We start from the raw sequence: 55846 nt of genomic DNA, 5'->3' as shown, positions 1-55846 counted from the left end.
GGCGGGTCGAGCTGACCCGGCTGTGGGTCGAGGCTGAGGTGCTGCGCCTGTCCGCGCTGCGGGATCAGCGGACGCGGGCCGAAGGCGGGCCCGGGCCGGGCGCGTCCGGTCTCAAGCTGCGCCGGGCCCTGCTGGAGCAGCGCATCGCCCGCTTCGCGATGGAACTGCTCGGCCCGGCCGGGCTCGTCTATGACGCCGACGCCGTGCGGGCCGTTGGGCCGGCCCCGGACGACCCGGTGTGGACCTGGCTGCAGTCGCAGGCCTACACGATCGCAGGCGGAACGTCGGACGTCATGCGCACGATCATCGGGGAGCGCCTGCTGCGGCTTCCCAAGGAGCCCGGCCTGCCCCGAGACACGCCCTGGGCGCAGATCCCGCGCTGACCGTTACGGCCATTGACCAGCGCGGCAGCGTCGATGTAAAACTAAAACTGATGTTAGAATTAGCTAATTCGGAGGTGGCGTCCGTGCCGAGCCGAGACTTCGCCCAGCAGCGCCACGACGTGCGGCGGTTCGTCGACGAGGAGCTGATCCCGCGGGAACCGGTCCTGGATCGCAACGACGCGAGCAGTGCCGAGGCGATGGCCGAGCTGAAGAGCCTGGCCAAGCAGCGGGGCGTCTGGGCGCTCGGGCACCCGGCCGCGATCGGCGGCGGCGGCCTGCCGTTCATGGACTACGTCATGGTCAACGAGATCGTCGGGCGTTCGTACTGGGGAACAGAAGCCCTCGGCACACTGTCCTTTCAGGACTGTCTGATGCTGCTGGAGTTCGGCACCGAGGCCCAGCGGAAGCAGTGGATCCCGCTGCTGTTCGAGGGCGTGACCGGACCGACGATCGGCATGACCGAGCCCGAGGTCGCCGGCTCCGACCCGACGCTGATCCAGACCACCGCGGTGCTCGACGGCGACGAGTGGGTGATCAACGGGCACAAGTGGTTCACCTCCGGCGCCAACCGCGCCATGTACACCACCCTCTTCGCCAAGACGGACCCGGACGCGCCCAAGCACCAGCAGTTCTCGATGATCCTCGTGCCCACCGACACGCCCGGCTACAACATCGAGCGGGTCGTGCGGACCATGGGCCACTACGGCGGCAACCACTGCGAGGTCCGCTACGACAACGTGCGGGTGCCGGCCGAGAACCTGCTGGGGCCCCGGGGCGGCGGCTTCGCCGTGGCTCAGGCGCGGCTCGGGCCGGGCCGGATCACCCACAGCATGCGCTGGCTCGGGCAGGCCCAGCGCGCCTTCGAGTTGATGTGTGACCGCGTCAAGACCCGCTTCGCGCACGGCTCGCTGCTGTCGGAGAAGGGTGAGGTCCAGCGCTACATCGCCGAGTCGGCCGCGCACATCCAGGCGGCCCGGCTGATGACCTTGGACGCGGCGCGGAAGATCGACGCCGGTCAGGACGCCCGGATCGAGATCTCCCTGATCAAGTTCTTCGGCGCGCAGATGCTGCACGACGTCGTCGACCGCGCGCTGCAGGTGCACGGCGCGCTGGGCGTCACCGAGGACACGCCGCTCGAGCGCATGTACCGCGACGCCCGCTACGCGCGCATCTACGACGGCCCGGACGAGGTGCACCGGATGGTGGTCGCCAAGCGACTGCTGCGCGGCGACTACCGGGACCAGGCGCCGTGGTCGGAGATCGTGCGCTGACCACGCACCGCGACAACTGACGGAAACCGACATCGCTTTCAGGAGTTTCGATGACGACGAGCGACTACCGAACCAGCCCGGCGGATGTCTCGCTCGCGCTGGCCGAGCGGCTGGCCACGGCGATCGACGCCAACGACCTCGACGCCCTGCGCGACGAGATCTACACGCCCGACGTGGTGGTCTGGCACAACGACGATCAGCACGAGCAGCGCGTCGACGAGAACCTCAAGGTGCTGAACTGGCTGCACCGCAAGGTCGGCGACAAACGCTACGAGGACGTGGTGCGCCACGCGACGCCGACCGGCTACGTGGAGCAGCACGTGCTGCGGGGGACCGCGCCCAACGGCACCGAGCTCGAGATCCCCGCGTGCCTGGTGGTGACGGTGACCGGCGGGCGGATCTCGCGCATCGACGAGTACCTCGACAGCCAGGCCGCCGCCGCGCTGCGGTCATGAGCCGGCCATGAGTCAGCTCAGCGCCGCCGAGCGCGACCAGTGGCGCTCCTCGGTGGCCGCCGTGGTCGCCCGCTGTACACCCGGCGGGAACTGGGATGCGCTGTTCGACCTCGGTGTCGCCGAGCTCGGGCTCGAGGACCTGGCGGTGGCGATCGAGGAGTGCGGCGCCGTGCCGGCCGCCACGCCGTTGCTGGGCCACATGTTCGGCCTGCGGGCGCTGCGTGCCGCGCCCGCGTCCCCGGAACGGGACCGGCTCCTGGCGGGCGCGGTCAGCGGCCGGCATCGGGTCGCGCTCGTGCCGGCCGACGGCGGGCGGACCTACGTGCTCGAGGGGGGAGCGGCCGACACCTTCGTGATCGCGACGGGTCCGGATCTGTTCGTGGTGCCGGCCGATGCCCGCGGCGTCGTCCGGCGCCCGCTGCCCACGCTCGACCCGTCGCGCGTCCTGTGGCATGTCGAGTTCCACGGGGCGGTGACGACGCCGCTCGGCCGCGACGGCGAGTGGAAGGCCGAGCGGCTGCGGTCGGAGCTCGCCGCGCTGGTCGCGGCGGACTCGATCGGCGGGGCCCGAGCCGTGCTGCGGGGCGCCGTGGACCACGCCCGTCAGCGCATGCAGTTCGGCCGCCCCATCGGCTCGTTCCAGGCGGTCAAGCACCGCCTGGCCGACGTGTCGAGTCAGCTCGACGGGGCGGTGGCGGCGGTCGACCACGCGGTGCGCCGGTTGGATGCCGACGCCCCGGACTCGGCGCTGGCCGCCGCGGTCGCGAAGCTCGCCGCCGCCGACGCCTATCTGGCGGCGGCCGAGGGCGCGATCCAGACGTACGGCGGCATCGGCTTCACGTGGGAGCACCCCGCGCACATCTTTCTCAAGCGGGCCCACACCAACGGTCAGCTCGCCGGCGGTGCGGCACTGCACCTGGAGCTGGTGGCCGACCGGGCCGGGATCGGCTCAATCAACTGAACCCTGGAGGGCGCATCATGGCCGAGCGAGAATTCGAGATCGGCGGCATCAACCACCTCGCGCTGGTGTGCAGCGACATGCGCCGCACGGTGGACTTCTACACCAACGTGCTCGGCCTGCCGTTGATCAAGACGGTCGAGCTGCCGAACGGGATGGGGCAGCACTTCTTCTTCGACTGCGGCGGCGGCAACGCCCTGGCCTTCTTCTGGTTCCCGGGTGCGCCGGACAAGGTGCCCGGTGTGACCCATCCCGGTGCGCTGCCCGGGGTCGGTGACATCGCCAGCGCCGTCGCGTCGATGAACCACGTCGCCCTGCAGATTCCGGTCGACAAGTTCGACGAGTACCGCGAGCGGCTCCAGGCCAAGGGCGTGGAGGTCGGGCACGTCGTGTTCCATGACGACAGCCCGTCCACGATCGCGCGGCGCATGCACGACGGCGTCTACGTCGGCTCGCTGTACTTCTTCGACCCGGACGGCATCCTGCTGGAGTTCGCGGCCTGGACGCGGAAGCTGACCCCCGACGACGTCCGCCACGAGCCGGCCGCGCCTGTGGTGAAGACGGCCGCGAAAGCCTGAGCGGTCTCCTGTTCCCTTTATCTGAAACTGATGTCAGTATCAGCTCACACCCCCCAATCCCCTTTGCCTTGATGGAGGCATCCATGAGGACGCTGCGGACCCGCCTCGCTGCGGCGATGCTTGTTCTGCCACTCGCGTTATCCGCCTGCAGCAACGACAAGACCAAGTCACCCGCCGCCGCCCCGGGCGGCGGCTCATCGGCCGGCAACCCGGTGAAGGTCATGCTGATCTACGACGAGACCGGTTCGGGTGCCGCCCCCGAGCTCGTCGACGGCGCGAACGCCGGTCTGGCGCAGGTGAACGCGAACGGTGGCATCAAAGGACGGCCGATCGAGATGACCGTCTGCAAGACCGGCAACGACCCGAACATCGCGGACAACTGCGCCCGCCAGGCCCAGAGCCTCGGGGTGTCGGCCGTGGTCGGCGAGCTCACCCTGCAGAAGGGCCACGAGAAGATCCTCCGGGAGGCGAAGATCCCGATCATCGGTGCCGTCACCTCCGGCACGGACCTGACGGAGATCGCGCAGTTCCCCCTCGATGGCAGCACGCCGATCCAGACCGCGTCGCTGGCCAACGCGCTGGCCGCGCAGGGCTTCAAGAAGATCAGCATGGCCCGCATCCAGATCGACGGCGGCGGGGCGTTCAGCGGCTTCGCCAACCAGGGCCTCACGTCCGCCGGTCAGAAGATCCTCAACGACGTGCCCGTGCCGACCGGCGCCGCGGACATGGCGCCCTACGTTCAGGCCGTCCTCGCCAACGGCACCGACGCCATCCTGACGGTGCTGCCGGGCACCGACTCGACCGCCTTCATCAAGCAGCTCAAGAAGGACGCGCCGAACATCGCGATCGGCATCATCGGCACGCAGAAGGAGAAGGTCGCCGACGCCCTCGGGACGGCCTCGGACGGCCTCTACGAGGCACTGGGCTACCTGCCGCCGTCGTACGAGAACACGGCCACCAAGAACTACGTCGCGGCCATGTCGAAGCAGGGGATCAGCGAGACGCGGGGCTTCCGGCTCAACGCCTACGCCGCCGTCCTCGCCTTCGCCGAGGCGGCCAAGAAGGTGCCCGACCCGACCAACACCGCCCTGTGGGACGCGCTGCCGACGATGAGCGGCATCGACATCGGCCTCACCCCGCCGATCCAGTGGCAGAAGGGCAACGTGGGCGGATACCCGCGGATCTTCACCTCCTGCGCCTTCATCGTGAAGTACAGCGGCGGCAAGGAACTGCCGGTGTACGACACCTTCCGCGACGCCTACACCGGCCAGAACTGCACCACTCCGCCGAAGAGCTGAGGACCGGGCCCACACATGCTGACTGACGTGATCAGGTTCGCCGTACTCGGGCTCGGGGCCGGCGCGATCTATGGCCTGTCCGCCCTCGGAATCGTGCTGATCTACCGCGGCTCCGGGATTCTGAACTTCAGCCAGGGCGCGGTCGGCATGGTGGGCGCCTACGTCTTCTACCTGCAACGCGAGGCCGGCATGGCCACGCCGGTGGCGGCGCTGCTCGCCATCGGCGTGGGCCTGGCCATCGGCGGGCTGATCCATCAGCTCGTCATGCGACCACTGCGGGACGCGCCGCCGGTGTCGCGGCTCATCGCGACACTGGGTGTCTTCGCGTTCCTCTTCGGCCTGGGTCAGTACCTGTTCGGCGTGGGGAAGGCCCGGATCGTCTCCTCGATCCTGCCGGACGGGTCGACGACCGTGCTGCCGGGCATCCGGATCGGGACCGACCGGCTCGCCATCCTCGGTGTCGGGCTGGTGCTGGCCGTCGTGCTCACGGTCGTGTACCGCTCCACCCGCTTCGGCCTCGCCACCTCGGCCGTGGCCGAGAACGGGCGGGCGAGCTCGGCGCTGGGCATCTCCCCGGACACCATCGCGACCGTGAACTGGATGGTGGGCTGCGCGCTCAGCGTGGTGTCGGCCGTGCTCATCGTCAGCATCGGCACGTTGCAGGTGGAGAACCTGGCGATGCTCATCGTGCCGGCCCTCGCCGCCGCCCTGCTCGGCGGCTTCAAGTCCTTCCCGCTGACGATGGCCGGCGGGCTGCTGATCGGCATGCTCGAGTCCGAGGTGGCCTGGATCGGCACGCGCCAGCACGCCGACGGCTGGGGCCAGACGGTGCCGTTCATCGTCATCATCCTCGTCCTCGTCATCTCCGGGCGTTCCCTGCCGCTGCGGGGCGAGGCGATCCAGCGCCCGCCCCAGCTCGGCACCGGCATCGTGCGCCCCCCGGTGCTGCTCGGCACCGGGCTCGTCGCCCTCGGGCTGCTGTACTTCGTGTTCCCGCCGGCCCTGCTCAGCGCCACCGAGATCACCCTGGCGCTCGGCCTCGTCGTGCTGTCCCTCGTGGTCGTCACCGGCTACACGGGACAGTTGTCGCTGGCGCAGATGGCGCTCGCCGGTATGGGCGCCTGGATCGCCGCCCGCCTGGTCGCCGATCACGGCGTGCCGTTCTGGGCCGCGCTGCTGATCGGCGTCGTGGGCGCGGTCCCGGTCGGCATCATCGTCGGCCTGCCCGCGCTGCGGACCCGGGGCATGAACCTGGCCGTGGTGACGCTGTGCCTGGCCGTGGTGCTGGAGCACCAGATCTTCTCCTCGACCGAGCGCACCGGTGGGTTCACGGGCATCAACGTGGGCTCGCCGAAGATCTTCGGCATCGACATGGACACGTACTTCTGGCCCAGCCGCTACGCGATCTTCTGCCTGGTGCTGTTCATCCTGGCCGCCCTGATGGTCGCGAACCTCCGGCGGGGCCGGGCCGGCCGCCGCCTGGTGGCCGTCCGGTCGAACGAACGCGCCGCCGCCAGCATCGGCATCAGCGTGGCCCGCGCCAAGATCTTCGCCTTCGGCATCTCGGCCGCCCTGGCCGCGGCCGGCGGCGTCCTGCTGTCGTTCCGGCAGCCGAACGTGACCTTCGTGCCGACGTACACCGCCTTCCAGTCCATCTTCGCGGTCGTGTTCTCGATCATCGGCGGCATCGGCTACCTCGTCGGTGCCGTCATCGGCGCCATGTACGCCCCGGCCGGACTGCTCTCCGGGGTGATCTCGCAGCTCTTCCCCGGCACCGCGTTCGCGCAGTTCATCTCGCGCAACGAGGTCGGGCAGATGATCCTCGGCCTGACCCTGCTCATCGTGCTGCCGCAGCTGCCCAACGGCCTGGCCACGCAGCGGCTGCCCGCCGGGCTGATCCCCAAGTGGATCACGGCGCGCAGCGGCCGCCGGACGCGCCGGCGGGATGTCGCGGAGCTGGAGGGGGAGACGGCGTTCAGCGTCGTCGAGCGGCCGGTGGAGGTGAGCGGGCTGACGGTGCGGTTCGGCGGCGTGACCGCGCTCGACGACGTGGCGCTCAACCTCGTGCCGGGCCAGGTCCACGGGCTCATCGGGCCGAACGGGGCGGGCAAGACGACCCTGATCGACGCGTTGACCGGGTTCGTCGACGGCCCGGGCGCCACGATGACCCTCGACGGCCAGGACATCGGCCGCTGGCCGGCCCAGCGCCGGGCCGCGGCCGGCATCAGCCGCTCCTTCCAGAGCCTCGAACTGTTCGAGACGATGACGGTCCGGGAGAACCTGCTCGCCGCGGGCGACCGCCAGGACTGGCCCGCGTTCCTGTCCAACCTCGTCCTCCCGGGCCGGGACCGGTACTCGCCGGCGGCGCTCGCCGCCATCCGCGAGTTCCACCTGGAGGACGACCTCGAACGCAAACCCGACGAGCTGCCGTACGGCCGCCGCCGGCTGCTGGCCATCGCCCGCTCCGTCGCCACCGGCGCCTCGGTCCTGCTGCTCGACGAGCCGGCCGCCGGCCTGGACGACACCGAGACCGCCGAGCTCGGCCACCTCATCCGCCGGCTCGCCACCGAGCTGCGGATGGCGGTGCTGCTCGTGGAGCACAACGTCTCCGTCGTGCTGGACGTGAGCGACCAGGTCTCGGTCCTCAACTTCGGCAAGGTGATCGCGACCGGGACGCCGGCGGAAATCCGGTCCGACCCGGCCGTCATCACCGCCTACCTCGGCACCCAGGACACCGCTGACGGCTCTGCCGACGAGACTGCCGCACAGACCGGTCCGGTCGAGGTGATCGAGCGCGAACCGGCGCCCGCGACCAGGGCGGCCGCGGACGGCGAGCCGCTCATCGAGGCCCGCGGGCTCAGCGCCGGATACGGGGACCTGGCCGCGCTGCGCGACCTCGACCTGGTGGTGCGGCCCGGCGAGATCGTGGCGCTGCTCGGACCCAACGGCGCGGGCAAGACCACGACGCTGCTGACCCTGGCCGGCGAGCTGAAGCCGCTGGCCGGCACCGTGCGGTGGCGCGGCAGGCCGGCCTCGGCCCGGCTGCACCGGCGAGCCCGCGAGGGCATGGCCTTCGTGCCCGAGGAACGCTCGGTGTTCATGCAGCTGAGCGCGGCCGAGAACCTGCGCCTCGGCCGCGGGCCACGCTCCCTCGCGCTCGACGCGTTCCCCGAACTGACCCCGCTGCTCGACCGCCGGGCCGGCCTGCTGTCCGGTGGCGAGCAGCAGATCCTGACCCTGGCCCGGGCGCTCGCCGGACGGCCCGCCCTGCTGCTCGCCGACGAGCTCTCGCTCGGCCTGGCGCCGCTGGTCGTCGACCGGCTGCTGCGGGCCATCCGGCAGGCCGCCGACGAAGGGCTGGGCGTCCTGCTCGTCGAACAGCAGGCGGCGCGGGCACTGGAGGTGGCCGACCGGGCGTACGTGCTGCGGCGCGGCCGGGTGATCACCGAAGGGGCCTCGGCCGAGCTGTCCAGGGACTGGTCGAAGCTGGAACGCAGCTACCTGAGCGAGGTCGCGAGTGGGTGAGACCGCGCCTCAGGAGCTGGACCCGGCCCGCGTGCTGCCCGGCCTGCTCCGCCGGCGGGCGATCGAGCTGGCGGACCAGGACTTCCTGATCGACGTCGAACGGGGCCGGGTCACCTACGGCGCGTTCCAGCGGCGGGTCGAGCAGTTCGCCGGGCTCCTGCTGCAGCAGGGTGTGCAGCCGTCGGACCGGGTCGCGGTCCTGCTGCCCACGTGCGTCGACGAACAGGCGTTGTGGATCGCGTGCGGGTGGCTGCGCGCCGTGCAGGTGCCGATCAACCCGGCCTACCGCGGCGACATGCTCCGGCACGTGCTGCACGACTCCGGGCCCCGCCTGATCGTCACGGTCGGGGCCCGCGCCGACGAGCTCCGGCAGGCCGCGGACGCCGACGCCGCGGTCTTCGTCCTGGAGATCGGGCAGCCGCTGGTGTACGGCCCGCCGGTGCTGGCCGGGCTCGGCGATCCGAAGCCGTGGGACACCGCCGCCATCATCTACACCTCCGGCACCACCGGGCCGTCCAAGGGCGTGCTCACGCCGTGGGGCCAGCTCATCACCGGCATCGACACCTTCGACGACGTCGGCCCCGGCGACGTGCTGTACGCACCGTTCGCCGCGTTCCACCTGGGTGGCAAGGTGCCGCTGCAGATCGTCGCGCACTGGGGCGGGACATTCGTCTTCCGCGACGGCTTCAAGACCGACCGCTTCTGGCCGGACGTCCGCGCGCACGCCTGCAACCGGGCCTGGGCCTTCTACGCGATGGCGAACTTCCTCTGGCAGCAGCCGCCCCGCCCGGACGACCGCGACAACCCGGTCGAGAGCATCACCGGCGGCCCGCTGCTGCCCGACTACGCCGCGTTCGAGCGGCGGTTCGGGCTGCGGATGCGGACCAACTACGGGATGACCGAGGCCGGCTGGCCGATCGCGACCGGCGATCACGTCGTCGACCACCGCAGCTGCGGCCGCGCCCGGGACGGATACGAGCTGCGCATCGTCGACGACTTCGACGCCGAGGTCCCGGCCGGCCACATCGGTGAGCTGATCGTGCGCTCCGACCGGCCGTGGACGATGAACCAGGGCTACCTGGGCCGGCCCGCGGACACCGCGCGGGCGTGGCGCAACGGCTGGTACCACACCGGAGACGCCTTCCGCCGGGACGAGACAGGCAACTACTACCTCGTCGACCGGGTGAAGGACGCGGTGCGGCGGCGGTCGGAGAACATCTCGTCGTTCGAGGTCGAGTCGATGGTCACCGCCCACCCCGACGTCCTGGAGTGCGCCGCCATCGGCGTGCCGTCCGACGACGGGGAGGAGGAGATCAAGATCTGTGTCGTGCCGATGCCGGATGCGACGCTCGCTGCCCCGGCGCTGTCGGAGTTCCTCGCGGCCACGATGCCCCGGTTCATGGTCCCCCGCTACATCGAGTTCCTCGACGAGCTGCCGAAGACCCCGACCAGCAAGGTGCGCAAGGTGGAGCTCAAACGCGACCCGTTCACCGCGGGCACGTGGGACCGGATGGCCGCTCGATGAACGAGACAGCCCTCACCGCTGCCCTCGGCGAGCCGGTGACCGGATTGGAGCGGCTGACCGGCGGCTCGTCCCGCGAGGTCTGGGCCTTGGAGGCCGCGGGCCGCAAACTCATCCTCCTGGCCGATCCGCCCGGTGAGCGCCGCGGCGGTGGCGCCACCTTCGAGGCGAGCGTCATCCGGGCCGCCCGCTCGGCCGGCGTCGCGGCGCCCGAAGTGATCGCGGTCGTGCCCGGCGGACTCATCCTGCAACGGCTCGACGGCGAGACGGTGCCGCGGCGGATCCTCGACGTGCTGACGACCGGCTCCGCCGGACCACGGCTGGCCCGTCAGTGCGGCGACGCCCTCGGCCGGCTGCACACCGTCGATCCGGGCGCCGTCGCGGCCCTGCCGGACGAGGACCGGCTCGTCGAATACCGGGCGACCCTCGACCGGCTCGACCCCGACCGGCCGGTGCTCGAGCTGGCCTACGGTTGGCTGCTGGAGCGCCGGCCGCCGTGCCGCCGGACGACCCTGACCCACGGTGACTTCCGGCTCGGGAACTTCGTGGTCGACGTCGACGGTCTCGTCGGGGTCCTCGACTGGGAGTCGGCCCACCGCGGCGATCCCCTCGAGGATCTGGGCTGGATCGCGGTGCGCAGCTGGCGGTTCCGCGGGCCGGGCGTGGTCGGCGGCTTCGGCGACGTCCAGGACTTCCTCGACGGATACCGGGCCTCGGCGGGCGTGGACGTGTCCGACGCCGACTTCGCGTGGGCGGTCGTGCTGGGCACGTGGATCTGGGCGGTCGGCTGCCTGCAGCAGGCCGACCGGCACCTGTCCGGGACGACCCGCTCGATCGACCTGGCGCTGGTCGGCCGGCGGGTGGTCGAGGTGGAGCACGACCTGCTCGGGCTGCTCCGGTGACAACGGGAGTACACATGCCATCGCACGCCGCGGTTCCCGACCACAACGAGCTGTTGACGGCCGTCGTGGAGACATTGCGCACGGAGCTCCTGCCGCAGGTCAGCGGGCGCTCCCGATACCTGCTGAAGGCGTGTGCCGCCGCGCTGGAAGTGGTGCAGCGAGACCTGACCGCCGGGACCGAGCGCCGCCAGGTCGACGGGGCGGTCTTCGCGGAGCTCGGCGTGCCGGACGAACGGGCCCTGGTCGCCGAGATCAGGGCCGGCCTCGCCCCGGACCGGTTCGCCGCGATCCTCGCGGCGCTGGGCCCGCGCACCGAGGTCGAGCTGCGCGTCCTCGGCCGCGCCGATCGTTAGGCCGGGCTTTGGTCCTCCGGGCGCCAGTAGATGGCGTGATACCAGATGCCGGCGAGCGAGTCGATCGCCGCCTCCTCGTCGACGACGGAGTCGCCGTTGTCACCGCCCTGAGCCAGCCACACGTAGCAGGAGAGCTCGAGCATCGAGGACAGCGCGGACGAGGTCATCCGCACGTCGATGCCCGGGCAGTAGCCCTCCTTCTGGGCGTGTTCGACGCCGTGGGCGATGAAGTCGATGGCCGACCGCCGGATGTCCCGCCAGCTCTCCAGGAAGGCCGGGTCCGCCATCGACGCCTGGAACACGCCGCTGAGCGCGCCGAGCCGGTCGCGGTAGGTCTCCCAGAAGATGGTGATCGCCATCCGGATGGCTTCCTTGGGCGGGCGGCCCTCCTGGTACGGCACCGCGATCTGGGCGCGGGTGTCCTCGTGGAAGGCCTGGGCGAGGGCGGCAAGCACGTCGGCCTTGTCGGTGAAGTAGTTGTAGAAGCTCGCCGACGACCGGCCCGCGGTGCGCGCGATGTCCTCGACCTTCGTCGACAGGTAACCGCGGGTCGCGAACTCCTTGCGGGCCGCCTCGAGGAACGTGGCCGCCGTGCGCGCCCCTTTGGAGTACTGGCGTGGCATCGCCCCTGCCCCCGTCCGACACCGAGCTTTGAGAACTAAAAGTGATATTAACATCAAGTTTTGCGCCCGAATTCGGGGCGTGCGACAGGAGACAAACGGCATGATCGAGACCCGCTTCACCCGCGAGTTCAACGTCAGGCACCCCATCGTGCAGGGCGGGATGCAATGGGTCGGCCGAGCCGAGCTGGTGGCCCCGGTGGCGGACGCCGGCGCGCTCGGATTCCTCACCGCGCTCACCCAGCCGACGCCCGAGGCGCTCGTCAAGGAGATCGCCCGCTGCCGGGAGCTGACCGACCAGGAGTTCGGCGTCAACCTCACGATCCTGCCGGCGATCTCGCCGCCGCCGTACGCCGAATACCGGGCCGCGATCATCGAGTCGGGGATCCGGACCGTCGAAACGGCCGGGTTCAGCCCGGCGGAGCACATGCCCGCCTTCAAAGCCGCGGGCATCAAGGTGATCCACAAGTGCACGAGCGTGCGGCACGCGGTCAAGGCCGAGTCGCTCGGGGTGGACGCCGTGAGCATCGACGGCTTCGAGTGCGCCGGTCATCCGGGGGAGGACGACGTGCCCGGGCTCGTGCTCATCGCGGCCGCGGCCCGCCGGGTCTCCGTGCCGATCGTCGCGTCGGGCGGGATCGCCGACGCCCGCGGCCTGATCGCCGCGCTGGCGCTGGGAGCCGATGCGGTGAACATGGGCACCCGTTTCCTCTGTACCGTGGAGGCCCCGGTGCACGAGAACGTCAAGCGGAAGATCGTCGAGGCGAACGAGCGCGACACCACCCTGATCTTCCGGACCCTGCACAACACCGCCCGCGTCGCGACGAACACCGTCAGCCGTGAGGTCGTCGAGATCCTGCGGGCCGGCGGTGAGTTCGACGACGTGCGCGACCTCGTCGCCGGGGTCCGCGGCCGCGAGGTCTACGAGACGGGCGACATGGAGCGAGGGCTCTGGACCGTGGGGCAGTCACAGGCGCTGATCGACGACATCCCGACGGTGGCCGAACTGGTCGCACGCATCGTCGCCGAGGCCGAAGACCTCATCACCACCCGTCTCTCCCCACTGGTGTCGGCGGAGGGACGATGACGGACGACGCCGTCCTGGTCACGACCGACGGCCCGGTCGCGACCGTCACCCTGAGCCGCCCCGACCGGCTCAACGCCCTCGACCTCGCGGGTATGCGACTGCTGGGGAGCCGGCTGCACGAAGCGGCCGGTCGGCCCGGCGTGCGCTGCGTCCTGCTCACCGGGAAAGGGCGAGCCTTCTGCGCCGGCGCCGACGTCTCCCCGGCCGGCGCGGCGACCGGCGGCGCGGACGGCCGCGCGATCGTCGCCGCGGCCAACGACGCGGTCCTCGCCGTGATCCGCGCCGACGTCCCGGTCGTCGCCGCGGTGAACGGGCCGGCGGTCGGCGTCGGCGTCTCGTTCGCCCTCGCCTGCGACGCGGTCGTGGCGGCCGACACGAGCTGGTTCCAGCTGCCGTTCGTCAACATCGGGCTGGTGCCCGACGGGGGAGCGAGCCACCTGCTCCCGGCGGCGATCGGGCGGATGCGGGCGAACCGGATGGCGCTGTTCGCCGAGCGCGTGCCGGCGCCGACGGCGCTGGCGTGGGGCCTGGTCTCGGACGTCGTCCCGGCCGCCGACCTGCTCGACACCGCCCGCACACTGGCGGCCGGGACCGCCGGCGCGTCACGCGAGGCGCTCCGGCGCGCCAAACTGGCCCTCCGGCGGGCGGCGGCCGACGAGCTCGAGGCGGCCATGCGCCGCGAACTCGAGGACCAGGGCGAGCTGCTGGACGGACCCGACTACGCGGAGGGCCTGGCCGCACTGCGGGAGCGACGACCTCCGGCCTACCCCGCGTAGGAGCGTTCGCGGCGGAGTGCTTCGCGGGCGATGCGCCGGACCCGCGACTTCGCGCCGCCCATGGTGAGGGTCGGCGCCCGCTCGGCCAGGCCGGCCGCGGCCCGCATCGCGTGACGGCCCGGCCCGGCCCGAGGCGGGCCTCCGCGACGCCGACCCGGGCGCACCAGCTGCCGTACGGACCTACCGGCCTTCCCAGACCGGCGCCCGCTTCTCGGCGAAGGCGATCGGCCCCTCGACGGCGTCCCGGCTGCCGAACACGAGCGCGGCCGCCTCGTCGTTGACGGCCCACGGCTCACGGCGCGACCACTCCGGGTCCCAGGCCGAGCCGGACTCGGCCACCTGATGCATGACCCGCTTGGTGTACTGCACCGACAGCGGCGCGTTCGCGGCGACGCGCTCGGCCAGCACCATCGCCTCATCGAGCGCGGCTCCGGGCCGGGCGACCACGTTGACCAGGCCCCACTCGGCCGCCTCCTGGACGTCGACGGCGTCACCGGTGAGCGCCATCTGCAACGCGCGCTTGAGCGGAATCTGCCGCTGGAGCCGCACCACCCCGCCCGCGGCGGCGACCAGGCCCCGCTTGACCTCGGGCAGACCGAGCCGGGCGTCCTCGGCCGCGACCACCAGGTCACAGGCGAGGGCGATCTCGGTGCCGCCGCCCATGGCGAACCCGTTGACGGCCGCGATCAGCGGCTTGTCGATCCAGTGCCGGGCGATACCGGCGAAGCCCCACTCCGGGTGCTCCGGCGCGGCGATCGACCGCCCGGCCGCCAGCTCCTTGAGGTCGGCGCCGGCGCAGAAGGCCCGGCCGTTGCCGGTCACGACCACGACCCGCACCTCGGGGTCGGCCGCCGCCCGCTCCAGCGCCTCCCCGGCCGCGGTGGACAGTGCCGCGTTGACGGCGTTCAGCGACGCGGGCCGGTTCAGCCGGATCACGGCGATGTGCCCGGCCCGCTCATACAACGCGGCCGGTTCGGTTTCGACGGTCGTCTTCGTGTCTGTCATCGGATCTCCAGGACGTCGCGCGCGATGATGTGTTTCATGATCTCGGTGGTGCCGCCGTAGATGGTGGTGACGCGGGTGTCGGCGTACGCCCGGGCGATGGGGTACTCGAGCATGTAGCCGTAGCCGCCGAACAGCTGGACGCAGCGGTCGACGAGGCGCTTGTGCATCTCCGTCGCCCACCACTTCGCCTTGGCCGCGTCCACCGCGTTCAGCTCGCCGCGGTTGAACCGCAGCACGGCGTCGTCCACGTACGCCTGGGACACCTCCAGCTCGGTCAGCATCTCGGCGATGGCGAACCGGGTGTTCTGGAACGACGCGATGCGCTGGCCGAACGCCTGCCGCTGCGACACGTGTTCGACGGTCCAGCCGAGCGCCGCCCGGGCCCCGGCGCATGCGGCGACCGCGATCCCCAGCCGCTCCAGCGGCAGGTGGCTCATCAGGTGGTGCAGCCCCCGGCCCACCTCGCCGAGCACGTTGCCGGCGGGGACGATCACGTTGTCGAAGAACAGCTCCGCGGTGTCCTGGGACTTCAGGCCGACCTTGGCGAGCTTGCGGCCACGTTCGAAGCCGGGCATCCCGCGCTCCACGACCAGCAGGCTGAACGCGCGGCTCCCGGCGTCGGGGGCCGGATCGGTCCGGGCGACCACGATCACGAGGTCGCTCAGGATGCCGTTGGTGATGAACGTCTTGGCGCCGTCGAGGACCCAGCCGTCGCCGTCGCCGTCGCGCCGGGCCGTCGTCCGGATGCCCTGCAGGTCCGAGCCGGTGCCGGGCTCGGTCATGGCGATGGCGCCGATGCGCCGGCCCGAGCAGAGGTCCGGCACCCACCGTGCGGCCTGCTCCGGGGTGGCCAGGTCGAAGAAATACGGAAGCACGATGTCGGCGTGGGCGGAGAACCCCGAGCCGAGGGACGTGGCGCCGACCTTGGCGAACTCCTCCATCATCGCGCACCGGAAGCCGAAGTCGGAGATGGCCCCACCGCCGCCGTGCTCCTCGGGTGCGTTGATGCCGAGCAGCCCCTGCCGGCCGGCTTCGAGCCACGGCTCGCGCGGGATGATGCCCGCCTCGTCCCAGGACTCGACGTGCGCGGTGACGTGCCGGCTGAGGAACGCGGCGACGGTGGCGCGGAACGCCTCGTGGTCGCCGGTGAAGAACGGGCGCCGCGCCCACAGGTCCTTGGTCATGTCTTTTCCGATCAGAGGCGTTCGACGACGGTGGCGTTGGCCAGGCCGCCGCCCTCGCACATGGTCTGCAGTCCGTAACGGCCGCCGGTGGCCTCGAGGTGGTGCAGCATCGTGGCCATGAGCCGGATGCCGGAGGCGCCGAGCGGATGGCCCAGCGCGATGGCGCCGCCCCGGCAGTTGAGCCGCTCGAGGTCACCGCCGAGCTCGGCCAGCCAGGCCAGCGGTACCGGGGCGAAGGCCTCGTTCACCTCGTAGGCGTCGATCGTGTCGATGCCCAGGCCGGCCCGTGCCAGCACCTGTTGCGTGGCCGGGATCGGCGCCGTCAGCATCAGCAGCGGGTCGTCGCCGGCCACCGCGAACGCGTGGAAGCGGGCCCGCGCGCGGAGGCCGAGCTTCGCGGCCACGTCCTCGCCCATGATCAGGGTGGCGGCGGCGCCGTCGGTCAGCGGCGAGGAGTTGCCCGCGGTGATCCGCCAGTCCAGGTCCGGGAAGCGCTCGCGCATCTCGGGGGCGTCGAAGGACGGCCGGAGCGCGGCCAGGCCCTCGGGGCTCGTCGACGGGCGGATCGTCTCGTCCGCCGCGAACCGGCCGTCGCCGTCCCCACCGACCCGCACCGGCACGATCTCGTGGTCGAACCCGCCGGCGTTCGCGGTCTCGGCCGCGAGGCGGTGCGACCGGGCGGAGTACTCGTCGAGCCGCTCCCGCGAGAGCCCCCACCTCTGGGCGATGAGCTCGGCCGAGACGCCCTGGCCGACGAGCCCCTGCGGGTAGCGCCGGGCGACCCCTGGCCCCTGCGGGTCCTGACCCAGCGTGCTGACCCCCATCGGCACCCGGCTCATCGACTCCACACCACCGGCGACGACGATGTCGTAGGCCCCCGCCATCACGCCCTGCGCGGCGAAGTGCATCGCCTGCTGGCTGGATCCGCACTGCCGGTCGATGGTCGTGGCCGGCACCGACTCCGGCCAGCCCGCAGCGAGCACCGCGTTGCGGCCGATGTTCATCGCCTGCTGGCCGGCCTGGCCGACGCAGCCGGTGATGACGTCCTCGACCCGCCCCGGGTCCAGGTCGTTGCGCTCGGCGAGGGCGCGGAGCACGGTGGCGTAGAGGTCGACCGGGTGCACGCCGGACAGCGCTCCGCCCGGCTTGCCCTTACCGGAGGCCGTCCGGACGATGTCGACGATGACCGCTTGACGCATGATGTCTTCCTTCCGTCGGTGAGGCAGTCGGGTGGGCCCGTCGGTGGGCCCGTCGGTGAGCACTGCTCAGCGCGGGGCCATGCGGATGGCGCCGTCGAGGCGGATGGTCTCGCCGTTGAGCATCGGGTTGGCGACGATCGCCGCGACCAGCTGCGCGTACTCCGCCGGGCGGCCGAGCCGGCTCGGATGCGGCACCTGGGCGCCCAGCGAGTCGCGGACCTCCTGCGCCAGCTGGCCCAGCAGCGGGGTCTCGAAGGTGCCCGGGGCGATGGTGACGACGCGGATCTTCAGTGTCGCCAGGTCGCGGGCGATCGGCAGGGTCATGCCGACGATGGCGCCCTTGGACGCCGAGTAGGCGGCCTGCCCGATCTGGCCGTCGAACGCGGCCACCGATGCGGTGTTGACGATGACCCCGCGCTCCTCGCCGGTCACCTCGTTCTCCGCCATCGCCGCGGCGGCCAGGCGCAGCACGTTGAAGGTCCCGAGCAGATTCACCCGGATGACCCGCTCGAAGTCGGCGAGCGGGAACGGGCCCTGCTTGCCGACGGTCCGGATCGCGTTGCCGATGCCCGCGCAGTTGACCAGGACGGCGAGGCCGCCGTCGTCGTTGGCGAGCGCGACCGCCGACTGCACCGCCGCTTCGTCGGTCACGTCGGCGCCGGCGAACCGGACCGCGTCGCCCAGCGCGTCGAGCCGGCCGCGGTCGGCGCCCGGCAGGTCGAGGGCCACCACCCGGGCCCCCGCGGCAGCGAGGGTCTCCACCGTCGCCAGGCCGAGCCCGGACGCGCCTCCGGTCACCAGCGCCTGCTTGCCCCGGACATCCATGCCACGACCTCCGTATCTGGTCTACTTAGTTAGCGATCGCTAAGCTAGCCTTCGAGGGCCTGCGAAGGCAATCACTCGTGACGGATTTGGCGAGCGGGACAGAGGCGGGGATGACAGTGAGCGACGACGCGTCCGGCTGGCGGGAGTACCCACCACTCGAGCTGCATCCGCTGCTGGCGCTGGCGTTGGACGAGATCGTCGAGCACGGCTACGACGGCACGTCGGTCCGCAAGATAGCCAACCGGGCGGGCGTCACCGTGCCGGCGCTCTACTACCACTTCGAGAACAAGCAGGCCATGCTCCGGGAGCTGCTCGACCACGCGATGCGGATCGTGCTCACCCACGCCCGGGCCGCGCTCGACGAGGCCGGCGCCGACTGCACGGCCCGGCTCAGCGCGCTGGTCGAGGCCATCGTCCTGTACACCGCCCACCATCGCGACCTGGCGTTCCTCGACTCCGAACGGCGCAGCCTCACCCCGGAGAACCGGGCGCACTACGTCGCCCAGCGCGACGAGCTCGAGGGCGAACTGCGCGACGCGATCCGCGGGGGAGTGGCGCAGGGCGTCTTCCGCACCCCGCACCCGGACGAGTGCGGCCGGGCGATCCTGTCGATGTGCCAGGGCGTCGCCGGCTGGTTCCGGCCGGGTGGTCCGGTCGACGAGGCCACCATGGCCCGCCGGTACGCCGACCTCGCGCTCGCCACCGTGCAGCACCAGAAAGGGACAGGACGATGAGCGGACCTCTCGACGCGTTCCGGCTCGACGGGCGGGTGGTCGTCATCACCGGCGCCAGCTCCGGGCTCGGGCTGGGTTTCGCCCGGGCGGTCGCGGCCGTCGGCGGCCACCTCGTGCTCGGCGCCCGGCGCCTGGACCGGCTGCGGGCGGCCGCGGACGAGCTGCGGGCGCAGGGCGCGACCGTGCTCGTCCAGGCGGCGGACGTCGCGGTGCCCGAGCAGTGCCAGGCCCTGGTGGACGCGGCGACGGCGGAGTTCGGGCGCGTCGACGTGCTCGTCAACAACGCCGGCCTCGCCGTCTCCGTGCCGGCCTCGAAGGACACCCCAGACTCCTTCCGCCAGGTCATCGACGTGAACCTCAACGGCTCGTTCTGGATGGCGCAGGCCTGCGCCCGGGTGATGCCGGCGGGCTCCTCCATCGTCAACGTGGCGAGCGTCCACGGCGTCGTGGCCTCGCGGTTCCCGGGGGCCTCCTACGCCGCGAGCAAGGCGGGCGTGATCGGGCTGACCCGCGATCTCGCGCAGCAGTGGTCCCGCCGCAAGGGCATCAGGGTCAACGCCCTGTGCCCCGGCTACGTCGCCACCGAGATGACGGCGACGGGTGAGGACAAGCTCCGCGCCATGGTCGCCGAGCACAGCCTGCTGGGCCGCTTCGGTGAGCAGTCCGAGATCGACGGGGCGCTGCTGTTCCTGGCGAGCCCGGCGTCGTCCTACGTCACCGGCACGACCCTCGTCGTCGACGGCGGCCTGTCCGCCATCTGATACTCCAGCATGGAAGCGGCGCAGCTGCGGCGAGGGCGTGAAGGGCCCACGCATCTACGACCGGGCGGTCGCCATCCTGCCGGACACCGGAACCGCCGAACACGGTCACACCCGCGTTACTGGTCCGCTCCCGGACCTCGTTCGCCCGCACGCCACGACGCGATCTGAGCTTCCACCTGCTCCAGCTCGGGGTCACGCAGACCGACCGTGCCAGTGGTCCAGAACGCCTCGGGATAGACCAGCTGGCCGACCATCCACGGCTGGTACGACGAAAGAAGCGCCACCTGGAACCCCGGGTCCGGGATGCGCGTCGAGGGCCGGTCGAACCCAAGGGCGGAGGCGGAGCTGAACCCGCGGCGTCCGTAGTAGTCCGGGCTGCCCTCAAGGAAAACGGCTGGCGCGCCACGATCTCCGGCGGTCTCCAGCGCCGCCGCGACCAACGCGGTGCCGACGCCGCGGCCTTGGAAGTCGGGACGTACCGACAGCGGGGAGAGCACCACCACCTCGACCAGCTCGCGTCGAGCGTCCACCCAGCCGCGTGAGAGACCAACGTGCCCGACCAGCTCCTCGTCGACAACAGCGACCAAACTCGCCCGAGCTGCTCCGCTGGTCTGCAGAGCTCGCATCATCTGCACAACGCGCCCGTCCCGGGGCTCGCCGAATGCCGCCGAGACGACCGCCTCGGCAGCCAGCTCTTCGGCCGGCATCACATTTCGGATCTCCATGGCGCGACCTTAGTGTCAGTGGTCGGCCGGCGCACCGCAGTTTCTCGGGCTCCATCTCGCGCCCATCAGCGGGCATGGCGGTCTGGGTGTACGGCAGAGATCTGTCGCTCTATCGCATTAGACTCGGCCGGATTCATGCTGACGAGTGACCGGGGAGTGCCGATGGCCAAGGCGGCCGAAACGGCGTATGAGGCCGTCCGCGCCGGCATCCTGTCCGGCGAGTTCGCCCGCGGGCAGCGGCTGCGCGAGGAGGAGCTCGCGCTGCGGGCCGGGGTGTCGCGCACACCTGTCCGCGAGGCGCTGCGCCGGTTGGACGCGGAGGGCCTCGTCGAGTTCACGCCGAACCGGGGCGCGCGGGTGGTCGCCTGGTCCGAGCAGGAGCTCGAGGACAACTACGAGCTCCGCGCGATGCTGGAGAGCTACGGTGCCCGGCTGGCCGCGGAGCGCATCACCGACGATGAGCTCGACACCATCGCGCAGATCGCGGCCCGGATGACCTCGTTGAGCCGCAAGGGCGCGTCCGCCGCCGACGAGCTCACCGTGCTCAACGGCGACTTCCACCGCGCGATCCTGCGGGCCTCCCGGCACACGCAGCTGGACAGCATGGTCCGCGGCATCATGGACACGCCGCTGATCTTCCGCACCTTCCAGCGCTACGACGCGGAGCGCATGCGCACCAGCGTGCGGCAGCACGCCGAGCTCGTCCAGGCGCTCCGGGTCCGCGACGGCGGGTGGGCGGAGGCGGTCATGCGCGCGCACATCCTCGCCGCGCGTTCGACGATCGTGCTGTCACTGCGCGACGAGGAGGACGGCGACTGACGGTCAGGGTTGCGCCCGCCCCTTGAGCCAGTCCGCGAGCGTGTCGGCCACCGTGTCGCGGGCCGGCGCCGGCTCCATGAAGTAGTGGTCGCCGGGCAGCGTCACGAACTCCTTGTCCGCCGTCGCCGCCCCGTCGTAGAGGCCCTGTGCGTCGGCGGGGAAGACGCCGCTGTCGGCGTCCGGCTGCACCACGAGGGTGGGCAGGTCGAGGCGGGCCAGGTGCGGTGCGGCGACGCAGTCGGACTCCTCCAGGCTGAACATGTTGAGCCAGGTGCGCATCGTGCTCACCACGCCGACGCCGAGGACGCCGTAGTTGGCCCGCTTGGGATCGCCGAAGTAGCACAGCGGCGTCGGGCGGTTCGACGGGTCGATACCCGGGTCGACGTACCGGGGGTCGGCCCACGTGCGGCCCATCGTGAAGATCCGGTCCCGGGCCGGCCTGTCCCGCGCGGCGTCGAGCTGCTCCTTGCACCACGCGGTCAGCCGGTGGTTGCGTTCGATCTGGGCGGCCCGGTAGCGGTCGAGGAACTCCGGGGAGAAGGAACCGCCGTGGCGCGGGTCGTACATGTCGAGGTCGGCGTCGACCGCGTTCGGGTCGTTCTCGTCGATCACCGACGGGTCCATGGTCCGCGTGATCCACTCCGGCCGGCCGGGGTGCGCCGCCAGGAACACCATCAGGTCGCCGGGCGGCAGGTGCAGGGCCGGCTCGAACACCTTGGACCGGCCGTACGGCGGGCGGATGTTCGGCTCGCGCGACTGGGAGTGGTACGCCGCCATCAGGGAGCCGCCGCCGGAGTTGCCGAGCAGGACGACCTTCTCGACGCCGCGGTCGCGCAGCAGTTGCACGCCGACCCCGATCTCGGCCAGGGCGTGGTCGAGGGTGAAGAGGTGCTCGGCCCCGCGGAACCGGGTGTTCCAGCCGAGGAAGCCGTAACCGCGCTCCGCCATGCGGGTCGCCATGTAGTGCTCGGAGAAGTCGACGTTGTAGTGCGCGGCGATGAAGGCCGTGCGCGGCGCCCGGCCGGACGGGGTGTAGTAGATGCCCTGGCACGGGTGGCCACCGGCGCCCGCCCGGCCCAGCGCCGGCGACGCAACCCCGATGAACTCTTGGTCGATGCTGGTCACGCGGAGTCCTCCCCGTGTTCGTTGGGCCATGGTGGAAGATCGGTTGACGGGCGCCCGGTCCAGGCCGGGCGGCGTTTCTGCAGGAACGCCTCGACCCCCTCGCGGGCGTCGGGGCGGTCGAGGAGCGCCTCCATCACCAGCCGCTCCTTGCGGCCGTGCTCGAACGGGTCGGCATCCACCGCTTCCCAGAGCAGGCGCTTGGTCGCCGCGACCGCGACCGGCGCGGCGTGCTCGACGATGTCGCGGGCGAGGGCCTGCGCGCGCGACAGGACGTGATCGGCCGGCAGCGCCGCGATGGCCAGCCCCCACTCGACCGCCTCGGGGCCGGTGAAGCGGCGGCCGGTGAGCAGCAGTTCCTGCGCCCGCCCCAGGCCCACGTGGCGGACGAGGTTCCAGTGGCCCATCCACTCCGCGGTCACGCCCAGCCGCACGAAGGGAAGCGCGAGCACGGCGTCGTCGGCGACGAACCGCACATCGCACTGCATCGCCAGGGTGAGCCCGGCGCCCACCGCCGCGCCCTGGATCGCGGCGACCACCGGCTTGCGCACCTGGTGCGGCGCGATCCACTCGGCGCCCGGGCCCTCCGGCGCGGCCCCGCCGAAGCCGTCCCCGGTCATCTCCGAGCCGGCCGAGAAGGCCCGCCCGGCGCCGGTCAGCACGACCGCACCGACCTCGTCGGCGGTGTCGCACCACCGGAGCACGGCGCTGAGCTCGTGGTTCATCGTGCGGTCGATCGCGTTGAGCCGCTCGGGCCGGTGCAGGGTCACGGTGGCGACGCCGTCGTCGGTCGCCAGCCGCAGCCGCGTGAGCCGTTCGGGCCGCTGGGCGGCGGACGTGTCGGTCCAGGCGAACGTGGACTCCTCGTATCTCACGCGCTTGTTTCCGCGGGGTACGCGGCCGCGTCCGGGTCGTAGCCGTGCGGGCCGAACCGGTGCAGGCCGCTGAGCACCTCGCCGGATTCGGTGATGCCGGCGGTCTCGCGGGCGAGCGCCTTCGCCGTCTCCATGTCGAAGTGGTTCGTGACGACCACCTTCTGGGCGTAGAGCCCCCCGCCGGCCTGGATCACGGTCACGTGCTTCCAGCCGCCGTAGGCGTCGGCGGTGAAGTCGCGGATCGTGTGGAACAGGCGCATGCGGTAGCCGGCGTCGACGCCGTCCATCGTGCGCATGTACTTGCGCAGGTCGGCCTCGGTCTCCGGGTTGCTCAGGTCGCGCAGGGACGGCGCGGTCAGCACCGAGCCGCCAGCGATGTCGTGCAGGTTGCGCACCATCGTGCTGAACTGCGCGGCCGCGTGGTACTTCGCGGCGTTGGTGAACAGCTCGTCGGGCGAGGCCCAGCCCTCCGGGGTGAAGGTGGCGTGGGTCATCGCGGCCTCGAACCCGGCCCGGATGAGCGTCGCGTAGATGATCATCTCGGCGATCTTGTCCTTGATGTGCCCGATCTTCAGCAGGCCGTTGGCCTCGGCGACGAGGTGCGCGAGCCCGACGAGGGTGTCCGCGAGGCGCACGTAGCTGCCGACGCTGCCGAGGCGCTCCCACAGGCCCAGGGAGTGCACGAAGGTCGCGGAGTGCTCCAGCTCTCCCGCCAGGAAGAGGCGTTCGTTGGGGACGAAGACGTCGTCGAAGACGATGAGTCCCTCGGTCATCACGTGCCGGGAGCTGTAGGGGTAGAAGTCCGGGTCCAGGTCGGGCCGGGGCGCGAACGAGGCGTTGATGACCCGCACCCCGGGGGAGTTGACCGGCACCGCGGCGGCCACGCTCCAGTCCTCCTCGCCGGGCTTCATCCGCTTGGTGGGCATGACCATGAGGTCGTGCGCGACCGCCGCCGAGGAGATGTGCAGCTTCGCGCCGCGGATGACGACCCCGTCGGGTCCCCGGTCGACGATGCGGACGTAGAGGTCGGGGTCGTCCTGCTTGCCCGGGGACAGCGCGCGGTTGCCCTTCGAGTCGGTGATCGCCTGCACGATCCGGATGTCGCGGCGCTTGCTCTCCTCGAAGTAGGCCAGGGCCCGCTCGGCGTACTGGGGCTGTTGCGCGCGCATCCGGCTGGCCGCGGTGAGCACCATGAGCAGGCCGTTGGCCGTGGAGATGGTCGGGAAGTCCCAGTGCAGCTGCCGCTGCTGGGTATCGCGCAGCTCCTCGACGGAGGTGGGGATGAAGAAGTACGGGCCGTGGACGTCGTCGCCGGGCTGGTAGTGCTTGTCGTAGCCGAGCGCCGCGGCCTGGGCGGGCCCTTGCAGCAACGGTTCGGCGGTCACGTCGGGCACCGAGTGGCCGTTGACGAAGATGCGGCGGCCGTCGCGGAGGGATTCCAGGTACTGGTCTCCGGTGAGCATCAGGACGGCTCCTCAAGGTAGTGATCTGGTGAAGTCATGAGATCCGGCCTTCCGCCAGGAGCTCACGCAGCCGGAGCTTGTCGATCTTGCCGGCGGGGTTGCGCGGGAAGTTCGCGACGACGACGATGCGCTGCGGCACCTTGTAGCTGGCCAGCCGGCCGCGGCAGTGCTCCTTCACCTCGGCCGCCGATGGCGTGCCGTGGCCGTCGCGCAGCGCCACGACCGCGGTCACCACCTGCCCCCAGTGCGGGTCCGGCTCGCCGACGACCGCGATCTCGGCCACGGCCGCGTGCCCGCCGAGCACGTCCTCGATCTCGACGGGGTAGACGTTCTCGCCGCCCCGGATGATCATTTCGTCGGCCCGGCCGGCCAGGTGCAGGAAGCCCTCCTGGTCCTTCCAGGCCAGGTCGCCGGCGACGAACCACCCGTCGCGGACGGCGCGGGCGGTGAGGTCGGGCCGGTCCAGGTAACCGCTCATCACCGTGTCGCCCCGGCTGGCGATGACCCCGACCGCACCGTCCGGCACCTCGGCGCCGTCGGGATCGAGGAGCCGGACGTCGCAGCCGAACGCCGGCCGGCCGATCGTGCCGAGCAGCCACTCGTCGCCGGCGAGGGCCCGCCGGTGGTCCTCGGGCCGCAGGACCAGCTGGCCGCCCGCCTCGGTCCCGGCGCCGAACCCGTTGTGCAGGTCGCAGCCGAAGACGTCGGCCATGCGCCGCACGACCGAGGTCGGCATCGGCGCGCCGCCGTACATGATCGAACGCAGTCCGGAGAAGTCCGCCTCCGCGAGCTCCGGGTGTTCGAGCAGCTGGATGATCATGCTGGGGACGAGCGTCGCGTGCCGCACGCGCCCGGATCCGAGCCACGACAGCGCCAGATCGGCGTCCCACTGCGGCATGATCACGGAGGCTCCGCCGCGGGCGACGCCGTAGAGCACGTGCCCGAAGCCGGCGGCGTGGAAGAGCGGGGCACCGGAGTAGATCAGGTCGCCCGGCCGGAGGCCGAGTTCGAGGACCCCCGACTGCGTGATCGCCTTGATCATGCGCTGCGACTGCAGCACGCCCTTCGGGGTGCCGGTCGTCCCGCTGGTGAACGAGATGCTCAGGATGTCGTCGTCGTTGGTGACCGCCGGGAGCTCGCCGCCGTCCGGCCCGCCGGCCAGGAACTCCTCATACCCCGACTCGAACTGGATGGCGTCCCGGAGCCGGCAGCCGTCGACGATCTCCTGGTACCGGGCGCTGTGAAAGATGACCTGGGCGCCGCTGGCGGCCAGCACCGTGCGGATCTCCGCCGGCGACAGCCGGAAGTTGAGCGCCACGTAGGTCGCGCCCAGCTTCATGCAGGCCAGCAGCACCTCGACATACTCGGGGGAGTCCACGGCGAGCAGCGCCACCCGGTCACCGCGGCCGATCCCGAGCTGCCGCAGCGCCCGGGCGAGCCGGGTGATCCGCTGCTCGCCTTCGGCGTACGTGCGGGTCCGCCCGTCCGCGGCCACCAGGAATGCGGCCTGCGGGGTGAAGCGAGCCTGCACGGTGACCCAGTCACCGGGCGCCAAACCGGAAAGCTGCACGGGGGTACCTCCTCATTCGCCGACGACGTGCATGCGGACCTCGTCCCCGTCCACCCACCCGTGCCGGCGGGCGTAATCGATCATGCCGTCGAACCCGCCGCGCCACCGCTGATCGCCCGCCCGCGCACCGGCCAGTTCCAGCAGCGTCTGCGTGCTCACCCAGACGTGGCCGTCCTCGAGGCGGCCCCGGTCGCCGATCGTGGCGGCCCCGAGGATGTGCGCGCTCAGCGACGTGAGGTCGTCGAGGTCCACCAGCGTGATGCCGCCCCCCTCGACCCGCAGGATCATCGGCCGACCTTCCCGGCGTAGAACGAGGCCAGCTGGGTGTCCTCGCCGTGGGCCGCCAGCACGGACGCCGTGAGCAGCCGGGGCTGCTGACCCGTGGAGTCGAGCAGCTGCCGGTTCGACACGGCGCGCCGGTAGTACAGGTGGGCCGGATGCTCCCACGTGAACCCGATGCCGCCGTGCAGGTGGATCGCCTCGCGGGTGATCTCGGCGCCGATCCGCCCGCAGTACATCCGCGCGACGGCCAGCCCGGCCAGCGACTCCGGCCGCCGGCCGATCGCGTCGTTGTGCCGCACCGAGCGCACGGCGACCGACAGGGCGGAGCGCGCCCGCTCCAGCGAGACCAGCAGGTCGGCGCACTTGTGCTTGACCGCCTGGAACGACCCGATCGGCCGGCCGAACTGGGTGCGCACCTTCACGTAGTCGACCGCCATCTCCAGCGCGCGCTCGGCGGCGCCGACGCACTCGGCCGACATGCCGAGGATCGCGCCCTGGCGGATGGCGGCCACCCCGGCGCGGGCCCGGTCGTCCTCGGCGAGCAGTTCGGCCCGGGCGCCCGTCAGCCGCACCGCGCCCATCCTCCGGGTCAGGTCGAGCGTGGCCAGCGGGACGACCTCGACGCCGGGGTCGCTCGCGTCGACCCAGAAGAACGCGTGGTGACCATGGTGCTCGGCGAGCACGAGCAGGGCGTCGGCGGCGGTGGCGTCGACCACGCAGGGCAGCTCGCCCTGGATCTCGAAGTCGCCGCCGGTACCGGCCTTCGCGTGCGGATACTCCAGCGGGAACTTCTCCTCGATCGGCAGCACCGGCACCGCGACGAGATCCCCGGCGGCGATCCGGCGGAGCCGGCCGTGGTTCTCCTCGTCGTCGGCGAGGGCCACCAGGGCCGCGGCCACCAGCGAGGTGGTCAGGAAGGGCCCGTCGTCGAGGGCCCGGCCGAGCTCGGTGTGCACGGCGACCTCCTCCGCCAGGCCCATGCCCGCGCCGCCGTACTCCTCGGGAATCCGGACCCCGGGCAGGCCCAGCTCACTCGCCTGCCGGCGCCAGCGATCGCGGTCGAGGCGCCGGGCCTCGGCCGGGTCGAGCGCCCCGCCGCGCAGGGCGGCTCCGGGGTCCCGCTCGAGGTGGGCGCGGACCACCTGCCGCAACTGCTCGATGTCGTCCATGCTCAAGCACTCTTCTCGGGGACCGGGCGCTCCTCGCGCGGAAGACCGAGCACGCGCTCGGCGAGGATGTTGCGTTGGATCTCGTCGCTGCCACCGGCGATCCGGTGGGACGGCGCGCTGAGCAGCAGCTGCGACCATGAATAGGTGCCCCAGGCGCCGGTGTCGGCGACCATCCGGTACCCCAGGAGGCGGGCGGCCACGTCGGAGTAGTACTCCATGTCGGAGGTCGTCATGAGCTTGACCACGGAGCCCGGGGCGGGCCCGCCGGCGTCGCGCAGCCGCGTGGCGGTCTCGTGCAGCACCTGCTCGCGGGCCCAGCACTCGGCCAGCAGGTCCTGGATGGCCGGATCCTCGATGGCGCCGGTGGAGCGGGCCAGGGCGAACAGGCGGATCACCGGCTCGATCATGATGCCGTTGTGGGCCCGGCCGAGCACGGAGCGCTCGCTGCCGACCGTGGTCATCGCGATGTTCCAGCCGCCGTTCACCGGTCCGAGCCGCCGGGAGTCCGGCACCCGTACACCGTCGAGGAACACCTCGTTGAAGTGCTCGGAACCGGTCACCTGGCGCAGCGGGCGGACATCGATACCGGGCGAGTTCATGTCGATGAGGAACACGCTCAGGCCACGGTGCCGGCTCTCCGGCGGTCCGGTGCGCACGAGGAGCTCCCCGAGCTGCGCGACGTGCGCGAAGGACGACCAGACCTTCTGGCCGGTGACGATCCAGTCGTCACCGTCGCGGACCGCGGTGGTGCGCAGGCTGGCGAGGTCGGAGCCGGCCTCCGGCTCGGAGAAGAGCTGGCAGCAGATCAGGTCGCCGCGCCAGATCCCCGGCAGGAAGGCCCGCTGCTGCTCCTCGGTGCCGTGCGCCAGGATGGTCGGCGCCACGATGCCGTGGCTCACCATGTAGGTCGACGTGGACGGCACCTGGTATTCCGCGGCGATGCCGGCGACCAGCTCGACGTAATCGTGGGAGAGCCCGCGCCCGCCGAACCGGACGGGACCGTCGAGCCAGGCGAGCTTCGCGTCGAACAGTTCCCGCTGCCACTGCTGGGCCCGGGCGACCTCGGCCGCCTCGTCGTCCGGCTGGGTGAGCCCGACGCCGACCACGTCGTCGTCCCCGACGCCGTGCAGCATGCCGCGCCGCTCGCGCCGCGGCGCCCGGGCCGCGAAGAACGCGTGCGCTTCGGCCGCCACGGACTCGTGCGTCGCTGGCGTGGTCATCGGCTCCTCCTGCGGGCTGCGCTCTGGTGCGTTGACCGGGCCGCCGTTCACACGCGGGCCCCGTCGTCGGACTCGTCCGCTTCGCGACCGAGGTAGGCGGAGATGACCCGGGGATCCCGGGCGACGTCCTGGGGCGTTCCCCGGGCGAGCACGGCGCCGGCCTCGAGCACGGTGACCCGGTCACACGTGCTGAGCACCAGGTCGACGTTGTGCTCGACGAGCAGGATGCTCATGTCCCAGTCCCGGGCGAGGGTCCGGATGAGCGTGCCGAGCTCCCGGGCCTCCTCGTCGCTGAGCCCGGCCGCCGGCTCGTCCAGGAGCAGCACGCGCGGGTCGGCCGCCACCGCGCGGGCGATCGCGACGAGCCGCCGCTTGCCGAACGCGAGCTCGCCGGGCTTGCGGTCGAGGTCGTCCTCGAGCCGGAACTCCCGGATGGCCGCGAGGGCGGGTGGCGTCAGCTGGATGCGCCCCGGCACGACGAGGTCGCTGACGTAGCGGCGGGCACTGTCGTCATCACACGCGACCGCGAGGTTCTCCCGGACGGACAGGTCGGCGAAGAGCTCCAGGGACTGGAAGGACCGGGCGACCCCGGCCCGGGCCCGGCGCCGCGCGCTCCACGGCGCGATCGAACTGTCGTCGAGCCTGATCGTGCCGCGGGTGGGTCGCACGAACCCGGTGAGCGCGTCGATGACCGTCGTCTTGCCGGCCCCGTTCGGGCCGATCAGGCCGTGGACCTCGCCCGGGACGAGGTCCAGCGACACGTCGTCGACGGCCACGACGCCGCCGAACTGCACCCGCAGGTCGGACACGTGCAGCGACCGCGACGGACGGCGGTCGTGCGCCGGCGTGACGGGCTGCTCCCGCTCGGCCCGGGGGCGGGACGGGAAGGAAGGCACCCGCAGGAGCCGGCCGATGCGGCGCACGAGGTGGGCGTTCATCTCGTACAGGCCGTTGCGGCCGCTGCGCAGCACGTAGAGCAGGAACAGCCCGCTGACCAGCGGCAGGTAGCGCTCCAGGTTGTCGACGCCGTGCAGGATCTGCGTGCCGACGCCGCCGGGCAGCAGCGTGGACGCGAGCAGCGCACCGCCGATGGTGCCGATGCCGCCGACGACCGAGACGCCGATGACGGTGATCGAGGTGAGCACGTCGAACTGGGCCGGGAGGACCGTGGCGCCCTGGAAGGCCAGCAGGACACCGGCGAGCGCGGCGAGCGCCGACGCGAGCGCGAAGGCGTAGAGCTTGCCGACGAACACGTTGACGCCGAGGGCGGCCGCGGCCCGTTCGTTGGACCGGACCGCGAGCAGGCGCCGGCCGACCCGGCCGCGGCGCAGGTTGGCCACGGCCAGGGCGCTGAGGGTCAGCGCCGCGAGCGCCACGAGCCCGTAGTTGTAGGGAAGCTTGATGGCCCCGAAGTCCCAGCCGAGGATCGACGGCTCGCCGATCGGGATGCCGGTGTCGCCGCCGGCGAACTTGAAGTCGCTGAGCACCAGGCTGAACAGCACGATGCCCATGCCGAGCGTCGCGATGGCGAGGTTGATGCCCCGGGTCCGCAGCGCTGGCAGCGCGACCAGCACGCCGACGAGCGCCGCGGCCACCATCGCGCCGATCAGCGCCGGCAGGAAGCTCCAGCCCGCGCGGGAGACGAACGTCGCCGCGGCGAAGGCCCCCGACCCGGCGAGCACGTACTGGGCCAGCGACAGCTGCCCGGCGTACCCGGTGACGACGGTGACCGACAGGGTGAGGATCGCGAACGCCATCGTGACCGTCAGCGCCTGCGCCCACACCGGCGAGACGACGAAGGCGATGAGGAAGGCGAACACGCCGACGACGAGGACCGCCGGCACGACCCGGATGCGGCCGTCGCCGACGCTGGGCAGGCGCTCCAGCACGTGACTGCGCAGGGGCAGTGAGCTTCCCCGCAGCACCAGGTAGGCCACGATCACGATGAAGGGCACACTGTCGCCCCAGCCCGTCACCGTGACATAGCGGGTCGTCAGGGACTGCACGACACCGATCGCCAGCGCGCCGGCGAAGGCGATCGGGAACGAGACGAACCTGGCCAGCAACGCGGCCGCGAGGGCCGGCACGATCAGCAGGGTGAGCTGCGTGGGCTGCAGGTAGGTGATCGGGCCGATCAGGGCGCCGGCCAGCGCCGCGATGCCGGCCGCGAGCGCCCAGTTGGCGGTCGCGATCCGGTCCGGTGAGTGGCCCAGGCTCGCGACGGCCCGCTGGTTCTCGGCCATGGCGCTGGCCACCCGGCCGAACGACGTCCAGCGGAAGACGGCGTACAGCGCCGCCGTCAGTGCCGCCCCGATCAGCAGGATGATGAGCCGGTCGACGCCGAGCGTCGCGCCGGGGAGCGGCTCGACGGCGGTGGTGGGCAGGAAGGAGGGCACGCTGATGGGGCCCACCCCGTACCGCAGCACGGCGGCGGCCTGGAGGGTGAGCAGCACGCCCAGGGTCGCGATCACCCGTTCGATCGGTGACGAGGTGCGCATCGGCCGAAGGATCAGCAACTGCACGGCGACGCCGAGCAGGACGCCGACCGCGGTCGCGGCGACGACGGACGGGATCGCCGGCCACCCGGCCGCCACCCGGATCTCGTAGTACGCGTAGCCGCCGACCATCACGAACGAGCCCTGCGCGAAGTTCACGATCCCGGAGCCCCGGTAGATCAGCACCAGCCCCTGGCCGAGGAGGCTGTAGATCGCGCCGATGCCCAGGCCGAGCAGGAGGAACTGGACGATTTCCACGGTCACTCCGTTCCGGTTGCGGTGGCGTCACCGAGGTAGAGGGACTCCACGGCCGCGATGCCGTCGGCGGCGTTCCCGGTCGCCGCGACGGCACCGCGCCGCAGGAGATACCAGCGGTCGGCGACCGCCATGGCCCGGCGGGCCTGCTGCTCGACCAGCAGCACGGCCACCCCGTCCCGGTCGGCCGCCTGCCGCAGCGCGGCGAACAGGCGGTCGACCACGAGCGGTGCGAGGCCGAGGGACAGCTCGTCGAGCAGCAGCGCGACCGGGTTCGCGGCGAGGGCCCTGGCCAGCGACAGCATCTGCTGCTCGCCGCCGGACAGCAGCCCGGCCCGGGTCGCGAGGAGCGGTTGGAGCTCGGGGAAGAGCTCCGTGGCCCGTTCGATGCGCCCCGACCCGAGCAGCAGGTTGTCGCGCACGGACATGCTCATCAGCACCGAGCGCTCCTCGGGCACGAAGCTCATGCCCATGCGGGCGCGCACGTGGAGCGGGGCGGTCGTGGCCGTCCCGCGCCACAGCACCTCACCCCCGATCGGCGGCAGTTCGCCGGCCGCGGTGAGGATCGTCGTCGACTTGCCCGTCCCGTTGGCCCCGAGGAGCGCGACGATCTCGCCGCGCATCACCTTGAGGTCTACGTCGCGCACCACAGCCAGGTCGTCGTACCCCGCGCTCAGTCCGCGCAGCTCGAGGACGGGTGCGTCCCCGGACACCACAGCCGCCACTGCCGCCGATGCGTTCATCTACTTCGCGCCCAGCGGGTCGATCGCGTCGCCGTCCTGCTTGAGCGTTCCGCCCACGGCCTCGGACACGTACACCTTGAAGGTGGGCACCCGCGGGTAGGTCTGGACGACCGGCGGGTTGGGGATGCCGGCGTAGTCAGGCACGGTGCCCAGCACGATGGGCTTGTCGAGCTTGTCCAGCAGGCCGGTGATCGCGGCGGCGGAGACGTTGCCGCCCAGCCGCTTCACGATCTCGACGAGGAACGTGATCGAGGTCCAGGTGCCCAGGGAGCCGTTGTCGGTCACGGCCTCCGGGTGGTACTTGGCCATGTCGGCCAGGAACTGCTGCACCTGCGGGATCGAGGTGTTGGTCACGGGCACCGCGGACGACGTGATGAACACCTTGTCGGCGAGGTCACCGAGCGCCTTCTGGTCGGCGGGTTTGAAGATGTTCGCCAGGGTCGCGATGTTGCCCTTGAACCCGGCCTGGCGCACGGCCCGGATGATCCGCGGCGCATCGGTCGCGGTGGACGCGACGGCGATGGCGTCGGGGGTCTTGGCCAGCGCCGAGGAGGCGACGGCGCTGAAGTCGGGCGCGCCGAGCGGGGCCAGGATCCGGTACGACTGGGCGCCGCCGCCCTTCGCCCCGTTGGCGATGTCGTCGGCGGCGGCGTAGGCGGCGGCCGCGTCGGCGACGATGACCGCGATGTTCTTGCCGCCCTTGTTGGCCAGCAGCCGGCCCAGGCCGACCTGCATCGACTGGGTGCCGCCGGTGATCGGGTACGACACCTTGCTCGTGCCCTCGGTGGGGCCGCCCGATCCGGCGCCGGCCAGCCACGGGATACCGGCGGCCTCGAGCACGGGCAGTTCCGCGGGGGCCTGCGAGCTGGCCGCGCCGACCACGGCGACGACGCCGTCACTCACGGCCTGACGGGCGCAGGCCGCACCGGTGTTGGCGTTGTACGCGTCGTTGCAGTACGTCACCTCGATCTTCCGGCCGTCGATGCCGCCGGCGGCGTTGATGGACTGCACGTGCGCGTCGAGACCGGCCTTGGCGTCCTTGAGCGAGAGGTTCGGGCTCTCGAAGGTTCCGATCTGCATGATCTTGATCGGGCCGCTGCTGCTGGCGGTGGTGCTCGGGGTGTCCGCGCCGCGGCAGGCGGCGAGGCCGGCCACGAGCGCGAAGGTGGCTAACGGGACGAGGACATGACGGGGTGTGAGGAAGGGCATGTCGGTCCTTTCGGAATATCCGAGCTGTCTCCGGCTTGGAGGGGGTGTCCAGCTCGGGATCAGGTCAGCGCAGGCTCTGGATGTTCACGCCGGCCGGCAGTTCGCGGCCGGAGTCGGAGTAGGCCTTGGAGATCGCGGCCTGGGCCAGTGGCTTGTAGGACGGTCGCTTCTCGGTGACGACACGGGCGGACCGCTGCGCGGCCGTGAGCGTGCCCTGGAAGTGCGGCATGACGAAGCGGGCGAAGAGTTCGAGGCTGGTCAGCGACTTCTCCCGGCTGGCCCAGTCGTGCGTCATGATCATGAATCCGCCGAAGCCGCCGGTCTGATCGAGCATCCGCTCGATCGCCGCGATGGCGTCCGCGGGCGTGCCGATGATGGAGCTGTCGTCGGCGATCTCGTCGGCGAGGGTGTAGTCGTTCTCCAGGCCCAGCACCGGCTTGAAGTAGTTCTCCCGCTCCTCGGCCCGTCCCTTCTCGACGTCGCGGATCGCCTGCTCGCGGTCCTCGGCGAGGTGGACCCGCACGACCATCCGCCACTCGTCCCGGCTGATGGTCGTGCCGGCGTCGGCGGCCGCCTGCTCGGCGATCTCCCACTGGGCCTTCATGTCCTTCTTCCCGCCGATGAAGCCGGCGCTCAGCGACAGGACGCCGACGCCGTGCTTGCCGGCGGTGGTCACGCCCGAGGGCGAGGTCGTGCTGGCGACGGCGATCGGGACGCCGTCCGGACTGAGCGGCAGCCAGGCAAGCTGGGCCTCGCGCAGCTCGAACCATTCGGTGGACGCGGTGACGGTCTCGCCGTCGAGGAGCCGGATGATCACGTCCAGCGCCTCGTTCATCCGGGAGCGCTGGGTCACCGGCGCGATGCCCATCATGTCGGCGTCGGAGATGAGCGCACCCGGGCCGACGCCGAGCATCGCGCGGCCGTAGCTCAGGTGGTCCAGCAGGACGACGCGGTCGGCGACCAGCAGTGGGTGGTGGTACGGGAGGCTGACCACGCCCGTGCCGAGCCGGATCCGCGAGGTGCGGACGGCCGCCGCCGACAGCGCCATGAACGGGTCGGCGATGCGCTCGACGCCGGTGGAGTGGTGCTCGCCGACCCATGCCTCGTCGTATCCGAGCCGGTCGGCGAGCTCGATGAGCGCCAGGTCGTGGCGCAGGCTGAGCGTCGGACTGTCGTTGTTCGCGTGGAACGGGGCGATGAACACACCGAAAGTCATGGGCGCCGGACGAGCCATGGGGATCCCCCTCATAAGCGGGTGTCGATCGAGAGCGGAGAAGGTGGAGCCGGGCGCGTGTGACGCCGGTCTCAAGCAAGTGATTGCTGAATCTACTCAGAAACTCGCCGAGCGCAAGAGACTGCCGGAAACCGGTTCGGCTCGGTTCGGCGGCGTGCAGTTCAGTGGAAATGCCCGGATCTTGCCTCGTTGGGCGGTACCTCGGGGCTTGGAAGTGTTCCTGAATCTATTCAGATTCAGGGTGGCGTACGCCACAGAGATGGCGCTATGGTTTTCCGGCGTTCACCAGAGAGCGCCGGCGAGGAAGAGGGGGCGGCATGCCGGAACTGTCCGACGAGCCCGACGCGGCGCGCACCAGGCGCCTGGAGCGAGTCGCCGCCAACCTGCGGGGAGCGGTCCGGCGCCAGGACGGGCGGGAGACGCCGGTCGGCCCGCGCGCCATGCGCACCCGCAAGAAGCTGCTCGAGGTCGCCGAGCAGCTCTTCGCCCGCGACGGCTACGCGAACCTCTCCCTCAACGACATCGCCCAGCAGTCCGGGGTGAGCCTGGGGACCGTCTACCAGTACTTCGCCGACCGCGACGACATCGTGGCGACGCTCGCCGGCGAGAGCGCCCTGCGCATGCTGAACCGCGGCGCCGACTTCTGGGACGCGGCCACCGGCCGCCTCGGCCTGCGCCGGGCGATCAGCGCGATCGTGACGACGCAGTGGGAGAACCGCGACTTCTTCAGCCTCTGGGAGACCGCCAGCCACAGCGATGCCCGGCTGGCCGAGCTGCGCCGGGAATGGGTCGGCGACTTCCGCCGCTCCTTCGCCCGGTCCCTGGCCCGCGGGATGAAGAGCGGGCACGTCCGATCGGGCCTCGACCCGGAGGAGACGGCGCGCGCCCTGAGCCTCATGGTGAGCGCGTACTGCTACGACGCCTTCGTCGCCGACCCGCCCGACCCGCCCCTGGATCCCGAGGGCGTGATCGACCACCTGACGACCCTGTGGGCGGACGCGATCGGCCTGCGCGAGGACCGCGAACTGCGGCCCGCGGACGCGTGAGACCGACGGAGAGGACGACGATGTCGCTCAGCACCGCCCACCGGACGGTCGGCTCGGCCGACGACCCCGCCTGGTTCCGCCACGTCCTCGGGCAGTACCCCACCGGCGTCTGCGTGATCACCGCCCAGCCGGAGGACGGCCCGCCGATCGGCATGGTCGTCGGCTCCTTCTCCTCGGTGTCGCTGAACCCTCCGCTGGTCGGGTTCTATCCGAGCGTCACCTCGGAGACCTGGCCGCACCTGCAGCGGGCCGGCAACTGGTGCGTCAACATCCTCGCCGCCCACCAGACCGACGTGTGCCGCCGGATCGCGACCGCTCCGCTCGCCGAGCGGTTCGACGGCGTCCCCTGGCGGCCGGCCCCGTCCGGCGCCCCGATCATCGACGGCGCGGTGGCCTGGATCGACTGCGTCCCGGTCGCGGTGCACGACGCCGGTGACCACAAGATCGCGCTTGCCGAGGTGCGGCACCTCGACACCGCGAGCACCGAGCTGCCCCTGCTGTTCTTCCGCAGCGGCTACGGCAGTTTCGCGCCGCTCACCCTGACCGCCTACGACCCGGAGATGCGTCTCACCCGCCCGCTGCGCCACTTCGAGCTCATCCGTTCAATCGCGCAGGAGCTGCCCGACCACGGCCTGCGGTGTCTGGTGACCGCACCCGTCAGCGACAGCGTCGTCGTGGTCGGCCAGCTCGACCCGCCGTCCGCGACACCCTCGGCGCAGCCCACCACGCTGGTCGGCCAGCGGCTGCCCTTCCGGCCGCACGGCCCCTCGATCTTCGAGGCGTGGGCGCCCGAGCGGGAGCAGGAGGCGTGGGTGGCCCGGTTCGCTCCGGACTCGCAGGAGGCCGAGATCCGGGCCCTGGCCCGCATCCGGGAGCGCGGGTTCTCCATCGGCCTCGGCAGCGAGGGGCACCGGCGCTTCGCCGCGGCCCTGGAGCGGCTCGCCGCCGAACCCGGCGCCGTGGGCAACGAGGAGCTCGACGCCCTGGTGGCCTCCCTCGACTACGAGCCCCCGGAGCTGTCCGACGAGGTCCTGGCGCAGGCGCGCGTGATCTCCGCGCCGGTCTTCGACAACGAGGGAAACCCGGTGCTGGCGCTCACCGTCTTCGGCTTCAAGGCCCGGCCGGATGTCGTCCGCGCCGCGATCGCCGCCGTCACCGCGTGTGCCGGAAGGGCGACGAGTTCGCTCGGGTCGTGATGTCCGGCCCGCCGTGGGGTTCACGGCGGGCCGGTTCGCCGGCGACAGGGTCAGGCGGTGGTGCCGGTGACGGTGCTGCCGGACTTCGTCACGTAGTACGTGACCTTGGTGCCGCTCCAGAAGTGGAACGTCAGGGTGACCCTGGCGTTGTCGTTGACCTCGGCGAAGAAGGCCGGGCGGAGCGTGATCGTGTTCGCGGTGGCGTCCGGGGCGAACGTCACGTCGAACTCCTTGAACGAGGTCCAGTTCTGCGGCCCGGCGTTGCTGCCGTCGGCGTACTTCGCCTCCATCGTGGCGAGCTGGTCGCCGCGGAACTGGGCCGGCAGCGAGAACGCCGCCGTGGTGCCGGTCGCGCCGGCGAGCAACGGCGGGTCGAACGTGATGATGTTGATCCGCCACGGTACGCCGGCGGAGAAGCGCGCCTGGAGGGTCGTGTTCACGCCGTACGAACGCGAACCGACGAGTCTGGTCAGCGCGGCCGCGGTCAGGGTGAGCTGGTTGCCGGAGACGGTGTAGTCGGTGCCGCGGACCAGGTCGGTGCCGCCCTGGCGCAGGCTCTGGAACGTGGTGCCGTTGAGGTTGAGCGTCAGGGTCTGCGCCGCGACCGAGCCGGTCTTCGGCACGTAGACGAAGTCCGCGGAGGCGGTGCCGGAGCGGGTGGTCCAGCTCGACCTGATCTGCCCGAACAGCTCCGGGTCGCTCCAGGCGAACGAGGTCCGGCCGAAGTGCTGGCCGTTGTCCCACAGCATGGTGGTGAGCTTCTTCGTGCGGGCGTAGTGGCCGAGGTACTCGAAGAACTTGAGCTTCTCGCCCTGCTCGATGGTGCCGGTGTGCCGGTCGAAGCCGAGCAGCCCGTACTCGCCGATGATCACCGGGATGCCGCGGGCGACGAACGCGTTGGCCACCCGGTCGAACTGCCCGACCAGGTCCTGCTCGACGGCCGAGTCGAACCTGGTGCCGCCGGCGATGTTGACGCTGAACGGCCAGTAGCCGTAGAAGTGCACGGTCGCGATGAGGTTCCGGTCGTTCAGCTGGTTGAACGTGGTCGTGAGCTCGTCGATGCGGGTCTGGTCGGCCGACGTGTGCAGGGTCGGCAGGACGAGCAGGCGGGTCGCGTTGGTGCCGCCCGAGGCGCGGACGATGCGGTGGAACTCCTTGTTCAGCGCGGCCAGCAGTTCGGCGTTCTGGGCGTCGCCGGAGGAGCCGGTGAACTGCGGCTCGTTGACGCTCTCGAAGACCAGCTTCGGCGACGAGCCGCGGAACGCCGCCGCGAGCTGTGTCCACAGGGCGTTGTACTTGTTCTGGATGTTCGTCCGGTCGCCCGGCATCGTGTTGATCCACTGCCACGAGTCGTGGTGAACGTTGATCATGACGTAGAAGCCGTCGGCGAGCGCCCAGTCGACGACCTCCTTGACCCGGGCGAGCCAGGCCGCGTCGACGGTGTAGCTCGGCGCGCCGCCCATGTGCTGGCCCCAGGTGACCGGGATGCGGACGCTGTTGAAGCCCTGGGCGCGGATGTTGTCGAGCAGGGCGGCGGTGACCCGCGGGTTGCCCCATGAGGTCTCGTCGGCGCCGGTCGCGTCCAGGCTGTTGCCGAGGTTCCAGCCCGGCTGCATGGCGGCGACCGCGGCCATGGCGTCGCCCGGCTGCGGCGGCGTGCTCGGGCTCGCGCTCGCGCTCGCGCTCGCGCTCGGGCTCGTGCTCGGTGAAGGGCTGGTGCTGGCGCTGCTGCTCGGTGAGGCCGACGTGACGCTGCCGGTGCAGGCCGTGCCGTTGAGCGTGAACGACGCCGGCACCGGGTTGCTGCCGGTCCACGACCCGTTGAAGCCGAACGACGCGGTGCCGTTCGTCGCGATGGCGCCGTTGTACCCGGCGTCACGGGCGGTGACCTGGGCGCCGGACGCGGTCACGGTCGCGTTCCACGCCTGGGTGACGGTCTGCCCGGCGTCGAACGCCCACCGCAGCGTCCACCCGTTGATCGGCTCGCCGAGGTTCTTCACCGCCACGTCGCCGGTGAACCCGCCGGGCCACTGGCTGGCGACCCGGTAGGTCACCTGGCACCCCGCCGCCGCGTAGGCGCTGGTCGTCACGACCGCGACGAGGCCCGCGAGCATCGCGACGACCGCGCCGATCGCCAACGCCAGCCGGGCCCGGAGTGTGTGTCTTGCGCCGAGCGAACCGGCCATGACGCCTCCAAGTGGTTTCGAAACCCGCCCAGTCCGGACGGCGGGCCGGACAGTAGGGAGGCGTACGAATAGCTGTCAATGCGTCGAAACCCCGCGAACGGCATGGCCGCGCTCCGGGCGTGAACGTTTCACGCACCGGCGCCGTCATCCGGCCCGCGGAGCGAAACGTCGGTGAAACTTTGTCCGCCGGGTTGCTACCGGCGCGTAGCGGTTTGGGCATAGGTTGAGCGAAGCGACACGGACGCCGTATTGACCACCTCATGCATCGGAGCAGACGTGGGAACCGTCTCCGTCATCGAAGGCCACGACGCAGTCCACACCATCCAGGTCCGCGGGCGGGTGGAGGCCGAGACCTCCGTCTCGCTGCGGCAGGCGCTCGTCACCACCATGCTGCACCGCCAGGCGGCCGCGGTCCTCGTCGACCTCGGCGGCGTCACCGAGATGGATCCGATGGCGGTCGGCGCGCTGAGCGCGGCGCACGACGTCGCCCGCGACCTGCACCTCGCGTTCACCGTACGGGTCGCGCAATCGCCGATCGCCGGGCAGCTCGCGACCGTGGACCTGCCCCTGTCACCCTGATCCGCGTCCGGCCGGTACACCGCGTCGTCGTACCGCGCCGACTACCTGGCGCCCGTCGACTACGACGGCGACTGGAACACCCTCAACAACCGCGCCTGATCCCGAGCCCCGGCGCCGGTAGCGTCGTGGGCATGGTGACCCTGGCCCGGCTGACCGAGGTGGACCCCGCCGACCTGATCGACCTCATGAACGACCCCCGGGTCCGCCGGCACATGCCGCTCGCCGTCGGCAGGTTCGGCCCGGAGGACTGCACCGCCTGGGTGGCAGCCAAGGAGGCCATGTGGCGCGACCACGGCTACGGTCCGTGGGCGTTGCTGGTCGACGGTGCGTTCGCCGGGTGGGGCGGCCTGCAGCCCGAGGACGGCGAGGCCGACCTGGCCCTCGTGCTGCGCCCGGCGTACTGGGGCCACGGGCGGGCGATCGCCGAGCGCATCCTGGCCGAGGCGTTCGGCCCGCTCGGCCTGCACGACGTGACCGTCCTGCTGCCACCCAGCCGGGGCACCGCCGCCGCCGTACGACGGTTCGGATTCCGGCCCGATGGAGAGGTCGAGCTCGCCGGTCAGATGTTCCTGCGCTTCCGGCTCATCAGGGAACCTCGCCAGCACTGCCCAGATGGAGTGGCAGGACAGTAGCGGTCGTCGCGGCCAGGTCGCGGTCGAGAAGCTGTTCCCGCGGGACGAACACCATCGCGCGTCCTTCGCCGACCACCACGTCCCGCTGCGTGGCGTCGGTCGTGCCGTGGAAGACGTGGACGGTGACCGTGTGCGGGAAGCCCGCCTCGTACGGACGCGGGCCGCTCCACAACGGACGCAGCTCTCCCGCCGTCAGGCCCGTCTCCTCGAGCAACTCCCGGCGCGCCGCCTGTTCTGGCGTCTCGCCCTGCTCGACATGGCCGCCCGGCAAGCTCCACTGATTCGGCGAGACCGAGGTCCGATCGTCGCGATGCTGCATGAGTACCGCCCCGGAGGCGTCGACGAGCAGCACCAACGCGACTTCATAGGTGGCCATGCTGAGATCATGCCAAGCCGCGTCCGCCGTCGTGATCGCGTGCTTGCCGGCTGAGCAGCAGATAGCGCTCGTCGGTGATGGTTTTGCCCCAGAGGACGTCATCGTCGAGCAGCCGCAGCTCGGCGCTCCGGCCATGACGTCGAAGGAGTGCGCTCGCCTCCGCCGCTGACAGTCCGGCACCTGTGGTCCACCGGCCTTCGATGAGCACGAGCCTTCCCGACGGCCGGAGGAGCCTGATCCATTGGGCGAGTGTCGTGTCGCGCTCCTGTACTGCCCACAGGACGTGCCGGACCAGCACGACGTCGAACGATCCGGGCGCGAGCGGTGGCCGCGACACGTCGCCACGGATCAGCGGCACCGCAACGCCATGGTCCGCCGCCTTGCGTCGCGCCACGGCGAGCATCTCGGCGGACGCATCCAGGCCGCAGACGTGGTGCCCGGCCTCGGCCAGCAGGGTCGTCAGGCTGCCCGTTCCGCAGCCGAGATCGACGATCGATGCGGGAGCCGGGGGAAGGACGGATGCCAGGAGCTCGGCCCACCCGCGCCGGACCAACGGATCCCGAAGCCCATGGTCCGGCTCCTCATCGAAGGTCGCGGCGTGTGCGTCCCAGATCGCGCTTCCGTCGTCAGCCACGTACGGACTGTGCCATAAGCGATTCCGGCGTCTGGGTCCCGTCGGTCAGCCTCGCGCTTCAGCCTGGGACGTCAGGACCCCTGCGGGCTACCTATGCTGTCGCCATGATCGAACGTTTGACCCACCGTTGGCGGCAGGAAACAGCGGAGCAGGAGGCAGCGATCGCCGCAGGGACGTTGTCGCCGGACGATGCGTACGCGCTGGCGTTCTTCCCGCCGGCGTTCGTCGCGGCCGTCGACGCGGCCCTGGAGGCGTACGAGCAGGAGATCGCGAGGCTGGATCCACCGACGGACGAGGCGGTGTGGGCCGCGGTCGAACGGGTCGTGGTCGCCCTCAACGACATCGACGTGGAGTTCGGTCGGCACATCGAGACCATGACCCGCGAGGAGCTGTGCGCCTACATCGAGGAGGTCCTCGCCGACGCCGGCATCGATGTCGATGCGCTACTGGAACGACGCGGCGTCGACGAGGTAGCCGGCGAGTGGCGCGACTGGTGACCAGCACCAGCCGCTGGAGGCGCCGATCGCCAGCCCGAGCGCATCGTCGTCCTGGTACGTGGTGACGACCACGGCGCCGGTTGCAGGTGCGCGCTTCTTCCGGTCCGCGCCCGGTGCGACGTTGATCAAGTAATGTCGCGGCGCATGGGCAGGACGACGGCGATCAGGGATGCGGCGAGTGCATAGAAGGTGAGTAGCAGCGCGCCGGCGGCTGGCGGTAGCAGGCGGACGGCGGTACTGCCGACCTCTTGCGACATGGCATCGGCGAGGTAGGTGAAGTCGGTGAGGGAGGCGGTGGCGCCGCCGGGCAGCACCGGGTAGAGCAGGTTCACGCCGGGGATCATCATGAGCAGCGGTTCGCCCACGTACAGGTAGCCGATCACGACGCACAGGGCCGCGACCTGGTTACGGATCAGGGCGCCCATGCCGACACCGATCAGGAGGTAGACGACCATGGCGAGGCCGATGCGGGCGAGTAGCGCGAGCACGGTGCCGGTCGGCAGGCCGAGCGAGATGCCGCGGGTGGCGGCGACGGTAAACAGGGCCGCGGCGGCGGTGCCGGCGAGGATCAGCCCGTAGGCCAGCCCGGCCACGCCGTGGATGGCGAGTTTGGCGGCGAGGACCTGCCAGCGGCGAGGTGCGAACAAGAACGTGAGGGCGGCGGTGCGGTGCCGGTACTCGGAGGTGACGGCGAGTGCACCGGCGGCGGCCGGCACGAACGCGGTGTAGCCAAGGATGCCGAGGATCGAGCGGATGCCGCTTTCGGTGTGCAGTCCGGGCATGGGTGGGTCGAAGTTCTCCGGCCCGACGAATGCCATCGCGGCCATCATGCCGCCGCCGAGCACGGCGGCGGTGAGCAGCAGCCCGCTCCACATACGGGTGGCGAGCAGCCGACGGGCTTCGGCGCTGATCAGATGTTTCACGTTACGGCCGCCTTGTCGATGGTCAGGTGCAGAAACAGTTGTTCGAGGCTGGCGTTCTCCGTGACCAGTTCATGGACTCGCAGCTGGTGCGCGGCGGCGAGCTCGGCGATGCCGGGTGCGTCCAGGCCGTGGACGCGGAGACGGCCGCTGTCGGTGGCTTCGACCTGCGGTGGATGGCCGGTCGGCCCGCCGGCCCGTAGGACGGCAGTCAGCCGGTCGGCGTCCGGAGACTGCACCAGCACTGCCGGTGGTCCGGCGAGCCGCGACCAGGGCCCGGCCGCGACGAGCTCGCCGTTGCGGATCACCACGACGTCGTCGACGAGCTGCTGTACCTCGTTGAGGACGTGGCTGGAGATCAGCACGGTGCGTCCTTCGTCTGCCAGCCGTCGCAGAAACCCGCGCAGCCACAGCATTCCTTCGGGATCGAGGCCGTTGCTCGGCTCGTCCAGCAGGAGTACCCGCGGGTCACCGAGCAACGCTGTGGCGAGGTTGAGCCGCTGTCGCATGCCCGTGGAGAACCCTCGGGTACGGCGGTCGGCGGCATCGGTGAGGCCGAGCAGTTCGAGCAGGTCGCTCACCCGGCTGTCCGGGTAGCCGCCCATCGCGGCGTAGACACGCAGGTGGTCACGGGCAGTGTGGCCGGGGTGGAACGCGCTCGCGTCGAATACCGCGCCGACCGTGGACGACGGCCGCCGCAGCTGCCGGTATGGCTGGCCACCGATCGTCGCGGTGCCGGACGTCGGTGAGGCAAGGCCGGTCAGCAGGCGCATGGTAGTGGTCTTGCCGGCACCGTTCGGGCCCAGGAAGCCGGTGACGACGCCCGGCGCGACGGTGAACGTAAGGTCGCGGACCGCGGTGACCGTGCCGTACCGCTTGGTCAGGTGCGAGACCTCGATCGTCTGACGGTCGCCGCTCATGCGCGGGCCGCCATCACGCGTGCGATCGCGTCCGCGATCCTGGCTCCGGCCGGGTGGGAGAGCACCACCTCATCAAGCTGTCCACCGGTGGACGGCCGATCCAGGACGAGGTGCAATCCCGCCTCACCCCGGCGCGCCACCACGAGCTGGCGGGGACCGCCGAAGATGCCCCAGACGCCGATCTTGAGGAATCCGGACACCACGATCCCGCGCCGGGCGCCGTGCGCCAGACCCAGTGGTTCGGCCACGAATGCAGCGCGCCGCACGCCGGCGGCCGGGATCGTCAACCGCTCGCGCCCGATCCAGAGCCGCTCCCATCTGGTGAATCGGATGTCGATGAGGTCGCCGGTAACCGTGACTGTAGCCATCAGACACTCTCCTCCGTCGTGCCGGACCCCTCGTTGCGCTCCGGCGTCTGTGGTGTGGCCTCGGACGCCGCCGACTCCCCGGCCGGCAGCAGGATGGTGGCCAGCAGGCGAGGCACCCGGCCCTTGCCGGGCTCGTTGCCGAGCAGCGGCCCGATGATCTGGTTGAGGTCGGCGGCGAACGTTGCCAACTCAGCGTCGGTCAGGTGCAGTACGAGCTGCTGGTAACCCACCCCGTCGGCGATGAAGTCGATCCCTTCGCGGGCGAGGTAGCGGGAGAATTCGGACAGCAGGCTCGACACGAACGCGGTGAAGTACCGGGCGTGATCCTCAGGCGTCGCCGTGGCCAAGGCCGCGGGGTCCAGCGCCGCGCCGTGGGCGGGCAACGCGTAGACCCGCTCCACCGCACCGCGAATCTTGCGTTGGTCCACCACCTCGATCAGGCCGGCTTTGACCAGCGTGGCCAGGTGCCGGTAGAGCGTGGCGTGCGGGATGTCCGGCAGCCGCGCCGCGATGTCCTGCGTCGTCAGCCGGGCCCCGGCGACGGCCCTGAGTACGCGGATGCGCACAGGGTGCAGCGCCAACTCGGCCCAACCGTCTCCGGACATCCCCACGAGAGAAACGTTATCACTCTCGATAGTGATAATGGAAGCAAGTGAGCGATCCGCCGACGACCCTGTCGTGTCGGAATCGCTGTCACACCGGGTCCAGGCTGCGGAGATAGCCACGTACCGGATGGCGGTGCTGGTCGCCGGAGGACGGGCCTGTCTGCGATGCTCGTCGGATGGTCAGCTCGGTTGAGCGGCGCCGGGTCGTCCGGCGGGTGGCCGACCTGGTGCCCGTGCCGGAAGGTGGCGCCTGCGTCCGCGTCGGGATCGACGGGCCGGACGCGTCCGGCAAGACGACGTTCGCCGACGAGCTGGCCGCTGTGATCCGCGCGCTCGGTCGTCCGGTTGCCCGGGTCTCCCTCGACGACTTTCATCATCCGCGCGCTGTGCGGTACCAGCTGGGTCGCGACTCACCCGAAGGCTTCTGGCGGCACGCCTTCGACTACACGCGGTTCCGCAGCGAGGTGCTGGACCGGTTCGGTGCCGGCGGAGACCGCCGCTACCGGACGGCCGCGCATGACGTCGTCACCGACACCGAACACGTGACGCCGCTGCGGACCGCTGCCGCCGGCACCGTGCTCATCGTCGACGGGCTCTTCCTCCATCGGGAGGAACTCGTTGCGGCGTGGGAGATGTCGGTGTTCCTGGACGTGGATTTCGCAGTGACGGCGAAGCGCATGGCGCTCCGCGACGGTGCCGACCCCGACCCCGACCACCCAGGCAACCGCCGCTACTCGGACGCCCAGCGCATCTACTACGCCGCCTGCACTCCACATGAGCGCGCCGACATTCTCATCGACAACCAGGATCTGATCACGCCACGTATCGTCCGGGAAAGGCCGTGAGCGGCAGTCGACCGATGGGGTCCGGCGTCAGCGGAAGGCGGCGTGGCCGGTCACGGTTTGACCGATGATCAGCTGGTGGACCTCCGACGTGCCCTCGTAGGTCAGGACCGACTCCAGGTTCGACGCGTGGCGCAGCACCGGGTAGTCCAGTGTGATGCCCGCGGCGCCGAGGATGGTGCGGCACTCACGGGCGATGGCGATCGCCTCGCGAGTGCTGTTGAGCTTGCCCAGGCTGATCTGGCGGTGGTCCAGGGTACCGGCGTCCTTCAGCGCCGCCAGCTGCAGCGCGAGCAGGAAGCCCTTGCCGAGTTCCAGGGTCATGTCGGCGAGCTTCAGCTGGGTCGCCTGGTAGGCCGCGAGGGGCCGGTCGAAGATCTCGCGGCTTCCGGCGTACGCGATGGTCGTCGACAGGCAGTCGTGTGCGGCGCCGAGGGCGCCGAAGACGATGCCGAAGCGGGCCTCGTTGAGGCAGGACAGCGGGGCCGACAGGCTGGTCGCGCCGGGCAGCATCGCGTCGGCGGGCAGCCGTACCCCGTCGAGGACCAGCTCGGCGGTGACGGACGCGCGCAGGGAGAGCTTGCGGGTGATCTCCGGGGCGGCGAAGCCGGGCGTGCCGGCGGGCACCAGGAAGCCGCGGATGCCTTCGTCGGTGCGGGCCCAGACGACGGCGACGTCGGCGACCGAGCCGTTGGTGATCCACATCTTGGTGCCGTCGAGGATCCAGTCCGAGCCGTCGCGGCGGGCGCGGGTGCGCATGCCCGACGGGTCGGAGCCGAAGTCCGGCTCGGTCAGCCCGAAACAGCCGATCGCCGTGCCGCTCGCCATGGCCGGCAGCCACTGCTCACGCTGGGCCTGCGAGCCGTAGCGGTGGATGGCGTACATCGCCAGCGAGCCCTGCACCGACACCAGCGAGCGCAGGCCCGAGTCGCCCGCCTCCAGCTCGAAGCAGGCCAGCCCGTACGCGAGGGCGGAGGTGCCCGCGCAGCCGTAGCCCTGCAGATGCATGCCGAGCACGCCGAGCGAGCCGAGTTCCCGGGCGAGGTCGCGGACCGGCAGGCTGCCCTTCTCGTACCAGCCGGCGACGTGCGGCCGGACCCGCCGGTCGACGTAGGTGCGCACGGCCTCGCGCAGGGCGCGGCTCTCGTCGTCGATTCGGCCGTCGACGCCGAAGTAGTCCAGCACGGGCAGGGTCGAGGGCGGGGTCACAGCGATCATCCTTTCGCAAGTACATCGAGGACGCCCTGGGCGACGGCGACGGCCATCGCGTCGAGTGCGTCCGAGGTCATCGCCGCCATGTGCGGTGTCGCCAGGACCCGCGGGTGGTGCAGGAGCGGATCGTCGGGCGAGGGCGGCTCCGGGGCGAACACGTCGACGGCGTAGCCGCGCAGCCGCCCGCCGTCGAGCGCGGCGAGGACGGCGGCGTGGTCGACGACCCCGGCGCGGGCGGTGTTGACCAGCAGCGCGTCCGGCCGCATCGACGCCAGCGCGGCGGCGCCGATCAGCCCGGTGGTCTGCGGGGTCTGCGGGACGTGCAGGCTCACCACGTCGGCTGAGCGCAGCAGCTCGTCCAGCGGCACCAGGCGGACGCCTTGTGGCGGTACCACCGCCGCGACGTCGAACGCGATGACCGTCATCCCCAGGCCCAGCGCGCGGACGGCCACGCCGCGGCCGATCGCGCCCAGCCCGACCAGGCCCACCGTCCGGCCGACGAGCATGGTGCCGGTCAGGCCGGCGGCGACGACTGAGGAGGGCAGCGAACGGCCGGCCGGGAAGCCGCCGCTCGCGAGGGTCGCGACGGCCCCCGGCAGCTGCCGGGCGAGGGCCAGCGCGGCGAGGACGACGAACTCGGCGACCGACTCGGCGTTGGCGCCCGGCGTGCTGACGACCGGGATGCCCAGCCGCTGCGCCGCGGCGAGGTCGATGCCGTCGAGGCCGGCGCCGTGGCGGCCGACGACCCGCAGCCGCGGCGCGGCCTCGAGCATGGCGGCGGTGACGGGGGAGGAGCGCACGACGAGGGCGTCGGCGGTGGCGAGCGGGCCGGCGGCGAGGGCGGCCGGGTCGGTGACGCCGGCGACGCGCACCTCGGCGGCGGCCCGCAGCAGCTCCATCCCAGCGTCCGCGATCGGCTCGGTCAGCAGGATCTCAGGCATGCGGTCTCACCAGCCCGTGTAGCAGGTCACCGGCACCGAGTAGAAGTCGCGGGCGTAGCCGCCCTGCTCCCGCGGGCCGTGGTTGGAGTCTCCGGTGCCGCCGAACGGCAGGTGCAGCTCGGTGCCGGCGGTGGGTAGGTTGACCGTGACGATGCCGGCCCGCGCGTCGCGTTTGAAGCGCTCGGCGGCGGCGAGGGACGTGGTGACGATGCCGGCCGAGAGCCCGTAGCGGGTGTCGGCGGCGACCGCGATCGCCTCGTCGAGGTCGCCGACCCGGATGACGCAGGAGACCGGGCCGAAGATCTCCTCCTGGGCCACCCGCATGCCGTTGTGCGCGCCGGTGAGCAGCGTCGGGCGCATGAACTGCCCGTCGCTGGTGCCGCCGGCGGCCACGGTCGCGCCCTCGGCGGTGCCGACCTGGACGAAGCCGAGGTTCTGGGCGAGCTGCTGTGGGCTGACGACCGGGCCGACCTGGCTGCGCGGGTCGAGCGGGTCGCCGACCGTCAGCGCCCCGGCGGCGGCGGCGAGCGCGGCCACGAACCGGTCGTGGATGCCGTCCTGCACGATGAGGCGGCTCGACGCGGTGCAGCGCTGTCCGGTGCTGAAGAAGCTGCCGTCCAGGGCGCAGCGCACGGCCACCTCGAGATCGGCGTCGTCGAGCACGACGAGCGGGTTCTTGCCGCCCATCTCCAGCTGGAAGCGCTTGTTGCCGTGGGCGAGGCACTGCCGTGCGACGTGGGCGCCGGTGCCGGTGCCGCCGGTGAACGACACGCCGTCGACGCCGGGCGCGGTGAGCAGCGCCTCGCCGGCCGTCCGCCCGGCCCCGAGGACCAGGTTGAACACGCCCGGCGGCAGGCCCGAGCCGGCGATGATCCCGGCCAGCTCACCGGCCGAGGCGGGCACCAGCTCGGCCGGCTTGAGCACGACCGCGTTGCCGTAGGCGAGCGCCGGCGCCACCTTCCAGGCCGGGATCGCGATCGGGTAGTTCCACGGCGTGATGACCGCGACCACGCCGAGCGGCCGGCGGCGCACCTCGGCGTGGACGTTGTCCCTGGTGGACGCGTACACCTCGCCCTGCGGCTGCAGCAGCTGATGGGCGTAGTAGCGGAAGGTCTGCCCGGCCCGGACGACCTCGCCGCGCGCCTCGGCGAGCAGCTTGCCCTCCTCGCGGGCGAGCAGCACAGCGAGTTCCTCGGCGCGGCCGAGGATCGTGGTGCCGATCCTGTCGAGGACCGCCATTCGCTCGGCGACGGGTGTGCGGGCCCAGCCGGGCTGGGCGGCGCGGGCGGCCTCGGCGGCGGCGCGGGCGGTGTCCGGGCCGGCCTCGGCGTACTCGCTGACGACCTCGTCCGGCCGGGCCGGGTTCACGTTCGGGCGGCGGTCGCCGTCGACCCATTCGCCGCCGACGAGACTGCGGTGCAGCACGGTCACACCCCCGCGGCCGCGACGGTCGCGGGCTCGGGGAAGTGGCAGGCGACCCGGTGCCCGTCCGCCGGGTCGGTCAGCACGGGCACGGTCGTCGCGCACACGTCCTGCGCCTTCCAGCACCGCGTGCGGAACCGGCAGCCGCTGGGCGGGTCGAGCGGGCTCGGCACGTCCCCGGTGAGCAGGACGCGCTGCCGCTTGGTCTCCACGAGGGGGTCCGGGATCGGTACCGCGGACAGCAGCGCCTTCGTGTAGGGGTGCCGCGGCGACTGGTACAGCTCCTCGCACCCGCCGACCTCGACGACGGTGCCGAGGTACATCACCGCGATCCGGTCGCACAGGTGCCGGACCACGGCGAGGTCGTGCGCGATGAACATCATCGTCAGGCCCAGTTCCTCCTGCAGCTGTTCGAGGAGGTTGACGATCTGCGCCTGGACGGACACGTCGAGGGCGGAGACCGGCTCGTCGGCGACGACGAAGTCGGGGCCGCTGACGAGGGCCCGCGCGATGCCGACCCGCTGGCGCTGGCCGCCGGAGAACTCGTGCGGGTAGCGGTCGTGCCAGCGGTCGCTGAGCCCGACCAGCCGCATGATCTCCTGCGCCTTCGCCCGCCGGCCGGCCGCGGACAGGTCGGAGTGCACGAGCAGCGGCTCCTCGATGAGCTCGCCGATGCTCATGCGTGGGTTCAGCGACGCGTACGGGTCCTGGAAGATCATCTGCATCCGGCGGCGCATCGCCCGCATCCGGCGGCCGGGCAGCGTGGTCAGCTCGGTGCCGTCGAACCTGACGCTGCCCCGGCTGGGCCGCAGCAGCTGCAGGATTGCCCGCCCGGTGGTGGACTTGCCGCAGCCGGACTCGCCGACCACGCCGAGGATCTCGCCGCGGCGGATGTCGAGGTCGACGCCGGCCACCGCGCGCAGCCGGGCCGGCAGCAGCGAGCCGCGGCGCGGCACCTTGAAGTCGACCGCCAGGTCCCGGACTTCCAAGAGGTTGGTCATCGCGCCTCCACGGACTGCTCGGCGAAGCGGTCCTCGTCCGACAGCCAGCCGCCCGCGTCCGCGGGGCGCATGCCCCAGCAGCGGTTGAGCTGGCCCCGGTCAGGGACCTGATGGGTGAGGACGAGGTCGGGCACGGCGTCGGCGCAGCTGTCCCGGGCGTGCGCGCAGCGGGGCGCGAACCGGCAGCCGGGCGGCATCGCGGTCAGCTCGGGCGGGCGGCCCGCGATCGGCCGCAGTCGCCCGCCGCGGACCAGGTCGAGGCGCGGGACCGAGCCGAGCAGCCCCCAGGTGTACGGCATCTGCGGGCGGTGGAACAGGTCGACGGTCTCGGCCCGCTCGACGATCTGCCCCGCGTACATGACGTTGACCCGCTCGGCCATGCCGGCCACGACGCCGAGGTCGTGGGTGATGAACAGCACGGCGGTGGCGGTCTCGCGGGCCAGGTCGCGCAGCAGGTCGAGGATCTGCGCCTGGATGGTGACGTCGAGCGCGGTGGTGATCTCGTCGGCGAGGATGAGCCGCGGGTTGCAGGACAGCGCCATCGCGATCATGACGCGTTGCCGCATGCCGCCGGAGAGCTGGTGCGGGTAGGCGCCGACGCGGCTCTGCGCGGCCGGGATGCGCACCATCTCCAGCAGCTCGACGGCCCGGGTCCGGGCGGCCCGGCGGCTCAGCCCGAGGTGGGCCTGCAGGGTCTCGGTGATCTGCTTGCCGATGGTGAGCACCGGGTTCAGCGAGGTCATCGGATCCTGGAAGATCATCGCGATGCCCTTGCCGCGCACGGCCCGCAGCTCGCGGCGGCTCAGGGTGAGCAGGTCCCGGCCCTCGAAGAGCACCTGACCGCCGGTGACCTGCCCGGCCGGCGGCACGATCAGGCCCATGACGGACTGCGCGGTCGCCGACTTGCCGCAGCCGGACTCGCCCACGAGCGCGACCATCTCACCCGCGTCGACGGTGAACGAGACGCCGTCGACGGCGGTCACCGAGCCCCGCGCCGCGCGGAATTCCGTGCGCAGGTCGCGCACCTCCAACAAGGCCATCGAAACTCCCCAAAACTCGGTGCGCGAACGTCGCCATTCGTCACTCGGGAGTGTTGCACAGCCGATCTTCGTCGTCTAGGCTCCGGCGAGCGACGAATTACGTCGATTGAGAGTTGGAGCCCGATGACATCCAAGAGCTCGATCGTGAAGGATCGCGCGATCATCCGGGAGCTCGTGCAGGACCCGAGACAGACCAACGTCGCACTGGCGGCCAAGGTCGGGCTCTCCGAGGGTTCGGTGCGGCGCCGGATCGACCGCCTGCTCGCCGAAGGCAAGCTGCAGTTCTCCGCGATCCCCAGCGCACCCTTCATGGGCCGCCCGGTGCACACGCTCTTCGAGATCCAGAGCGCCCCAGGCGCCACCGAGCAGCTCATCGACAAGCTCGCCGGCATGCCCGAGATGGCCTACGTCTACCACGTGACCGGCCAGTTCGACATCATCGCCGTCGGCTACTTCGCCTCCACCAACACCATGCGCCGGTTCTGGACCGAGCGCCTGGGCCACCTGGAGGGCGTCATGGAGAGCCGGTCGGTGATGGTGCTGCGGGTCGCCAAGCGGGCCCACGAATGGGCGCGTGACCTCGCCGGCGCCGACGACGAGCTGGAGCCCGGCTGGGACGAGGGCGCCGAACCCGGGTTATCCGGTTACGAGCACTGACCGGCAGGAGAGCACACCATGCTGCGCATCACGCTGATCCGCTCGCTGACGGTCATCCCCGTCCTGCTCGGGATCTCAGTCATCTCGTTCCTGGTCATCCGCATGATCCCGGGTGACGTGATCAGCTCCATCATGGGGCAGGACTTCGGTGACCCCGAGGTCGAGGCGGAGATGCGCCGCTACTTCGGGCTCGACATGCCTGTGCACGAACAGTTCTTCACCTGGTTCGGCGACCTGCTGCGCGGTGACCTCGGCACCTCCATGCGCACCGGCCAGCCGGTGCTCGACGAGATCCTGCAGCGACTCCCGTCGACCCTGCTGCTGGCCGTCTCCGCGCTGCTCGTCGCCATCCTGCTGTCGATCCCGATGGGGATCCTCAGCGCCACCCGCCGCAACGGCCCGCTCGACGCCTTCGCCCGCGTGGCGTCGCTCATCGGCCTGTCGGTGCCCAACTTCTGGCTGGGCATCCTGCTCGTCTACGTCTTCTCCGTCTCCCTCGGCTGGCTGCCCTCACAGGGCGCCAGCGAGGGCGGCGGGCTGCTCGACAACCTGAAATACCTGGTGCTCCCCGCCGTCACCCTGGGCGCCAGCCTCGCCGCCATCAACATGCGGATGACCCGCTCCAGCATGCTGGAGGTGCTCAACCAGGACTACGTGCGCACCGCCCGCGCCAAGGGACTGGCCGAGCGCGTCATCCTGGTCCGCCACGCCCTGCGCAACTCGCTCATCCCGGTCGTGACCGTGCTCGGCATCGAGCTCGGTGCGCTGCTCGGCGGCACCGTCATCGTCGAGCAGGTCTTCGCCTGGCCCGGCCTGGGCACGATGGTCATCCGTGGGATCAGCCAGCGCGACTACCCGGTCGTCCAGGGCACCCTGCTCTTCCTCGCGTTCTTCTACGTCCTGGTCAACTACCTGGTCGACCTCGTCTACACCTACCTGGATCCGAGGCTGCGCAGTGGTCACTGAAGTCGACACCGTCACGGAGGTACAGGCGCGGCGGCTCGGCCGGCTGCGCACGGTCGGCGGGCGCGGCGGCGCGCTGCTGCGGCAGCTCACCCGCGACAAGATCGGCGCCGTGGGGCTCACCCTCGTCCTGCTCATGGCCGCGGCTGCGGCCCTCGCCCCGGTCATCGCGCCCTACGACCCGACCGCGATGTCCAACCAGCGGCTCGCCACGCCCGGCGGGACCTTCCTGCTCGGCGCCGACGAGGCCGGCCGCGACCTGCTCAGCCGGGCCCTCTACGGCGCGCGCACCTCGCTCGCCGTGGGCCTCGTGGTGGTCGGCTGCGCCGCCGTCATCGGCGTCCTGCTCGGCCTGCTCGCCGGCTTCTACCGGGGGATCCTCGACGCGATCATCACCCCGGTCACCGACATCATGTTCGCCTTCCCGACCCTGCTGCTCGCCCTCGCCGTCGTGGCCGCCCGCGGGCCCGGCACCGAGAACCTGATCCTCGCCCTGGTGCTGGTGTTCATCCCCAGCTTCGCCCGGATCGTGCGGGGCACGGCGATGTCGGTGCGGCGCGAGCCGTTCGTCGAGTCCGGGCAGGCCGCCGGGCTCAGCAACGCCCGCCTCATCTTCAAGTACGTGCTGCCCAACTCGATCGCGCCGATCGCCGTGCAGTTCACCACGAGCATCGCCTACGCCATCCTCATCGAGGCGTCGCTGGGCTATCTCGGCCTCGGCGTCCAGCCGCCGGCGCCGTCCTGGGGCTCGATGCTGGCCAACGGCAAGGCATTCATGGAGCTGTCGATCTGGCCGTCGGTCGTGCCGGGCGTCTGCATCATGATCGCGGTGCTCGGGTTCAACCTGCTCGGCGACACCCTCCGCGACGTCCTCGACCCGCGGCTGCGCGGCCGCACCAACCGCTGAACTGGAGCCCTCCGTCGTGGAATCCATCGACGAGCACGTCGTCCGCCGGCTCACCGAATGGTCGTCCGGAGCGCCCACCGGCACCTCCGACGACACCGAAGCCGACCGCTCGGTCCTGCTGGAGTACTGGGAGGCCCAGGTCCAGGCCCGTCACCTGGACCTCGCGCTGCGCTGGCTGCAGGCCCAGAAGGAGGGCTTCTACACGATCGGCTCCAGCGGCCACGAGAGCAACGCCGCCGTGGCCCTCGCCCTGCGCCCGAGCGACCCGGCGCTGCTGCACTACCGCTCCGGCGGGTTCTACGCGGCCCGCGCCGGCCAGGTGCCCGGCGCCACCCCGATCAGCGACGTGCTGCATTCGGCGGCGGCGTCCCGGCACGACCCGATCTCCGGCGGCCGGCACAAGGTGTTCGGCCACCGCGCGCTGAACATCATCCCGCAGACCTCGACGATCGCCTCGCACCTGCCGCGCGCGATGGGTCTTGCCTTCAACCTCGGCCGGGGTGCCGGCTCGGTGTACCCCGACGACGCCGTCGTCGTCTGCAGCTTCGGCGACGCATCGCTGAACCACTCCACCGCCGCCGGCGCGCTCAACGCCGCCGGCTACAGCGCCCACCAGGGCCTGCCGCTGCCGCTGCTGCTCGTCTGCGAGGACAACGGCATCGGCATCAGCACCCGATCGCCGCACGGCTGGGTCCGGCGCTCCCTGTCGTCGCTGCCCGGCATCGACTACGTCCACGCCGACGGCACCGACCCCGCCCACCTGCTGGCCGTCGCGGCCGACGCCGCGCGGCGGGTCCGCGCCGAGCGCCGGCCGGTGGTGTTGCACCTGGGCACCGTGCGGTTCATGGGCCACGCCGGCTCCGATGCCGAGCTGGCCTACCGCAGCCGGGTGGAGATCCTCGCCGACTACGCCCGCGACCCGATCCTCGCCACCGCCGCGACGCTGGCCCGCCGAGGCATCCTGAGCCCGGCCGAGAGCCTGGCCCGCTACGAGCACGCCCGCAAGCTCGTCATGGACGAGGCTCGGCACCTGGTCGGCGCGGTCGAGCGGCTCGCGTCGCCGGACGCCGTCACGGCGCCGCTGACCGCCCGCCGCCCCGCGGCCGTCACCGCGGCCGCCGCCCGCGCCGGCGCCGACCGTGCACCGGCCTTCGGCGGGAAGCTGCCGGAGGAGCGCGGTCCGCTCACCCTCGCCCAGTCGATCAACGCCGCCCTGCACGACGCCCTGCTGACCCACCCGGGCGCCCAGGTCTTCGGCGAGGACGTGGCCCGCAAGGGCGGCGTCTACGGCGCCACCCGTGGGCTGCGCAAGGCGTTCGGCGCCGGCCGGGTCTTCGACACGCTGCTCGACGAGCAGTCGATCCTCGGGCTGGCGCTCGGCGGCGCGCTGGCCGGCGCCCTGCCCATCCCCGAGATCCAGTACCTCGCCTACCTGCACAATGCCGAGGACCAACTGCGGGGCGAGGCCGCGTCGCTACGGTTCTTCTCCGCCGGTCAATACCAGAACGGCATGGTCGTGCGCATCGCCGGCCTGGCGTACCAGAAGGGTTTCGGCGGCCACTTCCACAACGACAACTCGGTCGCCGTGCTGCGCGACATTCCCGGCCTCGCGCTCGCCGTCGCGTCGCACCCCGCCACCGCGCCCGCCCTGCTGCGCCAGTGCCTCGCCCTTGCCGAGGCGGAGGGGCGGGTGTGCGTGCTGCTGGAGCCGATCGCCCTGTACCACACCCGCGACCTGCACACCGAGGGCGACGGCGGCTGGCTCGCCCCGTATGCGGCCCCGTCGGACTGGGCCGAGGCGCCGTTCGGTGCGGTGCGGACCGTCCGCGACGGCGGCGACCTGGCGGTGGTCACCTTCGGCAACGGCGTGCCGATGAGCCTGCGGGTGGCCGGCGTCCTGGCCGGCGAGGGCGCCGAGACCCGCGTGGTGGACCTGCAGTGGCTCGCGCCGCTGCCGGCGGCGGCCCTGTCCGCCGCGCTCGCCGGTGTGGACCGGGTCCTCGTCGTCGACGAGACCCGCGCGAGCGGCGGCGTCTCCGAGGCGGTCGTCGCGGCCCTGGTCGACGCCGGCTTCGCCGGCCGGATGGCCCGGGTCAACAGCGTCGACAGCTACGTCCCCCTGGGGCCGGCCGCCGACCAGGTCCTGCTCGGCGAGGCGGACATCCTGGCCGCCGCCCGCGCCCTGCTCAGCTGACCCGGCGCGGCCCTGCCCGCGGTGGCTTCCGCGGCCGGCACACGCGAACCAGACAGAGAACGGCGGCCCGGCTTCGGTGGAGCGAAGCCGG

The 55846-nt window shown here is 71.7% G+C and carries 54 protein-coding genes (1 of these 54 only partly in view); 25 read left to right on the top strand and 29 right to left on the bottom strand.

Features of this window, described 5'->3' with window-relative positions:
- The 10 genes from ABD332_RS51770 to ABD332_RS51725 all read left to right on the top strand — a co-directional run.
- A protein-coding gene (locus ABD332_RS51770) for an acyl-CoA dehydrogenase family protein (protein ID WP_344513075.1) crosses the window boundary here: on the top strand, positions 1 to 383 show its end. It extends 778 nt beyond the left edge of the window; 383 of the gene's 1161 nt are visible here — the last part of the coding sequence; the start codon falls outside the window, past its left edge; its stop codon occupies positions 381 to 383.
- Between the two features lie 83 nt (positions 384 to 466).
- The gene (locus ABD332_RS51765; protein WP_344513073.1) at positions 467 to 1654 is read left to right on the top strand and encodes an acyl-CoA dehydrogenase family protein; all 1188 of its coding nucleotides are present in this window, start codon (positions 467 to 469) and stop codon (positions 1652 to 1654) included.
- A 50-nt stretch (positions 1655 to 1704) separates the two neighbouring features.
- Entirely contained in the window at positions 1705 to 2109 is a 405-nt protein-coding gene (locus tag ABD332_RS51760; protein ID WP_344513071.1) for a nuclear transport factor 2 family protein, read from the top strand.
- 7 nt (positions 2110 to 2116) lie between these two features.
- The gene (locus tag ABD332_RS51755; RefSeq protein WP_344513069.1) at positions 2117 to 3070 is read left to right on the top strand and encodes an acyl-CoA dehydrogenase family protein; all 954 of its coding nucleotides are present in this window, start codon (positions 2117 to 2119) and stop codon (positions 3068 to 3070) included.
- A gap of 17 nt (positions 3071 to 3087) precedes the next feature.
- Positions 3088 to 3645, top strand: a complete 558-nt coding sequence (locus tag ABD332_RS51750) for a VOC family protein (RefSeq protein WP_344513068.1) — start codon at positions 3088 to 3090, stop codon at positions 3643 to 3645.
- Between the two features lie 83 nt (positions 3646 to 3728).
- Positions 3729 to 4943: an ABC transporter substrate-binding protein gene (locus ABD332_RS51745; RefSeq protein WP_344513066.1), complete on the top strand. Its 1215-nt coding sequence runs from the start codon at positions 3729 to 3731 to the stop codon at positions 4941 to 4943.
- A gap of 15 nt (positions 4944 to 4958) precedes the next feature.
- On the top strand, positions 4959 to 8468 hold the full coding sequence (locus ABD332_RS51740) for an ABC transporter permease subunit (RefSeq protein ID WP_344513064.1): 3510 nt from the start codon (positions 4959 to 4961) through the stop codon (positions 8466 to 8468).
- Positions 8461 to 9993 (top strand): AMP-binding protein, encoded by a 1533-nt coding sequence (locus ABD332_RS51735; RefSeq protein WP_344513062.1) that lies wholly within the window; start codon positions 8461 to 8463, stop codon positions 9991 to 9993. Before ABD332_RS51740 ends, ABD332_RS51735 begins: the two co-directional genes overlap by 8 nt.
- A complete protein-coding gene (locus tag ABD332_RS51730) occupies positions 9990 to 10892 on the top strand; it encodes a phosphotransferase family protein (RefSeq protein WP_344513060.1) in 903 nt (300 codons plus the stop codon). Before ABD332_RS51735 ends, ABD332_RS51730 begins: the two co-directional genes overlap by 4 nt.
- Positions 10893 to 10906: 14 nt before the next feature.
- Positions 10907 to 11245, top strand: a complete 339-nt coding sequence (locus ABD332_RS51725; protein ID WP_344513058.1) for a DUF6285 domain-containing protein — start codon at positions 10907 to 10909, stop codon at positions 11243 to 11245.
- Here ABD332_RS51725 and ABD332_RS51720 read toward each other — a convergent pair.
- On the bottom strand, positions 11242 to 11868 hold the full coding sequence (locus ABD332_RS51720; protein WP_344513056.1) for a TetR/AcrR family transcriptional regulator: 627 nt from the start codon (positions 11866 to 11868) through the stop codon (positions 11242 to 11244). The two genes, ABD332_RS51725 and ABD332_RS51720, sit on opposite strands and share 4 nt — an antisense overlap.
- 28 nt (positions 11869 to 11896) lie before the next feature.
- On the opposite strand from ABD332_RS51720, the gene ABD332_RS51715 reads away from it, so the two are divergent.
- Positions 11897 to 12952: an NAD(P)H-dependent flavin oxidoreductase gene (locus ABD332_RS51715; protein ID WP_344513054.1), complete on the top strand. Its 1056-nt coding sequence runs from the start codon at positions 11897 to 11899 to the stop codon at positions 12950 to 12952.
- On the top strand, positions 12949 to 13728 hold the full coding sequence (locus tag ABD332_RS51710; RefSeq protein WP_344513052.1) for an enoyl-CoA hydratase/isomerase family protein: 780 nt from the start codon (positions 12949 to 12951) through the stop codon (positions 13726 to 13728). Before ABD332_RS51715 ends, ABD332_RS51710 begins: the two co-directional genes overlap by 4 nt.
- A 180-nt stretch (positions 13729 to 13908) precedes the next feature.
- Here the strand turns inward: ABD332_RS51710 and ABD332_RS51705 are convergent, their stop codons facing one another.
- The 4 genes from ABD332_RS51705 to ABD332_RS51690 all read right to left on the bottom strand — a co-directional run bounded on the left by ABD332_RS51705 (position 13909) and on the right by ABD332_RS51690 (position 17941).
- Positions 13909 to 14733 (bottom strand): crotonase/enoyl-CoA hydratase family protein, encoded by an 825-nt coding sequence (locus tag ABD332_RS51705; protein WP_344513051.1) that lies wholly within the window; start codon positions 14731 to 14733, stop codon positions 13909 to 13911.
- On the bottom strand, positions 14730 to 15917 hold the full coding sequence (locus ABD332_RS51700; RefSeq protein ID WP_344513049.1) for an acyl-CoA dehydrogenase family protein: 1188 nt from the start codon (positions 15915 to 15917) through the stop codon (positions 14730 to 14732). The genes ABD332_RS51705 and ABD332_RS51700 overlap by 4 nt, the downstream gene beginning before the upstream one ends.
- A gap of 11 nt (positions 15918 to 15928) precedes the next feature.
- Positions 15929 to 17116, bottom strand: a complete 1188-nt coding sequence (locus ABD332_RS51695; protein ID WP_344513048.1) for a thiolase family protein — start codon at positions 17114 to 17116, stop codon at positions 15929 to 15931.
- A 66-nt stretch (positions 17117 to 17182) separates the two neighbouring features.
- Positions 17183 to 17941, bottom strand: a complete 759-nt coding sequence (locus ABD332_RS51690; RefSeq protein WP_344513047.1) for a 3-hydroxyacyl-CoA dehydrogenase — start codon at positions 17939 to 17941, stop codon at positions 17183 to 17185.
- A 110-nt stretch (positions 17942 to 18051) separates the two neighbouring features.
- Here ABD332_RS51690 and ABD332_RS51685 point away from each other — a divergent pair, with 110 nt between their 5' ends.
- Positions 18052 to 18675 (top strand): TetR/AcrR family transcriptional regulator, encoded by a 624-nt coding sequence (locus tag ABD332_RS51685; RefSeq protein ID WP_344513045.1) that lies wholly within the window; start codon positions 18052 to 18054, stop codon positions 18673 to 18675.
- Positions 18672 to 19436, top strand: coding sequence for an SDR family NAD(P)-dependent oxidoreductase (locus tag ABD332_RS51680; protein ID WP_344513043.1), 765 nt, complete (start codon positions 18672 to 18674; stop codon positions 19434 to 19436). The genes ABD332_RS51685 and ABD332_RS51680 overlap by 4 nt, the downstream gene beginning before the upstream one ends.
- Before the next feature lie 116 nt (positions 19437 to 19552).
- Here the strand turns inward: ABD332_RS51680 and ABD332_RS51675 are convergent, their stop codons facing one another.
- Positions 19553 to 20161 (bottom strand): GNAT family N-acetyltransferase, encoded by a 609-nt coding sequence (locus ABD332_RS51675; RefSeq protein WP_344513041.1) that lies wholly within the window; start codon positions 20159 to 20161, stop codon positions 19553 to 19555.
- A 162-nt stretch (positions 20162 to 20323) separates the two neighbouring features.
- Between ABD332_RS51675 and ABD332_RS51670 the strand changes: the two genes are divergently transcribed.
- Positions 20324 to 20980 carry a GntR family transcriptional regulator gene (locus ABD332_RS51670; protein WP_344513040.1) on the top strand — a complete coding sequence of 219 codons (657 nt, stop codon included), beginning with the start codon at positions 20324 to 20326 and terminating at the stop codon, positions 20978 to 20980.
- A gap of 3 nt (positions 20981 to 20983) precedes the next feature.
- Here the strand turns inward: ABD332_RS51670 and ABD332_RS51665 are convergent, their stop codons facing one another.
- From ABD332_RS51665 to ABD332_RS51615, 11 genes are all read right to left on the bottom strand, one after another.
- A complete protein-coding gene (locus ABD332_RS51665; protein ID WP_344513038.1) occupies positions 20984 to 22105 on the bottom strand; it encodes an alpha/beta fold hydrolase in 1122 nt (373 codons plus the stop codon).
- Positions 22102 to 22977 carry an enoyl-CoA hydratase/isomerase family protein gene (locus tag ABD332_RS51660; RefSeq protein WP_344513036.1) on the bottom strand — a complete coding sequence of 292 codons (876 nt, stop codon included), beginning with the start codon at positions 22975 to 22977 and terminating at the stop codon, positions 22102 to 22104. The genes ABD332_RS51665 and ABD332_RS51660 overlap by 4 nt, the downstream gene beginning before the upstream one ends.
- A complete protein-coding gene (locus ABD332_RS51655; RefSeq protein WP_344513034.1) occupies positions 22974 to 24440 on the bottom strand; it encodes a 4-hydroxyphenylacetate 3-hydroxylase N-terminal domain-containing protein in 1467 nt (488 codons plus the stop codon). Before ABD332_RS51655 ends, ABD332_RS51660 begins: the two co-directional genes overlap by 4 nt.
- 34 nt (positions 24441 to 24474) lie before the next feature.
- Positions 24475 to 26010 carry a class I adenylate-forming enzyme family protein gene (locus ABD332_RS51650; protein WP_344513032.1) on the bottom strand — a complete coding sequence of 512 codons (1536 nt, stop codon included), beginning with the start codon at positions 26008 to 26010 and terminating at the stop codon, positions 24475 to 24477.
- Between the two features lie 12 nt (positions 26011 to 26022).
- Positions 26023 to 26298 carry a hypothetical protein gene (locus ABD332_RS51645; protein WP_344513030.1) on the bottom strand — a complete coding sequence of 92 codons (276 nt, stop codon included), beginning with the start codon at positions 26296 to 26298 and terminating at the stop codon, positions 26023 to 26025.
- On the bottom strand, positions 26295 to 27461 hold the full coding sequence (locus ABD332_RS51640; protein ID WP_344513143.1) for an acyl-CoA dehydrogenase family protein: 1167 nt from the start codon (positions 27459 to 27461) through the stop codon (positions 26295 to 26297). The genes ABD332_RS51645 and ABD332_RS51640 overlap by 4 nt, the downstream gene beginning before the upstream one ends.
- Positions 27462 to 27463: 2 nt before the next feature.
- Positions 27464 to 28681, bottom strand: a complete 1218-nt coding sequence (locus ABD332_RS51635; RefSeq protein ID WP_344513028.1) for an acyl-CoA dehydrogenase family protein — start codon at positions 28679 to 28681, stop codon at positions 27464 to 27466.
- A 47-nt stretch (positions 28682 to 28728) separates the two neighbouring features.
- Positions 28729 to 31434: an ABC transporter permease subunit gene (locus ABD332_RS51630; RefSeq protein ID WP_344513026.1), complete on the bottom strand. Its 2706-nt coding sequence runs from the start codon at positions 31432 to 31434 to the stop codon at positions 28729 to 28731.
- Positions 31435 to 31436: 2 nt separating this feature from the next.
- Positions 31437 to 32144 (bottom strand): ABC transporter ATP-binding protein, encoded by a 708-nt coding sequence (locus tag ABD332_RS51625; RefSeq protein ID WP_344513024.1) that lies wholly within the window; start codon positions 32142 to 32144, stop codon positions 31437 to 31439.
- A 30-nt stretch (positions 32145 to 32174) separates the two neighbouring features.
- Positions 32175 to 33383, bottom strand: a complete 1209-nt coding sequence (locus tag ABD332_RS51620) for an ABC transporter substrate-binding protein (RefSeq protein ID WP_344513022.1) — start codon at positions 33381 to 33383, stop codon at positions 32175 to 32177.
- Between the two features lie 64 nt (positions 33384 to 33447).
- Positions 33448 to 34599 (bottom strand): LLM class flavin-dependent oxidoreductase, encoded by a 1152-nt coding sequence (locus ABD332_RS51615; RefSeq protein WP_344513020.1) that lies wholly within the window; start codon positions 34597 to 34599, stop codon positions 33448 to 33450.
- Positions 34600 to 34934: 335 nt separating this feature from the next.
- Between ABD332_RS51615 and ABD332_RS51610 the strand changes: the two genes are divergently transcribed.
- Both ABD332_RS51610 and ABD332_RS51605 read left to right on the top strand, forming a co-directional pair.
- A complete protein-coding gene (locus tag ABD332_RS51610; RefSeq protein ID WP_344513018.1) occupies positions 34935 to 35663 on the top strand; it encodes a TetR/AcrR family transcriptional regulator in 729 nt (242 codons plus the stop codon).
- A 20-nt stretch (positions 35664 to 35683) separates the two neighbouring features.
- On the top strand, positions 35684 to 36859 hold the full coding sequence (locus tag ABD332_RS51605; protein ID WP_344513016.1) for a flavin reductase: 1176 nt from the start codon (positions 35684 to 35686) through the stop codon (positions 36857 to 36859).
- A 50-nt stretch (positions 36860 to 36909) separates the two neighbouring features.
- Here ABD332_RS51605 and ABD332_RS51600 read toward each other — a convergent pair whose 3' ends face one another.
- Complete coding sequence (locus tag ABD332_RS51600; protein ID WP_344513014.1) at positions 36910 to 39045, bottom strand: cellulase family glycosylhydrolase; 2136 nt, start codon at positions 39043 to 39045, stop codon at positions 36910 to 36912.
- A 276-nt stretch (positions 39046 to 39321) separates the two neighbouring features.
- On the opposite strand from ABD332_RS51600, the gene ABD332_RS51595 reads away from it, so the two are divergent.
- Complete coding sequence (locus ABD332_RS51595; protein WP_344513012.1) at positions 39322 to 39624, top strand: STAS domain-containing protein; 303 nt, start codon at positions 39322 to 39324, stop codon at positions 39622 to 39624.
- 131 nt (positions 39625 to 39755) lie between these two features.
- The gene (locus tag ABD332_RS51590) at positions 39756 to 40256 is read left to right on the top strand and encodes a GNAT family N-acetyltransferase (RefSeq protein WP_344513010.1); all 501 of its coding nucleotides are present in this window, start codon (positions 39756 to 39758) and stop codon (positions 40254 to 40256) included.
- Here ABD332_RS51590 and ABD332_RS51585 read toward each other — a convergent pair.
- Both ABD332_RS51585 and ABD332_RS51580 read right to left on the bottom strand, forming a co-directional pair.
- Entirely contained in the window at positions 40210 to 40632 is a 423-nt protein-coding gene (locus tag ABD332_RS51585; RefSeq protein WP_344513009.1) for an NUDIX hydrolase, read from the bottom strand. The two genes, ABD332_RS51590 and ABD332_RS51585, sit on opposite strands and share 47 nt — an antisense overlap.
- Positions 40633 to 40639: 7 nt before the next feature.
- Positions 40640 to 41266 carry a class I SAM-dependent methyltransferase gene (locus tag ABD332_RS51580; protein WP_344513007.1) on the bottom strand — a complete coding sequence of 209 codons (627 nt, stop codon included), beginning with the start codon at positions 41264 to 41266 and terminating at the stop codon, positions 40640 to 40642.
- Between the two features lie 104 nt (positions 41267 to 41370).
- Between ABD332_RS51580 and ABD332_RS51575 the strand changes: the two genes are divergently transcribed.
- Positions 41371 to 41763: a DUF5713 family protein gene (locus ABD332_RS51575; protein ID WP_344513005.1), complete on the top strand. Its 393-nt coding sequence runs from the start codon at positions 41371 to 41373 to the stop codon at positions 41761 to 41763.
- A 125-nt stretch (positions 41764 to 41888) separates the two neighbouring features.
- On the opposite strand, the gene ABD332_RS51570 is transcribed toward ABD332_RS51575, so the two are convergent.
- From ABD332_RS51570 to ABD332_RS51555, 4 genes are read right to left on the bottom strand one after another with little or no spacing between them, the layout of a single operon-like run.
- Positions 41889 to 42686 (bottom strand): ABC transporter permease, encoded by a 798-nt coding sequence (locus ABD332_RS51570; RefSeq protein WP_344513003.1) that lies wholly within the window; start codon positions 42684 to 42686, stop codon positions 41889 to 41891.
- Positions 42683 to 43603, bottom strand: coding sequence for an ABC transporter ATP-binding protein (locus ABD332_RS51565; protein WP_344513001.1), 921 nt, complete (start codon positions 43601 to 43603; stop codon positions 42683 to 42685). The genes ABD332_RS51570 and ABD332_RS51565 overlap by 4 nt, the downstream gene beginning before the upstream one ends.
- A complete protein-coding gene (locus ABD332_RS51560) occupies positions 43600 to 43971 on the bottom strand; it encodes a hypothetical protein (RefSeq protein ID WP_344512999.1) in 372 nt (123 codons plus the stop codon). The genes ABD332_RS51565 and ABD332_RS51560 overlap by 4 nt, the downstream gene beginning before the upstream one ends.
- Positions 43971 to 44696: a helix-turn-helix domain-containing protein gene (locus ABD332_RS51555; protein ID WP_344512997.1), complete on the bottom strand. Its 726-nt coding sequence runs from the start codon at positions 44694 to 44696 to the stop codon at positions 43971 to 43973. Before ABD332_RS51555 ends, ABD332_RS51560 begins: the two co-directional genes overlap by 1 nt.
- A 56-nt stretch (positions 44697 to 44752) precedes the next feature.
- On the opposite strand from ABD332_RS51555, the gene ABD332_RS51550 reads away from it, so the two are divergent.
- Entirely contained in the window at positions 44753 to 45421 is a 669-nt protein-coding gene (locus tag ABD332_RS51550; RefSeq protein ID WP_344512995.1) for a nucleoside/nucleotide kinase family protein, read from the top strand.
- 27 nt (positions 45422 to 45448) lie between these two features.
- Here the strand turns inward: ABD332_RS51550 and ABD332_RS51545 are convergent, their stop codons facing one another.
- From ABD332_RS51545 to ABD332_RS51525, 5 genes are read right to left on the bottom strand one after another with little or no spacing between them, the layout of a single operon-like run.
- Positions 45449 to 46609, bottom strand: coding sequence for an acyl-CoA dehydrogenase family protein (locus ABD332_RS51545; RefSeq protein ID WP_425552424.1), 1161 nt, complete (start codon positions 46607 to 46609; stop codon positions 45449 to 45451).
- A gap of 23 nt (positions 46610 to 46632) precedes the next feature.
- Positions 46633 to 47571: a hydroxyacid dehydrogenase gene (locus ABD332_RS51540; protein WP_344512992.1), complete on the bottom strand. Its 939-nt coding sequence runs from the start codon at positions 47569 to 47571 to the stop codon at positions 46633 to 46635.
- Positions 47572 to 47577: 6 nt separating this feature from the next.
- Positions 47578 to 48996 carry an aldehyde dehydrogenase family protein gene (locus ABD332_RS51535; protein ID WP_344512990.1) on the bottom strand — a complete coding sequence of 473 codons (1419 nt, stop codon included), beginning with the start codon at positions 48994 to 48996 and terminating at the stop codon, positions 47578 to 47580.
- Positions 48997 to 48998: 2 nt separating this feature from the next.
- Entirely contained in the window at positions 48999 to 49994 is a 996-nt protein-coding gene (locus ABD332_RS51530) for an ABC transporter ATP-binding protein (protein WP_344512988.1), read from the bottom strand.
- Positions 49991 to 51034 carry an ABC transporter ATP-binding protein gene (locus ABD332_RS51525; RefSeq protein ID WP_344512986.1) on the bottom strand — a complete coding sequence of 348 codons (1044 nt, stop codon included), beginning with the start codon at positions 51032 to 51034 and terminating at the stop codon, positions 49991 to 49993. The genes ABD332_RS51530 and ABD332_RS51525 overlap by 4 nt, the downstream gene beginning before the upstream one ends.
- Positions 51035 to 51157: 123 nt before the next feature.
- Here ABD332_RS51525 and ABD332_RS51520 point away from each other — a divergent pair, with 123 nt between their 5' ends.
- Genes ABD332_RS51520 through ABD332_RS51505 form a run of 4 tightly spaced genes read left to right on the top strand, consistent with a single transcriptional unit; the run spans position 51158 to position 55755 of the window.
- Positions 51158 to 51691: an Lrp/AsnC family transcriptional regulator gene (locus ABD332_RS51520; protein ID WP_344512985.1), complete on the top strand. Its 534-nt coding sequence runs from the start codon at positions 51158 to 51160 to the stop codon at positions 51689 to 51691.
- Between the two features lie 18 nt (positions 51692 to 51709).
- Positions 51710 to 52657, top strand: coding sequence for a nickel ABC transporter permease (gene nikB / locus ABD332_RS51515; RefSeq protein ID WP_344512984.1), 948 nt, complete (start codon positions 51710 to 51712; stop codon positions 52655 to 52657).
- The gene (locus tag ABD332_RS51510; protein ID WP_344512982.1) at positions 52647 to 53561 is read left to right on the top strand and encodes an ABC transporter permease; all 915 of its coding nucleotides are present in this window, start codon (positions 52647 to 52649) and stop codon (positions 53559 to 53561) included. The genes nikB and ABD332_RS51510 overlap by 11 nt, the downstream gene beginning before the upstream one ends.
- Before the next feature lie 16 nt (positions 53562 to 53577).
- Positions 53578 to 55755, top strand: a complete 2178-nt coding sequence (locus ABD332_RS51505) for a thiamine pyrophosphate-dependent enzyme (protein ID WP_344512980.1) — start codon at positions 53578 to 53580, stop codon at positions 55753 to 55755.
- Positions 55756 to 55846: the final 91 nt, after the last annotated feature.

Origin of the sequence: Dactylosporangium maewongense (assembly GCF_039531485.1) — a bacterium.
Classification (GTDB): domain Bacteria; phylum Actinomycetota; class Actinomycetes; order Mycobacteriales; family Micromonosporaceae; genus Dactylosporangium; species Dactylosporangium maewongense.
The sequence above is the reverse complement of the archived record's forward strand: the minus strand, read 5'-3'. Positions and strand labels throughout refer to the sequence as shown.

What these genes read in the sequence shown, in the direction of transcription:
- ABD332_RS51760 (WP_344513071.1), top strand. Translation starts at nt 1,705, where the DNA reads ATGACGACGAGCGACTACCGAACCAGCCCGGCGGATGTCTCGCTCGCG.
- ABD332_RS51755 (WP_344513069.1), top strand. Translation starts at nt 2,117, where the DNA reads ATGAGTCAGCTCAGCGCCGCCGAGCGCGACCAGTGGCGCTCCTCGGTG.
- ABD332_RS51750 (WP_344513068.1), top strand. Translation starts at nt 3,088, where the DNA reads ATGGCCGAGCGAGAATTCGAGATCGGCGGCATCAACCACCTCGCGCTG.
- ABD332_RS51745 (WP_344513066.1), top strand. Translation starts at nt 3,729, where the DNA reads ATGAGGACGCTGCGGACCCGCCTCGCTGCGGCGATGCTTGTTCTGCCA.
- ABD332_RS51740 (WP_344513064.1), top strand. Translation starts at nt 4,959, where the DNA reads ATGCTGACTGACGTGATCAGGTTCGCCGTACTCGGGCTCGGGGCCGGC.
- ABD332_RS51730 (WP_344513060.1), top strand. Translation starts at nt 9,990, where the DNA reads ATGAACGAGACAGCCCTCACCGCTGCCCTCGGCGAGCCGGTGACCGGA.
- ABD332_RS51725 (WP_344513058.1), top strand. Translation starts at nt 10,907, where the DNA reads ATGCCATCGCACGCCGCGGTTCCCGACCACAACGAGCTGTTGACGGCC.
- ABD332_RS51720 (WP_344513056.1), bottom strand. Translation starts at nt 11,868, where the DNA reads ATGCCACGCCAGTACTCCAAAGGGGCGCGCACGGCGGCCACGTTCCTC.
- ABD332_RS51710 (WP_344513052.1), top strand. Translation starts at nt 12,949, where the DNA reads ATGACGGACGACGCCGTCCTGGTCACGACCGACGGCCCGGTCGCGACC.
- ABD332_RS51705 (WP_344513051.1), bottom strand. Translation starts at nt 14,733, where the DNA reads ATGACAGACACGAAGACGACCGTCGAAACCGAACCGGCCGCGTTGTAT.
- ABD332_RS51700 (WP_344513049.1), bottom strand. Translation starts at nt 15,917, where the DNA reads ATGACCAAGGACCTGTGGGCGCGGCGCCCGTTCTTCACCGGCGACCAC.
- ABD332_RS51695 (WP_344513048.1), bottom strand. Translation starts at nt 17,116, where the DNA reads ATGCGTCAAGCGGTCATCGTCGACATCGTCCGGACGGCCTCCGGTAAG.
- ABD332_RS51690 (WP_344513047.1), bottom strand. Translation starts at nt 17,941, where the DNA reads ATGGATGTCCGGGGCAAGCAGGCGCTGGTGACCGGAGGCGCGTCCGGG.
- ABD332_RS51685 (WP_344513045.1), top strand. Translation starts at nt 18,052, where the DNA reads ATGACAGTGAGCGACGACGCGTCCGGCTGGCGGGAGTACCCACCACTC.
- ABD332_RS51680 (WP_344513043.1), top strand. Translation starts at nt 18,672, where the DNA reads ATGAGCGGACCTCTCGACGCGTTCCGGCTCGACGGGCGGGTGGTCGTC.
- ABD332_RS51675 (WP_344513041.1), bottom strand. Translation starts at nt 20,161, where the DNA reads ATGGAGATCCGAAATGTGATGCCGGCCGAAGAGCTGGCTGCCGAGGCG.
- ABD332_RS51670 (WP_344513040.1), top strand. Translation starts at nt 20,324, where the DNA reads ATGGCCAAGGCGGCCGAAACGGCGTATGAGGCCGTCCGCGCCGGCATC.
- ABD332_RS51655 (WP_344513034.1), bottom strand. Translation starts at nt 24,440, where the DNA reads ATGCTCACCGGAGACCAGTACCTGGAATCCCTCCGCGACGGCCGCCGC.
- ABD332_RS51645 (WP_344513030.1), bottom strand. Translation starts at nt 26,298, where the DNA reads ATGATCCTGCGGGTCGAGGGGGGCGGCATCACGCTGGTGGACCTCGAC.
- ABD332_RS51640 (WP_344513143.1), bottom strand. Translation starts at nt 27,461, where the DNA reads ATGGACGACATCGAGCAGTTGCGGCAGGTGGTCCGCGCCCACCTCGAG.
- ABD332_RS51635 (WP_344513028.1), bottom strand. Translation starts at nt 28,681, where the DNA reads ATGACCACGCCAGCGACGCACGAGTCCGTGGCGGCCGAAGCGCACGCG.
- ABD332_RS51620 (WP_344513022.1), bottom strand. Translation starts at nt 33,383, where the DNA reads ATGCCCTTCCTCACACCCCGTCATGTCCTCGTCCCGTTAGCCACCTTC.
- ABD332_RS51615 (WP_344513020.1), bottom strand. Translation starts at nt 34,599, where the DNA reads ATGACTTTCGGTGTGTTCATCGCCCCGTTCCACGCGAACAACGACAGT.
- ABD332_RS51610 (WP_344513018.1), top strand. Translation starts at nt 34,935, where the DNA reads ATGCCGGAACTGTCCGACGAGCCCGACGCGGCGCGCACCAGGCGCCTG.
- ABD332_RS51605 (WP_344513016.1), top strand. Translation starts at nt 35,684, where the DNA reads ATGTCGCTCAGCACCGCCCACCGGACGGTCGGCTCGGCCGACGACCCC.
- ABD332_RS51600 (WP_344513014.1), bottom strand. Translation starts at nt 39,045, where the DNA reads ATGGCCGGTTCGCTCGGCGCAAGACACACACTCCGGGCCCGGCTGGCG.
- ABD332_RS51590 (WP_344513010.1), top strand. Translation starts at nt 39,756, where the DNA reads ATGGTGACCCTGGCCCGGCTGACCGAGGTGGACCCCGCCGACCTGATC.
- ABD332_RS51585 (WP_344513009.1), bottom strand. Translation starts at nt 40,632, where the DNA reads ATGGCCACCTATGAAGTCGCGTTGGTGCTGCTCGTCGACGCCTCCGGG.
- ABD332_RS51575 (WP_344513005.1), top strand. Translation starts at nt 41,371, where the DNA reads ATGATCGAACGTTTGACCCACCGTTGGCGGCAGGAAACAGCGGAGCAG.
- ABD332_RS51565 (WP_344513001.1), bottom strand. Translation starts at nt 43,603, where the DNA reads ATGAGCGGCGACCGTCAGACGATCGAGGTCTCGCACCTGACCAAGCGG.
- ABD332_RS51560 (WP_344512999.1), bottom strand. Translation starts at nt 43,971, where the DNA reads ATGGCTACAGTCACGGTTACCGGCGACCTCATCGACATCCGATTCACC.
- ABD332_RS51550 (WP_344512995.1), top strand. Translation starts at nt 44,753, where the DNA reads ATGGTCAGCTCGGTTGAGCGGCGCCGGGTCGTCCGGCGGGTGGCCGAC.
- ABD332_RS51540 (WP_344512992.1), bottom strand. Translation starts at nt 47,571, where the DNA reads ATGCCTGAGATCCTGCTGACCGAGCCGATCGCGGACGCTGGGATGGAG.
- ABD332_RS51530 (WP_344512988.1), bottom strand. Translation starts at nt 49,994, where the DNA reads ATGACCAACCTCTTGGAAGTCCGGGACCTGGCGGTCGACTTCAAGGTG.
- ABD332_RS51525 (WP_344512986.1), bottom strand. Translation starts at nt 51,034, where the DNA reads ATGGCCTTGTTGGAGGTGCGCGACCTGCGCACGGAATTCCGCGCGGCG.
- ABD332_RS51520 (WP_344512985.1), top strand. Translation starts at nt 51,158, where the DNA reads ATGACATCCAAGAGCTCGATCGTGAAGGATCGCGCGATCATCCGGGAG.
- nikB (WP_344512984.1), top strand. Translation starts at nt 51,710, where the DNA reads ATGCTGCGCATCACGCTGATCCGCTCGCTGACGGTCATCCCCGTCCTG.